Genomic DNA, 56,298 nt, shown 5'->3' on the forward strand with positions numbered 1-56,298 from the left:
CCGTTGCGCTGGATCACGACCCACACCGAGCCATCGGCGCGATGCCACGCCAGAGCGCGATACCCCACGTCACCCGTGCGACGAGAGCCCGCACCGACGTAGACCGTGCCCGACTCCGGACCGCCTGAGAGCGAGTAGGACATCGTCGTGGCGGAATCGCGCACAGACGCATCGTCCAACAGCATCTCTCGCGTCTGTCCCGCGACGAGGTCGATCACTCCGGCGCCGTCCTTGACCGACAGCGCCGTCGACTTGCCCTGCATCGGCGTCCACAGACCGCCGATGTCCGCAGTGCCCCATCCGGACTCGACCACACGATCGAATCCGTCGGCGGCCGCCACCACATCGGCGGCGACAGGCGCCGTGACGACGACCTGCTTCTCACTCGACGCGGACAGTCCGCTGCTGTCGGTCACGGTCATACGCACCGTGTAGGTTCCCGCCGCCGCGTACTCGTGCGACGCCGTGGCGCCGGTGGCCGTCGAGCCGTCGCCGAAGTCCCATGCGTAGGCGCTGATGGTGGCCGCACCGTCCGCGACGGAACCTGCGCCGTCGACCGCCACGCTCAGATCGGTCGTCTGCGCGGTGAAGACCGCCGTCGGAGCCTTGAGACCCTTTCCGACCTGGAAGTGCGAGCGCACCTGCTCGGAGTTCAACGCGAACGAATACACCGCGGCCTCATCCAGCGACCCCTTGAAGTAGTTCGACGAGGGAGCCGACGGCCAGCCCGTGAGCAGGTCGCCCCCGATGCGCACATACGCGGGATCGGTCTTGGCGTTCGTCACCGCCGGATCCGACGCGACGAGCTCCCCGTCGACGTACAGCTTCATCCCGTCCGCGCTCTGCGAGACGACGGCGTGATGCCAGGCGCCGTCATTCAGCGCCTTGTCTCCGGAGATGGTGGCACGGGTCTGCGCTGCGGAGACTCCGAAGGTCAGCGTGCCGCTGTTCGTCATGTAGAGGTGACGGTCGACCGTCGCCGAGCTCCCCGTCTTGGCGGAGCCGGAGCCGATGAGCATGCCGCCGGTCGTCGTCGTGGTCTTGAACCAGATCTCCGAGGAGAAGTCCTTCGACACAGTTGCCTTGACATCGGATGACACCCGGCCGTAGATGGTGCCGTTGACGGTGGTCGATCCGGTGCCGCCGTTCTCGATTCCGGACGACGAGACCGTGGCGCCCGACCCGTTCACCGGGTTGTTCGATCCCACCCAGTCCTTCGAGACGTTCCCCATCGGGTAGTACAGCGAGGGGCCGTCGGCGAGAACCTTCGTCGTGTACGCCGAGACGGTGCCCGCTGTGGCCTTCGCGCTCACGCTCGCACTGGTCGCGGTGTTGCCGTCGGCGTCCTTCGCGACCACGGTGTAGCTCTGGGTCGCGCCCGGAGTAGCCGACGGGTCGTCGAGCGTGACCGTCGCGCGCTTCCACCAGGTTCCGTCCGCGGTCGTGCTCGCCACGGGCTCAGCGGTTCCGGCGCGGTACAGCTCGTAGGTGAGCGTCAGATCATCCCGATCCCAGTTGGTCTGGATCGACACACGAGCACGACCGGGAACGGGCGAGGTGCCCGCGGTGGGCTTCCAGTTCGCATCGGCGACGCGGGGGCCGTCCTTCGCGCCGGCCGGAGGGTTGGTGGAGAAGCGGACCAGTCCCTCGAACTGACCGCCGTTGACGGATCGGAACTCGCCGCCGATCGAGATCATGTCGCCGGAGCCGGTGATCGACAGGCCCGCCTGGCCGAGTCCGGTCGTGGTGCCCACCGACCAGTCCGGTGCCCACTGATACGGCGACGGTGCGGGAGTTCCCGCCCAGCTGGCGTACCCGGAGTAGGTGTTCGCGGAAAGGGTGCCGCGCGCGTCCGTCGTGTATGCCTCGGCGTACTGGTACACCGCGGGACTCTTCTGCGGCTGCAGCCCCATCGTGTTGCAGGAGTGCATGTGGCTCGTCGTGTAGACCACCTTGCCGGTGGAGTAGACGCCGTAGTGGTCGCCGTGGCAGTCCGCGATCCAGCGCACGGCGCCGCTTCCCGCCTCTGCGGCGAACGTGCCCTCGAGGTTGCCCCCGCCGGACCAGCTCCACCCGGTGCCGTAGACCGTGTTCGCGTCGGTGGCGAGAGCGAAGATGCCGGAGTTGCTGCTGCTCCCGCTGTTCTTGACGACCTTGGAGATGCCCCAGTCGGTGTCAGCCGCCCCCGTGGACTTGTCCACCGCGGCAGATCCGCGCAGGCTGCTGCCGTTGAGCGTCGAGAACCGGCCTCCGACGATGACCTTCGCCCCTGCCGGGTCCATCACGAGGGCATCGACCTGACGGTCGGCCAGCGGAGCCCAGCTCAGCAGTGCGCCGTTCCCGGCGTCGAATGCGGCGAGGTTCTTGCGGGCGACGCCGTTCGCCTGGGTGAACAGACCGCCGAGGTAGATGTTCGATCCGTCGGTCGTGATCGCGTACACACCGCTGCCGCCGATCGACGGCGCGAACTGCGGGACGAGCTCGCCGGTCTTCGCATCCAGTGCGGCGAAGTTCCAGCGGTCCTTGCCGTTCACGCTGTTGAACGAACCGCCGATGTAGATGCGGGATCCGTCAGGAGACGCAGCGACCGCCTTGATCACTCCGTTGACCTTCGGGGCGAACGACGACAGCGCGCCGGTCACGATGTCGTACGCCAGCACGTTCGATCGTGCGGTCAACGACGTACCGGGGGCCGCCTTAGGCTCGCGCGCGTTGTCGAACTTGCCCACCGCGTAGACGGTCGTGCCGATCGTGGTCTGCGCCCAGACGTAGCCGTTGTCGATCTGCACGGTCGGGATCGGATCCGACGTCACCACGTTCTCGTCGCGCTGCAACTGCGGCGGCATCGACGGCGGCACCTCTGCCGCACCCGCCGCTGTCGCGCCCACACCGGACAGACCGGCGATCAGCAGACCTGCCGTCAGCGCTGACGCGACGACACCCCGCGCTCGGCGCCCGAAACTCGTATTCCCCACAGTGACTCCCCAGTCGATGCTGTTCCGAACGCGAGGTCGTCACTCCACCGCGCGCTCGATGACATCGAGGCGGCGACGAACGCCGCGACGCGGTGGTGTGAACTCCCCAGTTCAGAACTCCCCAGTCCGACCCGAAATGCGGGTCGGTCGCGAACGCCAGACAGCGTGCGCGCTCCCACGCTAGCACATCGCCCCTCTCGGCTTCCGGGAGGCCCGGCGCCGATCGGCTCAGCGCCGGGGCACCGCCGCCATCGCCGCCGCTCCTCGTCCGACCAGGCGTTCGAGCGGCCCCCGTCCGAAGAACATCGACCAGAGCGTCGCGATCACGAGCAACCCGATCGCGGTCGCGGCCCAGAAGGCGTTGCTGGAGAAGAACCCGCCCGGCCCGCCGACCACCATGACCGAGAGGACGTGCGCGCTGTATGCCGTCAACGGCATGGAACCGAGCGCACCGAGTGGGAGCAGCGCCCAGCGCAGGGGCCTGCTCAGCAGCAGACACAGCGCGATGATCGTGAGTGCGAAGCCGCCGGATCCGAGGATCTCGGCCGTGCCGCCGCTGTGCGGGTCGACCGCGAAGACCGCCGTGAGCACGGCGCGAAGCGGGTCGGACGCGGCGAGCGCCTGCGGATAGTCCTCCCACCCGGCCGGCGGAGCCCAACTGCCGGAACCGCCGTCGATGATCGAGCCGCTGCCCGACGAGAGCTCCGCAGCGGACGAGCTGCCGCCGACGGCACCGGTGATACCCGCTGCCTGGCCGATGCCTCCGAGGCCGTATCCGACCACCATCAGTGCGACGCCGATGCCGAGAGCCGCCACCGCGGTGCGCAGCCGCCCGATGTTCAGGCGCCCGAGCGCCATGCCCGCCAGCACCAGGGCCATCCAGACGGTGATCGGATAAGTGCCGTACAGCACGAACCCGACGCCGGAACCGTAGGGGTTGAGCATCACCGCATTCAGGAACGCGAGCAGCGCAGGGCCCAGGAGCGCGAGCACCCCGGCTCCCGCCAGCAGCTGCCAGGGTCGCCAGCGCAGGAACGGGATGACCGCGACGTAGAGCAGGCCGTAGAGCGTGAGGATCACCGCGATCGGGGTGTTCAGCATCTCCAAGGCCAGACCGATCACGAAGATCACCGCGCCCCGGCCGATCAGGTTCAGCCGGATGCTCGGGATGCGCTCCCGCTCGGGGAGGGCGCTGCGCCCGGTCATCAGGGCGATCGAGATGCCGGCGAGCACCGCGAAGAGGATCGAGGAGCGTCCGTGCACCAGATCGGTCCAGGTAGCCGGGTCGAGCCACTGGAACGGCTCGGTCTCGCCGATGTGCGCTCCGGCCATGCCGAGGATCGCCAGCCCCCTGGCGATGTCAAGGCCCAGGATGCGCGGGGGCCGTCCGAACTCGTGGAACCACCGGACGGGAGCGAGAGCAGTGATCACCCCCCGATCGTAGGGGCTGACATCGGCATGCACATGCCCGATCCCGGCATACGATGGAGGGCTATGTCCTCCCCTGTGATCTCCTATCCCCCGGAGCTGCCGGTCAGTGCGGCCAGGGCCGAGATCTCCGATGCCATCCGCGACCATCAGGTCGTGATCGTCGCCGGTGCGACGGGCTCTGGCAAGACCACGCAGCTGCCGAAGATCGCGCTCGAGCTGGGGCGCGAGCGCATCGCGCACACGCAGCCCCGGCGTCTCGCCGCCCGCACGATCGCGGAACGAGTCGCGGAAGAGCTCCAGGTCGAGATGGGCACGCTCGTCGGATACAAGGTGCGCTTCACCGACAAGGTGTCCGACGCCACCCGCATCGCCCTGATGACCGACGGCATCCTGCTCAACGAGATCCACCGCGACCGGCTGCTCACGCGCTACGACACGATCATCATCGACGAGGCGCACGAGCGCTCCCTCAACGTCGACTTCCTGCTCGGCTACCTGGCCCGCATCCTCCCGGAGCGCCCCGACCTCAAGGTGATCATCACCTCGGCGACGATCGATCCGGAGAGCTTCGCGAAGCACTTCGCCGCCTCCGACGGCACGCCGGCACCGATCATCGAGGTCTCGGGACGCACCTACCCGGTGGAGATCCGCTATCGCGGTCCGGTCGAGGATGCGGACGACGAGGCTGAGCCGGCCGAGCCGGAGGACGAGGTCTCGGCCATCGTCGCCGCGCTGCGCGAACTCGACCGCGAGGCGCCGGGCGACGTGCTCGTCTTCCTCCCCGGCGAGGCCGAGATCCGTGATGCCGCCGACGCCGTTCGCGGCGCCTATGCGAACGACCGCGCCCCCACCGAGGTGCTGCCCCTGTTCGGACGCCTCTCCGCCGCCGATCAGCACCGGGTGTTCGAGCGCAGCCGGGTGGCCGGGGTGCGCCGCCGGGTGATCCTCGCCACCAACGTCGCCGAGACGAGCCTCACGGTCCCCGGCATCAAGTACGTGATCGACACCGGCACCGCACGCATCTCCCGGTACAGCAATCGCTCCAAGGTGCAGCGGCTGCCGATCGAGGCCGTCTCGCAGGCCTCGGCGAATCAGCGTTCGGGCCGCGCGGGCCGAACCAGCGACGGCATCGCCATCCGCCTCTACTCGGAAGAGGACTACGCCAAGCGGCCGGAATACGCCGAGCCCGAGATCCTGCGCACCTCTCTGGCCTCGGTCATCCTGCAGATGCTCTCGCTCGGCTTCGGCGACATCACGGCGTTCCCCTTCCTCACCCCGCCCGACTCCCGCGGCGTGAAGGCCGCGTTCGACCTGCTCACCGAGCTCGGAGCGGTCGAGCCGTCCCGCCGCGACGGCGCCCCGCACCTCACCCGCACGGGTCGCGACATCTCGCGCATGCCGATCGATCCGCGGTTCGCACGCATGCTGATCGAAGCCGGGCGGGCCGGTTCCGGCGGCACCGTGACGCGCGACGTGCTCGCGATCGTCTCGGGCATGACGATCCAGGACGTGCGCGAGCGGCCGGAGGAACGCCGGGAGGAGGCCGACCGTCTGCACGCGCGATTCGTCGACCCGACCAGTGACTTCCTCACCCTGCTGAATCTGTGGAACCACCTGCGCGAGCAGCAGCGCGAACTCGGCTCGAGCGCCTTCCGCCGGCTGTGCCGCTCCGAGCACCTCAACTACGTGCGGGTGCGCGAGTGGTTCGACGTGCATCGCCAGCTGCGCACGCTCGTGAAGACACCGGACCGGCGGCGCGACGACGCCCGCACGGATGAGGGCGACGCGACCAGCGACCCCGACGCCATCCACCGCGCCCTGCTGTCGGGTCTGCTCTCGCAGATCGGCATCCTCGACGAGCGCACCGCCCCTGCGGGTAGATCGCACTCCCCCGCCAAGGAGCCGAAGGGCCGCCGTGTCGCGGAGTACCGCGGCGCCCGCGGCATCCGCTTCTCGATCTTCCCCGGGTCGGGGCTGCGCAAGAAGAGCCCGCGCGCGGTGATCGCCGCCGAGATCGTCGAGACCTCGCGCACGTTCGCGCGCACGGTCGCCGCGATCGATCCCGCCTGGGCCGAGCCGCTCGCCGGCGACCTCGCCAAGCGACAGGTGACCGAGCCGCACTGGTCGAAGGATGCCGGCGCCGCGGTCGCCTTCGAGAAGGTGACGCTGTTCGGGCTCGAGATCATCCCGCGTCGGCGCGTGCAGTTCGCCCGCATCGACCGGGCCGCCTCGCGAGAGCTGTTCGTGCGGCATGCGCTCGTCGAGGGCGAGTGGGATCCGACACGGATCGACAAGCGGGTGAGCGCCTTCTGGCGCAGCAACGCCGAATTGCGCAAACGCCTCGAGAAGCTCGAGGAGCGCGAGCGCCGCCGCGACATCCTCGCCGGCGACGAAGCCGTCTTCCGGTTCTACGACGAACGCATCCCCACCGATGTGTTCGACGTGCGCTCGTTCGAGAGCTGGTGGCGCGAGGCGATGGCCACGACGCCGAAGCTGCTCGTGATGCGCGAGAGTGACCTGATCGATGACGAGGAACGAGCGGATCAGCGCGAGTTCCCGACGCGGTGGACGCAGGGCGACCAGGTGCTCGGCCTCGCCTACCGGTTCGAGCCCGGCGCCGACGACGACGGTGTGAGCGTGGTCGTGCCGCTGCCGCTGCTCGCGCAGATCGAGGACCGCGGCTTCGACTGGCAGGTTCCTGGCCTGCGCGCCGAACTCGTGACCGGGCTTCTGCGCGCCCTCCCCAAGGCGATCCGCCGCCACGTCGTCCCCGCGGCCGATTGGGCCGAGAAGTTCGGTGCAGAGCTGGTCGAGGAGGGACCGGAGTCGCACGGCGGCCTGCCGCCGCGCACGCTCAAGGAGGCCCTCGCCCGCCGCATCCAACCGCTCGCGAATCAGCTGGTCTCCGCCGCCGACTTCGACGACGAGCGGGTGCCGCCGCACCTGCGCATGAACTTCCGCGCCGTGGACGAGCGCGGCAGGATCGTCGGCTCGGGGCGCGATCTGCGTGCCCTGCAGGCCCAGCTCTCCGACCGCGCACGCAGCAGCGTCGCCCGATCGATCGCCGCCCCTGCCCGCGCCGGTACGCCTCGAGCGGGCCGCGGAGCCGAACGCGGCGGCGTCGAGCGCGTGGCCGCCGCACCGCTCGAGCAGACGGGCCTCACCGCCTGGACCTTCGGCGACCTACCCGAGGTGCTCGACACCCGCGTCGCCGGCGGCGTCGTGCGGGGGTATCCGGCCATCGTCGACCAGGGCAAGACCGTTTCGGTACGCGTCGAATCCACCCCGGATGCCGCCGCTGCCGCCACGCGCGACGGCGTGCTGCGGCTCGTGCTGCTCGGCGTGCCCTCGCCCTCGTCCTATGTGCAGGAGCACCTCACCAGCCAGGAGAAGCTGGCGCTCGCCGCCTCGCCCTACCCCTCCGCCGCCGCCCTCATCGAGGACTGCCGCGCGGCGGTCGCGCGCAAGGTCATCGAGGGTCTCGTGCCCGACGGGATCGTGCGCAACGAGGCGGACTTCGCGCGGGTGCGCGACGCGGTCTCCTCCGTCCTCGTCGACGAGCTCTTCGCGTGCGTCTCCCTGGTCGCCCGCATCCTCACCAAGTCCCGCGACGTCGAGCGCGGCATCAAGTCGCAGAACTCGCTCGCCCTGCTCGGACCCCTCAACGACATCCGCACCCAGCTGAGCGGCCTGCTGCACCCCGGGTTCGTCTCCGCCGCCGGCGCCGACCGTCTCACGCAGTTCCCCCGATACCTGGAGGGGATGCTCGACCGGCTGAAGACCCTCTCCAGCGAACCCGGCAAGGACCGCGCGCGCATGACCGAGTACGAGCGGATGGCGAAGGCCTTCGAAGACGCGGGCGGCACGATCCCGCTCCCCGCCGACGCGACACCCGCGCTCGTCGAGGTGCGCTGGCTGCTGGAGGAGTATCGGGTGAGCGTCTTCGCGCAGCGACTGGGCACCGCGCAGCCGGTGTCGCCGCAGCGCATCATGAAGGCGCTGTCGGGGCGCTGATCCGCGACCGCTCGGCCCGCCGCGGGTAGCCTTGAGCGCATGGCTCGCGCGATCGTGTACACCGAAATCGGCTCCCCCGCTGTCCTGCATCTGATCGAGGTCCCCGATCCCGTCGCGGCACGGGGCGAGGTCGTCGTGCGCATCGAAGCGGCAGGGGCGAACCCGATCGACGCGAAGCTGCGCGGCGGCAAGCGCCCGTCGCCGCCGATCACCGAGCCGCGTCCGGTCGGCTTCGACGGCGCCGGCGTCATCGAAGCGCTCGGTGAGGGCGTCGACGACTTCGCCGTCGGCGACCGGGTCGCCATCCGCGACGGGCACGGCACCTATTCTTCGGCGCTCGCCATCCCGACCGAGAACCTCGCCAAGCTCCCCGACTCCGTCACCACCGCCGAAGGCGCCGGAATCGGCATCCCCGCCGGCACCGCCTACCAGGCACTGCGCTCGCTCGGGGTGGCCGAGGGCGACGTGCTGCTCGTGCACGGAGGCTCCGGAGCGGTCGGTCAAGCGGCCGTGCAGTTCGCCGTCGCCTGGGGCGCGACCGTGATCGCGACAGGAAGCCCCGCCCGCCACGACCAGCTGCGCGAGCTCGGCGCCCTCCCCGTGGCCTACGGCGACGGCCTGCTCGACCGGGTCCGCGCGGCCGCGTCGTCCCCCGTCACGGTGGCACTCGACTGCGCCGGCACCGACGAGGCGATCGAGACCTCCCTCGCCCTGGTGGCCGACCGCGACCGCATCGCGACGATCGTGCGGGGGCCGGATGCCGCGTCCTTCGGCATCCGCGCCTTCTCCGGCGGCTCCCCCTTGCCGTTGACCGCGCAGGAACTCGCCTGGCGTGCCGAGGCCCTGCCCGAGACGATCGCGCTCCTGGATGCCGGGAACTTCACGCTCGAGCTCGGACCGCAGCTGCCGCTCGCCGAAGCGGCGCGGGCCCATGAGCTCATGGAATCCGGCGCCGCCTCGGGCAAGATCATCCTGCTGCCGTAGCGGCAGCCGTTGCGGATCAGGCCGGAGCCACCGGCCGTCCGATCGACAGCATCAGTCGGTTCGCCCAGTTGAAGAACGCGGCGCCGTGGATGAGGTCGGCGACCTCCAGATCGTCCAGTCCTGCTGCGCGCAGTCGCGCGATCTCCTCCTCGCCGAACGCACTGGGCGTGTCGGTGAGGGCGACGGATGCCGTGACGATCGCGTTCCAGCGCGCACCGAGGTCGGCATCGACGCCCTCGTCCAGCAGGAGGTCGACGTCATCTGTGCGCTTGCTGTGGTGCGCAGCGAAACGAGAGTGCACCGAGGCGCAGAAGACGCAGCCGTTGCGACGCGATGCCGCCGTGGCCGCCAGCTCGCGGTCCGCACGCGGGAGGCCCTCCGCAGCGTTGTAGAAGATGTCCTTGTCCACCAACGTGCGTGCCTTGAGTACCTCGGGGTCGCGAGCCAGCAGTCGGAAGTAGTCGTTCTTCGCCCGCGCGGCGTCGACGAGACCGTCGTAGTGCCGCGCGGTCAGCTCCTCCTCCGCGAGAGGTTCCAGGTGCGGGACCCAGCCGACCTCGCCGCGGGTGAAGGCGTGCGGGTGCGGGGCGTCGTCGTGACGGAGCACGGTCTGTTCGATGGTCATGCTGCTTCCTCCTCGGAGAGTGCGGTCCGGGCGAGCCCTGCGGCAGCGAGCACCCGAAGCCCGGTGACCACGCGCTGCTGGAAGGCGAGGAACGACACCAGCTGCGACAACGTCACGATCCCGTCCGCCGACCATCCGGCGTCCAGCAGGCGTCCGAGGTCGGCACCCGAGGCCTCACGAGGGCGGAACACGAGCAGATGCGTGTGCGCGAGCGCGGCGGCGAGGCGCTCGCCGATGACCGCGGTGACGGCGCCGGCGGGCTCGTACCGCTCACCCTCGGTGTTCTCGTTCTGCAGGCCGAGCTCGGTGTAGGCGCCGAACGGACCGCGCACGGCTGAATCGGCCGCCTCCGCCAACACGACGCGCGCCCGCTGCGAGTCCGTCTCCCGTGCACGCACGGCGTAGAACACCGCGGTCGCGTCATCGGCTCCGGCCAGCCCGGTCGCGAAGGCCGCGACGAGCTCGCGCTCCGCCTGCGAGACGTGCGCGACCGTCACCGGCCGGAAGAGGGCGTCGAAGCTCGCCTGCAGCTGCTCCCTGGTGACGGGACGGCGACGGCGCAGGGCATCCAGCTCCGGCGTCACCTCCACGATCCGGTCCACGATGTCGTCGGTCATGCGTTCTCCTTCAGGGTGAGGTTCTCATCGGCACTGGTTCTGTGCGGGGTGGGACTGAGGGCATAGCCGAGGGCGGGAGCGACCTCGTCGGCGAAGAGGGCGATCGAGCGCAGCACGTGCTCATGCGGTGCGTCGACCGAGTGCACCTGGAATGCCACCTCGGTCGCCCGGGCGAGGGTGCGGTCGGCGGCGAGAGACTCCGCCACGTCTTCGGGCGTGCCCAGGTGCGTATCGAGGGCGGCGATCAGTTCGTCGATGCTGTCGCCGGGGATCGTCTGCCCCTGCCGGCGGAAGCCCTCCGCCGCCCGGCGCAGCCCGACCTCGGCGAACCGCAGCGCCTCGGCACGGTCGTCCGCGACGAACACGGTGCGTGAGGCGGTGATCCTCGGAGTCGCTCCCTCCGGCAGGGCGTCGAGGTACGCGTCGATGATCGGTTCCTGCAGTTCCGACAACGGCGCGTGCAGGCGGTCAGCGCGGCGCGGCTGCGTGCGGGAGAGCAGCAGACCGTGTCCGTGCACCCCGGCACGGTGCCCGCCGGGAGCCGAGAAGGTGGCCTGCCAGATGCGGTCGGCGAGGTCGCCGGCGTCCGGGTAGAGCGTGTTGCCCGCGCCGATGTCGCGCCCGGCGAGGCCGTCGAGCAGCGTTCGCAGCTTGCGGTCGTAGGTCGGCGCCTTGTCGCGCACGTCCTCCCCGAAGGGCACGAACGACGAGGGGGTGCCGCCGCTGCCGAGTCCCAGATCCACACGCCCCCCGGAGAGCAGATCGGCGACAGCGGCGTCTTCGGCCACGCGCACCGGATCCTCCAAGGGCAGGGTGATCACCCCGGTGCCGAGGCGGATGTCCGTGGTCGCGGCGGCCACGTGCGCGAGGAAGACGAGCGGCGACGGCAAGCCTCCCTCCGCCGCGTGGAAGTGATGCTGGGCGACCCAGGCCCTCCCGATCCCGTGCCGCTCCGCCTGCTGGATCTGTGCGGTCGCCAGCGCGTACCGCGAAGCCGCGGACGCGTCGTCGAGCAGGCGGGTGAAGAAGGCGACGGTGGGGGCGGTGGTCATACGAGGTTCTCCGTTCGTCCGGGGACCGCGGCCAGCAGCTCCCTGGTGTACTCGTGCTGCGGATCGCGGAAGAGGTCCTCCGTCTGTCCCTCCTCCACGATCCGGCCACGGCGCATGACCGAGACCGTGTGGCTGATCCTGCGCACGACGGCGAGGTCGTGCGAGATGAACAGGTATGTGAGCGCGAGCTCCGCCTGCAACGAGGTGAGCAGTTCGAGGATGCGTGCCTGCACCGTGACATCCAGCGCCGACACGGCCTCGTCGAGCACCACGACCTCCGGATCGATCGCGAGGGCCCTGGCGATCGCGACGCGCTGCCGCTGTCCGCCCGAGAGTTCGCGCGGGGTGCGGCGTGCGAGGTCGGCGGGCAGCGAGACCCGGTCGAGGAGGGCGAGCGCCCGCTCCCTGCGCTCGGCACGCGAGCCGACGCGGAAGTTCTGCAGCGGCTCCGCGACGATGTCGACGATCTGCTGACGGGGATCCAATGAGGCGAAGGGGTTCTGGTAGACCAGCTGCACGCGTCGGCGCAGAGCGCGCAGCTGCTCGCGCTTCGCGTGCGTGACGTCTTCTCCCGCGACCTCGATGGCCCCGGCATCGGGCTGGTGGAATCGCGTGATCAGCCGCGCCGTGGTGGTCTTGCCCGAGCCCGACTCCCCCACGAGCGCGTGAGTGGTGCCCCGGCGCACACGGAACGAGACGTCGTCCACCGCGCGGAACCGCTCGCGCCCCGCCACCCGGAACTCCTTCACGAGCCCCTCGGCCACGATCGCATAGGGGTTCTCCGCCGCCACGGCCGCCGCATCGCGCAGGAACGGCGGGGCCTCGGGCCGACGGAATCCGGTCGCGAACGCCGGAGCATCGGCGAGCAGCTGTCGCGTGTAGGGATCGGAGGGCGCGGCCAGCACCGCCTCGCTCGGCCCCTGTTCCACGATCCGTCCGTCCTTGAGCACGACGAGACGCTCGGCACGGTCCGCAGCCACACCGAGATCATGGGTCACGAGCAGGATGCTGGTGCCCTCCTCGCGCTGGAGTTCGTCGAGCAGATCGAGCACGGTGCGCTGCACGGTGGCATCGAGCGCACTGGTCGGCTCGTCCGCGATCAGCAGACGGGGCCGCAGCGCGATCGCCGTGGCGATCAGCACCCGCTGACGCATGCCGCCGGAGAGCTCGTGCGGATACTGCCGAGCCCGCAGATCCGGGTCGTCGATGCCGACGCGGTCGAGCAGCTCGATCACCCGTGCGCGACGCGAGCGCCGGTCCCGATGTCCGTGCAGGCGCAGGATCTCCTCGACCTGCGCCCCGATCGGACGCACGGGGTCGAGGGAGGTGGTGGGGTCCTGCGGCACCAGACCGATCTCCGCACCGCGGATGCCCCGCAGCGCGCGATCGGTCCATCCCGAGATATCGAGATCTCCGAGCACCACGCTGCCTCCGTCGACCGTGCCGCCGGAGGGCAGGAGACCGAGGATCGCATGGGCGGTCGTGGACTTGCCCGATCCCGACTCGCCGACCAGGGCGAGCGTCTCGCCTTCCTCGATCTCGAACGAGATGCCGTGCACGACTTCCCTGCCGTTGTAGGAGATCCGCAGATCCGACGCTGCCAGAACGCTCATCGCGTCCTCCTTCCGATGCGGTGGCTGATGCGGTTGGCGCTGAGCACGACCGCGACGACGACGAGACCGGGGAGCGCGGTGAGCCACCAGGCGGTGCCCACGTAGTTGCGGCCCTCGGCGATCAGCAGGCCCCATTCCGGGGTGGGCGGCGGAGCACCGTAGCCGAGGAAGCCGAGGGTCGAGATCGCGAGGATCGCGGTGCCGAACTGCAGCGCGGCGAGCGCGACGATCGGGGTGAGGGAGTTGGGCAGCACGTGTCGGCGGAGGGCTGCGAAGAACGTGGCACCGCTGCCGAAGGCCGCCTCGACGTACTCGGTGCGCCGTACGCGGGCGACCTCGGCCCGCATCAGACGTGCGAAGGCCGCCACGCTGCCGAGGCCCACCGCGAGGGCGGCGTTGACCGTGCCGAACCCGAGCAGGATGATCACCGAGAGCGACAGCAGCAGCCCGGGGATCGCGAGCAGCACGTCGACGATCCGCATCAGGACGTCGTCGACCACGCCACCAACGGCTCCGGCGATCGCGCCGAGCACGGTGCCGAGGGCGAGACCGACGGTGACGGCGATCAGCGCGCCCGAGAGCGAGTGCACGGCGCCGTGGACCACGCGGCCGAACAGGTCACGGCCGAGGGTGTCGGTGCCGAACCAGTGCGCGGCGCTCGGGGGCAGCAGCTTGTCCGCCGGCACGCCGGTGAGCGGGTCACCGGGCGCGAACACCCCGGGGACGACGGCCCAGAGCACGGCGACGGCGACCACGGCGAAGGCCAGATACAGCCCCCACCCGCGGCGGCGCAGACGACCACCCGAGCGAGGCGGCTGCGTGCCCTCCGGAACGACCGGCGCCGCGACGACGTCGGGGTCGACGCTCGTCTGGGCGATCACGGGAGCGGTCATGCGGACACCTCCTGGGGTGCGGGCCGCGAGGCGGCGGATGCGGTGGAGCGCAAGAGCGTGCGCTGGCGGGGGTCGATGAGAGGGGTGACGAGATCGACCGCGAAGCTGATCACCACGAAGCCGAGGGCCGAGAGCAGCACGACGCCCTGCAGCACCGGGATGTCCTGGTTCGCGACGGCCTGCTCGGTGAGGCGGCCGATGCCCGTGCGTCCGAAGACGGTCTCGGTCACGACCGCTCCCCCGACGAGTTCACCGAACAGCACTCCGGCGATCGTGAGGGTCGGCACGGCGGCGTTGCGGGCCACCGAGCGCGTGAGCACCCACAGCGGCGGGGCGCCCTTCGCCCGCACCACGGTGATGAACGGCTGCGCCTGCACCTGGTCGATCGCGCGGACCAGCACCTGGGCGAGCGGGGCCGAGATCGGCACGGCGAGGGTCAGCACGGGAAGGACGAGCCCGCTCACCGGGTCGGCTCCGACGATGGGTACCCAGCCGAGTCCGAACGAGAACACCTGGATGAGCAGGATGCCGAGCCAGAACACCGGCACCGCCACGAACAGCCCCGGCACCTGACGGAGGCCGTCGCGCAGCCAGGCGAAGGGGGCGAGCCAGGAGAGCCCGGCGATCAGGACGGCCAGCAGCAGGGCGACGACGAGTCCGAGCGATGCGAGCAGCAGAGTCGCGGGAAGCGCCTCGGTGAGCATCGTCAGCACGGGCGTGCCGAACTGCGTCGAGAAGCCGAAGTCCCCGGCGAGGAAGCCGAGACCCGCGTGCACGTACTGCTCCCACCAGGGCAGATCGGCGCCGTAGGAGGTGCGGATGCTGTCGAGCTGGTCCGGCGACAGCCCGAGGCTGGGGTCGGAGAACTTGATCAGGATCGCATCGCCCGGCAGCAGCTGCAGCAGGAAGAAGGTGGCCGTGAAGGCCGCGATCAGAACGATCGCGGCCTGCCCGGCTCGTCGGAGGACGAACGTCATCGAAGCACCATGCCGATCAGTGCTCGGCGAGCCAGACGCCGGAGAACGTGGGGCGTCCCACCGACTCGAAGGCGACGCCGTGCACGGAGGTCGCGGTGCCGTACACCTGCGGCTCCTCGAACAGCGGGATCACATAGGCCTGCTCGGCGATGTAGTCCTGCACGGCCTGGGACGCGGCGACGCGCGCGTCGGCGTCGGGCTCCGAAGCCACGGCGAGCAGCAGCTCGTCGAGCTTCGCGTCCTTCGAGATCAGCACGTCACGGTTCTTCGTGAAGTACTGGCTCTTGATCACGTCGAGATCCGCCCGGCCGACCATGGAGTGGTAGAAGCCGGTCTTCAGCGGGTCGCGGGTGTCCTCCGCGTAGCTGCCGGCGTCACCGGGCTTGATCGAGAGCTCGACGCCCACCTTCGCGAGCTGCTGCGCGACGAGTTCGAGGGTCTGCTTCGACAGCGGCTGGGGCTTCGCCTCGTACACCGTGATCGAGAGGCGCTCCCCGTCCTTCTCGCGGATGCCGTCGGCGCCGGGCGTCCATCCTGCCTCGTCGAGCAGCTTCTCCGCCTTCTCCGGGTCGTAGGCGTAATGCTCCGACTCGTCCTTGTAGCCGAGCGCCTGGGACGACAGCACCGAGGTCGCCACCGGATAGTTCTCCGTGAAGAGGGTGTCGACGACCTCCTGGGCGTTCACCGCGGCGATGAGGGCCTGTCGCACGCGGATGTCGGTGAGCAGCGGATTCTCTGGCCGCAGCGCGATGGAGTTGTTCACGCCGCGGGTCTGCGGGGCGTAGAGCGTGAAGCCGGCGCTCTCGACGCGGTCCTCGTCGAACGCCTGCACGTAGCGGACGTAGTCGGCCTGGCCTGCCAGCAGCGAGCCGATGCGCACCGAGTCCTCAGGGGTGATCAGCACGTGCACGGCGTCGAGGTAGGGGCGGCCGTCGTTGTCGACGCTGTCGGGACCCCAGTCGTAGTCGTCGCGGGCGGTGAGCGTGTACTCGGTGCCGAGCTTCTCGCCCGTGACCGTGAAGGGTCCGGAGCCGATGATCTCGGCGGCGTTGCCCGCGCCGAAGTCCTCGATCGTGCCGTCGAGGGTCTCCGGCGACAGCAGACCCGAGTTGATGGTGGAGGTCGCCTGCAGGAACCCGGGCGACGGCGCCGAGAAGCGGAACCTTACGGTGTCCTCGTCGACGACCTCGCTGCTGGCGTAGTTGTTGATCGCCTCCGAGACCGTGAGGCCCCGCTCCGCGTCGCCCAGGCCGTAGGTGTCGAAGTTCTTCTTCACGGCCGCGGCGTCGAGCACCGTGCCGTCGGAGAATGTGACGTCGGGGTTGAGATCGAACGTGTACTCGGTGGCGTCATCGTTCACCGTCCAGTCGGAGGCGATCCACGGCTCGATCTCGAGCGTGTCCGGGTTCTGCCAGGTGAGACGGGCCGCGATGTTGTTCACGATGCCGCCGTTCGGGTAGAAGCCGGCCTGCGGCGGGTACAGGTTCGTGTACGCCTGGTGCTCGAGGTAGGTGAGGGTTCCTCCCTCGACGGGGTCACCGCCCTCGGCGGGCGCGTTCGCCGGGGCGGGTGTCGACGCGCAGGCGGCGAGGCCGCCGGTGAGGACGAGCGGCAGCGCGATGGCGGCGACGCGGACGAGACGACGGTTCATGGGTGGGCCCTCCAGGCTTCGGGTGCGGTGCTGCGGGTGGGGCGCGGTGGTGCGGCGCGGTGGTGAGGTGAGGTGAGGTGGGTCTCACCGTAGGAATCGCGGCTCTTGCGGCGCGAGCCGGCGGACTCCGGATGTCGCGTGGGGAAACGCGTGGTCACGCGTCGACATACGAGGAAATGCGCAGGCGATCGCGGAGCGTCGCTCCCGCGCTCTCCTTTGCACTCCGCAGCAGTCCACGACGGCGCAGTTCGGGGGCGGCCTGGCGTGCGAACGCCTCGAACTGCGCGGGTTGGAAGGCCGACAGCACGTTGAATCCGTCCGCGGCGCCCTCGTCGCGCCAGGTCTCGAAGTGATCCGCGATCGTCCCGGCATCTCCCACGACGAAGGCCGCGGGCGCCGCGTGCGCGGCGACGAGGTGCCGCCACGTGAGCGGGTCGTCGCCGGCGGCTCCCGATCCGGAGACGCCCGCTCCGGCCACGCGCAGTCCCGCGATGAGGCCGAGCCGCTCGATCAGCCGGGCGCCGCGTTCCCCCAGTCGCACGGCCTCAGCGGCGGTCACCGGTGCCTCGAAGGCGGCGGAGCGCAGCGGGTCGTCCGCCGGGACATCGAACGCGTCGGCGAGCGCGGCGACGGTGCGGTCGGGCGGGAAAGCCCTCCGTGCACGCTGGTGATCCTCGGCGAGGGGCACCAGGGCGAGCAGACGCTCCACGATGCGTCGCGCGTCGGCATCCGTGTCCGCGACCACGGGGAGCACCGGGGCGATCACGTTCAGCGCATCGGGAGATCTCCCGGCTTCGGCAGCGATGTCCCGCAGCAGCCGGCGGGTGGCGATCGCATCGCCCAGGGTGGGCGCGGCGATCAGCGCGAGATCGGCCTCGGTGGCCGCGAGCGCCCTCGACCGCGGCGACGTGCCGGCATGCACGATCGGGATCTGCCCCTGCGGTGGGCGGGCGACGTTGAGCGGACCGGCGACCTGCACGTGCGCACCTTGCAGATCGGCGGCATGGAGCGCTTCCGGGTCGATCAGCACGCCGCGTTCGGCATCCGCGATCCACGCATCCTCTCCCCACGAACCCCACAGCCGCCGCAGCGCCTCCACGAACTCCTCCGCCCGGTCGTAGCGGGTCTCGTTGTCGGCGTGCGCGTCGCGACCGTGGTTGCCCGCGGCTCGCGGTTCGGCCCCCGTGACGAGGTTTATGCCGGCCCGACCTCGGGTGAGCACGTCGAGCGAGGCCAGTGAGCGCGCGGTCGTGTACGGGTCGGCGTAGGTCGTGTTCACCGTGGCGATCAGACCGATCCGCGACGTCACACCGGCGAGGAAGAGCACGGCACTCACGGGGTCGATGCGGGCGAGCAGGTACGGGTCGCGGAATTCCAGATCCGGCCCCGTCGCGAGCCAGTCGCCGAAGAAGAGGTAGTCGAGACCAGCGTCCTCCCCCTCGCGGGCGATGCGGCGCAGCATGTCGGCGTCGGTCGCGGGGTCGCGGTGCGCACCGGGCTGACGCCAGCCCGAGGGGTACGCGCCCAGGGTGCGCACCATGGCGCCGATGATGAGGGGTTCGGTCATGCCGTCACGGTAGGAGCCCTCGGCTGCCGCTGCCACGGGGCCGATGCCGGGCGTCACGGGATGTAACAGTCCGTCACGGCCGGAGCACCCCCTACGCTGAGACCATGACAGGTCTTCGGTGGGGAATCCTCGCGACCGGCGGTATCGCCGGCGCATTCGCGTCCGATCTGCGAACTGCGGGGCTCGGCCTCGTGGCCGTCGGATCCCGCTCACAGGAGTCGGCAGACGCGTTCGCCGCCCGCTTCGACATCCCCCACGCGCACGCCTCGTACGAGGCCCTGGTGGCCGACCCCGACGTCGACATCGTCTACGTGTCGACGCCGCACCCGATGCACCATGTGAACGCCCGGCTCGCGCTCGAGAACGGCAAGCACGTGCTCGCCGAGAAGGCGTTCACGCTGAATCGGGCAGAGGCCGAAGACCTGCAGGCGCTCGCGGCCGAACGCGGCCTGCTGGTCATGGAGGCGATGTGGACGCGGTACCTGCCGCACATGGTCCGCATCCGCGAGCTCATCGCCGACGGCGCCCTCGGCGAGATCCGCGCGGTGAGCGCCGACCACACGCAGCTGCTCCCCTCCGACCCCGCGCACCGGCTCAACGCCCTCGAACTCGGCGGCGGCGCCCTGCTCGACCTCGGCATCTACCCGATCTCCTTCATCTGGGACATCCTCGGCGCACCGACCACCATCCACGCCGTCGGCCGACTCGTGGAAACCGGAGCGGACTCCGAGGTCGCGACCGTGATGACGCACGAGGGCGGAGCGGTCTCGACCAGCCTCTCGTCGTCGCGCGCCGCAGGACCCAACGTGGCGAGCATCATCGGCACGGCCGCCCGCATCGACATCGACGCCGTCTGGTACAGCCCCACCACCTTCCGCCTGGTCCTGCCGGACGGCACGGTGCAGGAGAGCTACACCTCCGAGGTCGACGGTCGGGGCATGCAGTTCCAGGCGCTCGCCGCCGAACGGCTGGTGCGCGACGGCATCCTCGAGGGCGACATCCTGCCGATCGCCGAGAGCGTCGCGATCATGGGCACCCTCGATGAGATCAGAGCGCAGATCGGCGTCCGCTATCCCCGTGAGGAGGTCTGATCATGGCTGAGGCCACCGATGCCCGCGTCGCCGTCTATCTCGACTTCGACAACATCGTCATCTCCTGGTACGACCGCGTCCACGGACGCAACGCCTACGGCAAGGACCGCCAGCGGATCAGCGAGAACCCGAACGATCCGGAGGTCACCGACCGACTGAGCCGCGCGATGATCGAGGTCGGCGCCATCATCGACTACGCCGCCTCCTTCGGCACACTGGTGCTCACCCGGGCCTACGCCGACTGGTCCTCCCCGGTGAACGCCGAGTACCGCTCACAGCTCGTGGCCCGTGCGGTCGACCTCGTGCAGCTGTTCCCGGCGGCCGCCTACGCGAAGAACGGTGCCGACATCCGCCTCGCCGTCGACGCGGTCGAGGACATGTTCCGACTCCCCGATCTCACGCATGTCGTGATCGTGGCCGGCGACAGCGACTACGTGCCGCTGGCCCAGCGCTGCAAGCGGCTCGGTCGCTACGTGATCGGCGTCGGGGTGTCAGGGTCCACCGCGAAGTCGCTGGCCGCAGCGTGCGACGAGTTCGAGTCGTACGACTCGCTGCCCGGCGTCGTCCGCCCGGTGAAGGCCGCACCGGTCGCCGCCGCGAAGACCCAGGCCGTGGTGGAGCCGCCTGCCCCGGTCGCCGACGCCGTCGCCGAAACCGCTGCGGGGAGCGCGTCGAAGCCGAAGACCGCTTCCAAGCGCACGCGCTCCAAGCCCGCGCCCAAGGTGGAAGAGCCCCGGGTCGAGGACAAGGTCGATGACCAGGAGGTGGCGACGCAGTTGCTGGAGCGCGCGCTGCGTCTCGGTCACGACAAGGCCGACGCCGACGAGTGGCTGCACAGCTCCGCCGTCAAGACGCACATGCGCCGCATGGACCCCTCGTTCAGCGAGAAGGCCCTGGGCTACCGCTCGTTCTCCGACTTCCTGAAGTCGCGCGACGACATCGCCGAGCTCGAGGAGACAGGGCACGAGCGGCTGGTCCGCTTGCGCGAGCCCGCCGCCTGATCAACGCCGTGGCGGCGAAGGCGCGTCGATCCGCGTCTCCGCCGCCACGAGGCCCTGTCAGAGGGTGGCCTCGAACGGGTCGAAGTCACCGGCGATCGAGCCGACCTGATCGAGCGTGCTCTCGACCTCGACGAAGCGGCGCGATTCCGCGGCCTCCTCGATCGACAGCAGCGTGTCGAGCACGTGGTAGCCGAACTCTCCCGTGGCCACGTGCGGACGGCCGGCGGCGATCGCGCGCGCCATGTCGAGCAGTCCCACTCCGCGACCGGAGAGCACGCCCTCCTGCTCGACGTCGATGACCTCCTGCTCGATCGGCTCCGGCGGGATGAACAGGCGCGTGAGCGGTCGGGTGATCGAGATCGCGCCGCCGAATGTGTTCGGGTCCGGGATCACGATGGTGCCCTCGGTACCGGTGATCTCGACGATCCCCTGCCGGATGACGGGCGAATCGGTGCTGTAGACGCTCTGCGCCTGGCCGCCCTGCTCGAAGTCCATCAGCACGCTCAGCGTCGAGGGGATCTCGACCGGGAACTCCTGACCGGCCAGCTCGCCGACCTGCACGCGACGGGTGGGCGTGCCCTGCAGCCCGAGTGCGGCCACCGAGGCGACCGGACCGAAGACGTGCACGAGGGCCGACACGTAGTAGGGACCCATGTCGAGCAGGGGGCCCGCTCCCTTGGCGTACAGGAACGCGGGATTCGGGTGGAAGATCTCCGGCCCCGACCACTGGAACGTGGTCTGCGCGAACAGCGGACGGCCGATGTCGCCGCGCGCGATGGCACGCTTCGCCGTCTGCACGCCGGGTCCGAGCACGGTGTCGGGGGCGACGCCGACACGGAGACCGGCCGCATCCGCGTTCTCGAGCAGTCGACGGGACTCCTCGCGGTCGACGCCGATCGGCTTCTCGGTCCACACGTGCTTGCCCGCCGCGATGATCGCCTCGGAGACCTCGACGTGCACGGCCGGGATGGTGAGGTTCACGACGATGTCGATCTCCGGGTCGCCGAGAACCGTGTCGACGCCGCCGGAGCGCGGGACGCCGTACTTCTCGGCCTGCGCCTTGGCACGCTCCTCGAGGAGGTCCCCGATCGCGAGGACGCGCACGTCGGGGAACGTGGTGAGGTTCGACAGGTACTGGTCGCTGATGTTCCCGGCGCCGATGATGCCGACACCGACGGATCCTGCACCGATCGCCATCAGCCGGCGACCTTCTCGTCGAGGTAGACCCGGCTGCGCTCGATGGCGTCGAACAGGTCGCCCTCGTAGTGGTCGAACTCCACGATCGCGAGCTCGAGCGCGGGGGCCGCGGCGATGGCGTCGACGAGCGGCACCGAGCCGTCTCCTGCCGGCACCTGGTCTGCGGGCGGGTAGGCACCGGCGAGTGCGGGGTCGAGAGTGCCGTCCTTCGCGTGCACGGCGATCACGCGGCTGCCCAGACGTCCGAGCAGCGCGACGGGGTCGACGCCGCCACGAGCCACCCAGTACAGGTCGACCTCGAGCACGACGCGCTCGTCGAGGAGACCGGCGAGGATCTCGAGTCCGGTGACGCCGTCGAACACGGCCTCCAGCTCGTGCGCGTGGTTGTGATATCCGACGCGCACGCCGACGCCGGCCCCGACCTCGGCGGCCTCGTTCAGCAGCCGCGCGGTCTCCTCGATCTGCTCGACCGACTCCCAGCGCGCGGGCTCCGTGTACGGGTCGATGACGGTGTCCATGCCGAGCACCTTCGCCGCGGCGAAGACCTCGGCCGGGGTCGGCACGGGCACCGTGGTGCCGCTGCCGTCGGGGTTCACGAACGACGAAGACGCCAGGAAGGCGTGGCCGGAAGGGGCGACCAGACCGGCGGCGGTCAGCGCCGCGGCGAGGGGCTCGGCGCGGCGGACGAAGTCGTAGGGCTCCACCGCAGTGAAGCCACGGGCGGCCACCGCCGCGAGGGAGGATTCGAGGTCGGCCTCCAGCTCGTCCTTGATCGTGAACAGCTGCAGGGAAGTCCGAATCGTCATCGGTCGTGCTCCTTCGGTCATCGGTGACGTGGCGGGACCGCTGTCCCGTGCAGGCACGCTATCACCAAATACCTCCATGCGGAAGTTTTGGTTCGCTAGACTCCCCTCATGCCCGCCGACACGTCCGAGCCCGCCGAGCCGTCGCGACAGCGCGGCACCTACGCCAAGGGGATCGCTCGACGACAGGAGATCCTCGATCGCGCCATCGAGGTGTTCGCCGAGCGCGGCGCCGATCGCACGAGCCTGCGGGCGATCGCCCGCGAGGTGGGCGTCACCCACGCGGCTCTCACCCACTACTTCGGCTCCTTGGAAGAGCTTCTCGTGGCCGTCTACGAGGAGAGCACGGTGCCGGCCCGACAGCCCAGCGCGCCCGCGGAGGATGCGACGCCGGTGGAGATGATGATCGAGTCCGCGCGCATCAACCGCGCGATCCCCGGACTCGTGCAGCTGTACTCGACCCTCGTCGCCACGGCGCTCGAGGAAGGGCACCCGGCGGCGCGCACGTTCGCGACCGGTCGGTTCACCCGCCTCCGCGCCCGACTCGCCGACATCGTCCGGCATCAGCAGGACGAGGGCAGGATCCGCGACGACATCGATCCCGATGCGGTCGCCGCCCTCGTCGTGGCGGCCTCCGACGGCCTCCAGACGCAATGGCTGCTCGACGAGACCGCCCCTCAACACGAGGCGCTCGCCCTCCTCGACCGGCTGCTGCGACCCGCCTCCTGAGGGCTCCGCCGGTGCGGAGGGGAGGCGCCGAGGACAGGGCTAGGCTCGAAGAGTGACGCCCCCGCCGCAGTCCCCGTACGCCAGGGCGCTGGGCGAGCGCATCGATGACCTGCACCCGCGGCTGCGCGCGTACTTCGAGGCGATCCCCGATGGCGCAGTGGGCATCGGCGAGGGCGTGTTCCAGCGCGTCGGCACCCCGCGACGATGGTTGTGGCCGTTCCTCCGTCTCCTCGAGCGCCGGGGCGTGGTCGCCGCGGTCTGGGAGAGTGACGTGCCGTTCCGCGTGGAGAACCGCACGATCGCCTCCAGGGCCATCGGCGAACGCACCTTCCACTTCGACCGCGGACCGTGGACCATGCGCGATGCGGCGGCGCTCACACGACACGGCCGCGTCGTCGACGAGCTGGGCGAGCCGGGCCTGGTCGCCGCGTGCTTCGACGTCGAGGTGCACCAGGGCGCGCTGCACCTCGTCAGCCGCGCGGTCGGCCTGCGCCTCGGACGCCTCCGGATGCGCATCCCCGCGCCCATCGCTCCCCTCATCCGCCTCACCGAGCGCTTCGACGATGCCCTCGATCGGCAGCGCATGGCCCTGACCGTCGACGCGCCGCTCCTCGGCCGCGTGTACGAGTACCGGGGCGACTTCACCTATCGCATCCACCATTCCGAGAAGGAGCAGACCACATGAGCGCAGGACGGGTCGTCATCGGCGGATCCACCGGATTCATGGGCCGCTTCCTCCTGCCGAGATTCCGCGCCGAGGGTCGCGAGGTCGTCACGATCTCCCGTTCGGGTGCCGACATCCGCTGGGGCGATCAGGTCGAGATCGACCGCGCCGTCGACGGTGCGGCCCTCGTGATCGGCCTCGCCGGCAAGAGCGTCAACTGCCGTTACACGCCGGAGAACCGCGCCGAGATCTTCCGCTCCCGCCTCGACACCACGGCGTCGCTGAGCACCGCGATCCGGCGCGCGTCGGCCCCTCCGGCGCTCTGGGTGAACTCCTCGACGGCGACCATCTACCGTCACGCCGAAGACCGCCCGATGACCGAGTCGACCGGAGAGATCGGCACCGGGTTCTCGGTCGAGGTCGCGAAGGCATGGGAGAAGGCGCTGTTCGCCGACGAGCTGCCCTCCACCCGCCGCGTCGCCCTGCGCAGCACGATCGTCCTCGGCCACGGGGGCGTGCTCGGTCCCGTGGAGAAGCTCGCCCGGTTCGGGCTCGGCGGATCGCAGTACGACGGGCGCTGGCCGATCAGCGCGGCACGACGGGCGGCAGGAACCGGTCATCTCCCCGGTGCGCGTCGGGGCCGCCAGCGCTTCAGCTGGGTGCACATCGAAGACGTCGCCCGCATCATCGAGTTCCTCGAGCAGACTCCGTCGCTGGACGGTCCGGTCAACGCCGCGTCGCCGCACCCCGTCGACAACGCCGAGTTCATGGCGACGGTGCGCCGCGTCCTGGGCGTGCGTGTCGGTGTGCCGATGCCGCGATGGATGCTGGAGCTCGGAGCGATCGGCATGCGCACCGAGACCGAGCTGATCCTGAAGAGCCGGTGGGTGCTGCCGGAGAAGCTCGCGGCGGCCGGGTTCGAGTTCCGGTACCCGACGCTCGAAGACGCGATCCGCGAGTCGTTCGACCGCTCGCAGGTCGCTGAGGCCGAGTCCGTCGCCTAGGCGGTGCCCGCAGGTCCGGTCGACCCCTCGCCGTCGGTCCCGCGGTTCTTCTCGATCTCCTGGCGCAGCCGCCACTCCTCGATCTCTCGGTCGAGGTCGGCGATCTGCTGCTCGGTCGTCCTGGTGTCCCTCGGCGGTGCCGGACGCACGTCGGTCGGCGCCGCAGGGCGTTCCGCTCTGCGCATCCGCGGCATCTGGATGCCGGACTCGCCGTACTCGCGACCGAGCCCGAACCACAGCAGGCCACCGATCAACGGCAGCAGGATGACGATGATGATCCATGCCAGCTTGGGCAGGAACTTCACCAGCGAGCTGTCCCGCGTGATGATGTCGATCAGCGCGCCGATCATCAGGGCGATGACGAGGAGCGAGAACAGGAACGCCATGGATTCAGGGTAGACGACGCCGCGGCATACCGCTCGGGCTACGGAAGCAGGTGACCGCTGGCGCGGAACAGCTCGTACCACTCGGGGCGGGTGAGCTCGATGTCGGCGCCGGCCGCCGCGTCCTGCACCCGCTGCGGCGTCGTGGTGCCGAGGACGACCTGCATGCCCGCGGGGTGGCGGGTGATCCAGGCGGTCGCGATGGCGATGGGTGTCACGTCATGCGCCGCCGCGAGGCGATCGATCACGGCGTTCAGCTCTGCGTACTCGGGATTGCCGAGAAACACGCCGTGGGAGAAGCCGTCCTGGAACGGCGACCAGGCCTGGATCGTGATGCCGTTGATCCGGCAGTACTCCACGATGCCGCCGCCGTCGCGCACGACGCTCTGCGCGTGCCCGGCCATGTTGGTCGCGACCGGCTGCGCGATGATCGGCGCGTGCGTGATCGACAGCTGCAGCTGATTCGCGACCAGCGGCTGCCGGACCGCCGTGCGGAGGAGGTCGATCTGGCGCGGCGTGTGGTTGGAGACGCCGAACGCCTTCACCTTTCCCGCGCTCTCCAGATCGTCGAAGGCGCGAGCGACCTCCTCGGGCTCGACGAGGGCGTCGGGGCGGTGGAGCAGGAGCACGTCGAGGCGGTCGGTCCGCAGGGCTGCGAGCGATCCCTCGACCTGCGCCACGATGTGCGCGTACGAGAAGTCGAACATCCCCTGCGACGGCACGATGCCGCACTTCGTCTGGAGAACGATCTCGTCGCGCTCGGAAGAGGTGAGCTGCAGCGCATCGGCGAACCGCGCCTCGCAGTGATGCATGCTCCCGCCGTAGATGTCGGCGTGGTCGAAGAAGTCGATACCGGCGGTGCGGGCGGTTTCGTACAGCGTGCGGATGTGAGCGTCGTCCTTGTCGTCGATGCGCATCATTCCGGCGATGACGGCGGGGGCGGTGGCTGATCCGAACGACACTGTCTTCATGCGCACAACGCTACCCTCCGGCGCCGACGGCGTCAGGAGTCGTCGGGCGCCGCACCGGGGAGCAGAGCGGTGACAGGAACGCCGAGGACCTCGGCGATGCGCGCGAGGTCGACGACCGTGAAGTCGTCGATGCCGTCGAGCAGATTTCCCAAGGCGTCGGGCCCGATACCCGAGCGCTCGGACAGCTCGGAGAAGGACACTCCCGCGTGGAACCGCGCCCCGTCGACCTCAGATGCCAGCAAATGACGTAATTCTGTCCCCATCTGCCTACACTAGCGCCACGAACAGACGCGCATGGGGCTCGAATGAGCCAGAATGGCGGCATTTTGGAGTCGCCACGCTGCTATGGTGAGCCAGGTGAAGACACCTGCCGAGGAGTTCAACGACGCTGTCGGTCGCCAGATGCGCGCGGAGATCGCCGCGTCACGGAGCAGCATCGCAGCGATGGCGCGCAGCATCGGGATCGCCCGGAGCGCTCTCGACAACTACGTGACGGGCAAGCGCGCGATCCCGGTCCCCGTCGTCTACGCGGTCTGCGCCGACCTCGGCGTCGAGCCCCACGTGCTCTTCGCCCGCGCAGAAGAGCGGCTGCGCGCAGACGGCGATGCCACCGCGCGCATCACGCCGATCCGCCGCGCACCCGATGTCGCCGGCCCGCGCGAAGATACCCGAGAGGTCGCCTTCGAATCCGGCGTCAGGCACGATGCCGACACCGACGACCTCTACGAATAGGCCGGGCTTCCGACCCGGAGCGAGAGACCGGCACGAGGAGGGGGACCATGCAGCACCTTCTCCGCCTCGCCGACGAGCAGGGAGTGCGCGTCGTCGAACGGGTCGGCCGCACGCGCGGGGGTTATGACCCCGTGACGCGCACGATCCGCCTCAGCCCCGGGATGAGCGCGCGCACGACTCGCAGCGTGCTCGCCCACGAACTCGGTCACGCCTGCCTCGGCCATCTCCCCGCGCCCACCCCCGCCATCCGTGCGCTTCAGGAGCGCCAGGCAGACGAATGGGCGGCGTCCCGGTTGATCACCCCGCGCGCCTACGCCGAGGCGGAGGAGGTTCGGGGACCGCATCTGGCGAGCCTCGCCTTCGAGATGGATGTCACGATCGAGCTGGTCGTGGCCTATCAGCGCCTGTTGCGTCAGACGCTGCTCGTCGCTGGTTGAATATCGACATGGCCTTCCTCCTCACGCCCTCCCCCGTCACCCTCACCGGCCGACTCGTCGAACTGCGCCCTCTCGATCGCTCGCACATCGAGGGACTGATCGAGGCCGTACAGGAGGACGACCTGTGGAAGACGGCGTGGTACACCTCTGTGCCCGCACCGGACGGGGTGGCGGCAGAGGTCGAGCGACGGATCGGACTCATCGAGAGGGGCGAGATGGTCCCGTTCACGGCCTTCGACGCGTCCGGCCGCATCCTGGGACTCACGTCGTACTACGACATCGTCGCCGACGTGCCTCGTCTGCACATCGGCTTCACCTGGAACCGTCCCTCCGCGCACGGCACCGGTACCAACGCCGAATCCAAGCTGCTGCTGCTGCGGCATGCGTTCGAGACGCTCGGGGTGTTCCGAGTCGGCCTGACGACGCAGTGGGTGAACTTCCAGTCGCGCGCCGCGATCGAGCGCCTCGGGGCCAAGCAGGACGGCGTGATGCGGGCGATGAGCCGGTACCGCAACGGCGCGCTGCGCGACAGCGTGGAGTACTCGATCATCGAGCCGGAGTGGCCCGCAGTCAGGGCGAACCTCGAAGCGCGGCTCGCCAGACGACGGTGAGCGGTCAGACGCGCCGCGGCGCGACGCGCAGACCGCGATGACTCACTCGGCGGCCTTGCCCGACCAGTTGTTCGACCGACGGGTGGCGGTGCCGCCCTGGCGGAGGAGGAAGGCCATGGCCAGCGTGACCAGAAGGAGCCCCCCGCAGAACGCGATCGCCTGGAACGCGGGCAGCCCGAACGAGATGCCCATCAGCAGGATCCCTCCGATGAAGAGGATCATGAAGAAGAGGAAGCTGAGGATCACGGGATCTCCTGTCGTCGGTGCCATCTACCAGGATAGCCCGGACTCGGAAACCCCCTGTGCACGTTCGTCGTCGTCTGGTCTGCTCTGAGCATGAAGACACCACTCACCGCTGTCGCCGTGTCGTGCACGTTGAAGCCGTCACCCGCAGCCTCCAGCTCCGATCTCCTCGCGACGCAGCTGCTCGAAGCCCTCTCCGCGCACGGCGTCACCGGAGACCTGGTCCGCGCCGTGGATCTCTCCCTCAACCCCGGAGTCGAGAAGGACATGGGCGGCGACGACGAGTGGCCGCGCATCCGTGAGCAGGTGCTGGACGCCGACATCCTCATCTTCGTCACCCCCACCTGGATGGGGCAGCATTCGAGCGTCGCGCAACGTGTGCTCGAACGCCTCGATGCAGAACTCGGCGAGACGGATGCTGACGGACGACCCACGCTGTTCGACAAGGTGGCCATCGCGGGCATCGTCGGCAACGAAGACGGGGCCCATCACATCGCCGCGATCCTCTTCCAGTCGCTGAACGACGTCGGCTTCACGGTTCCCGCCCAGAGCTCGGTCTACTGGAACGGCGAGGCGATGCACACCACCGACTACAAGGATCTCGACGAGACACCCGAGAAGGTCGCCTCCGCGATCGAGACGGCCGCGAGGAACGCCGCGCACCTGGCGCGGCTGCTCGCGGCGCACGAATACCCGGCGGAGTGAGCTGGGGCAACGCGTCGAGGTCGAGTGCCGGCCGCCGACACCCGGTCAGTGCGCAGGGGCGCGCGAGGCAGGCTCTGAGGGCCCGCAGAAGGTGATGACCTCGCCCCTGCGCGCTCTCTCGAGCGTGAATCCTGCGAGCTCCAGACGTCGATAGACCCGGCGGGGCAGGGCGGGAAGCTCAGCGGAGAAGCCGCGGGGCGGTTTGGCGAGCCCGGCGAAGAGCGACAGATCGGCACCGACGCCACGCACCTCGATGCGCGCGTAGTCGCTGCGGCACCGCCAGCGCAGGAACTCGAGCTCCCGGAACGGGATCCTGTGCAGCTCGTCCCCCACTCCCACACGCAGCTCGTCGTTCCCGAAGGCGACCGTGCAGGGCACTGTTCGCCGACGCAGGATCGCCGTGAACACGAGATACACCGGAAGCGCGACCGTGATGCCCAGGAAGAGAATCATCATCCGAGGCCCCATCCGCATCACGATGTCGTCGAGCGCGATCACGAGTGCGACACCGAGCAGCCCGCCGACCACAGTGATCCCGACGATCGCCTGCGTGAGGGTGCGCAGCCGCAGCTCGACGGCGGGGAAGCGCACGATCGACCCGTCGCCGCTCTCCTCCCGTTCCCACTCCGGTGCCACCGGCGACGGCCTCTTCTTCGCGTCTCTGCGCCCGAAGAGATCCGTGACCCGAGAGATGAGCGCGAGCCAGATCCAGCCGGTCGCCGGGATGGCCGCGAGTTGCAGCACCACGGCGATGCCGCGCACCTCGTCGGGGAACGGCTCGATCAGATCTCCCCCGAACTCGACCACGAAGGCCAGGACGGCTCCGAGCACGATGGCGACGCCGAGATGCAGAATCGCGCCTTTGCGAGTCGGCACCATGCCCAGGGTCGCGTTCACGAACGCGAAGCCGAAGCACCAGCCCCCGACCAGCATGAGCAGGAACGGGAAGATGCTCAGGTCGTCGCCCAGGAGCGTGAAGCCGATGGCCGCGAGCAGCAGCACCGTCCCCACGACCAGTGGGGTGCGCACGAGCGTCCGCGTCACCTTCACGCGAACGCGCGCTTCGGCGGCGGTCTCCTCGGTCATCGGGATGATTCTAGGTCCAGGCGGGGTGGCCACCCGCTCCCCGGGGCGGCTCCGCCCGAGCGACATGATCGTCGTTTCCACACGTGCGAGTAGAGACGTGATCCGTCGGGATCGGGTGAAGGTGCGGGTGGTGCCCGGGTGAGCCTCGCGGGTGATTTCGCGTCGTCGCCATGCTCACACGGACGAGTGCGACCAATAATCGCCAGAGAGCTCGTGCCTCCTCCGGCCGCGAGTGACCCACATCGACGAGAGGACGTGCGCTCATGTGCACACGAGTTGTCTGGCCCGATGCCAACGGTGCAGTCATCGTTGGCCGAAACATGGACTTCCACATGGACCTGCTCTCCAATCTCTGGAAGCTCCCTCGCGGGATCGAGCGCTCCGACGGCGTCCATGGCACTCTCACCTGGAAGTCGAAGTACGGGAGCATCATCGCCACAGCCTTCGATCTCATCGCGACCGACGGCATGAATGAGGAGGGCTTCGCCGGCCACATCCTCTGGTTGGCCGAGTCCGACTACGGCAAGCCGGAGGCAGATGCGACGCAGCTGAGCCAGGCGGTGTGGTTGCAGTACTACCTCGACAACTTCGCGACGGTGGCGGAAGCAGTCGCCTGGACGAACGAGTCGCAGGTACAGATCGCTCAGCTCTTCGACCCGACCGGACATCTCGTCCCCACCCTGCACCTGGCCATCAACGACGCGACCGGCGACTCGGCGATCATCGAGTACACCGATGGCACGCCGAAGGTCTACCACGGGCGCGAATACCAGGTCATGACGAACTCGCCGACGTTCGACAAGCAGCTCGAGCTCGTCAAGGAGGTCGAGGGCCTCGGCGGCGACAAGCCCCTCCCCGGTTCCACGCTCGCCAGTGACCGCTTCGCTCGCGCGTCGTTCTATGTGGCACACCAGCAGCAGCCGAAGACCCAGATCGAAGCGATGTCGGCGATGTTCAGCATCATCCGCAACGCCGCGCAGCCGTTCCGCACACCGGAGGAAGGCAAGCCCGACGCCTCCCAGACGATCTGGCAGGTCGTGCTCGACCTCACCAACAAGCGCTACGCCTTCGAGTCGACCACACGCCCGAACATCGTCTGGGTCGATTTCGCGGACATGAGCTTCAACGAAGGCACCAAGGTCCTCAAGCTCGACCTGGTGGGCCGATTGGCATTGGAGGGCGGCCTCGTCGGAAACGCCAGCCATCACTTCGCCGACATCGGAGAGTTCGACCAGCAGATTCTGTCCACCGGCACCGCGGCCCTCGAATTCGTCGCGCGAAAGCAAGACGAGTTCGCAGCGATCACGAAGGCTGTTCAAGCTCTGGTCGGCAAGAAGAAGCAGCAGGCCGCGTGAGGTACCGCGCCGGGGTCGATCGGTTCGAGGAGAGCGCATGAACGGGGCGACCACGACCGCGAAGTCTCCTTTCGACGGCATCCGCGTCGCCCTCGGCATCGGCGGACTGCTGGCGCTCGCCGTCGGTGTGGTGATCCTCGTCTGGCCGGGCAAGACCGCGATGGTGGTCACCGCGCTCGTGGCCGCCTACGTGATGATCGCGGGCGTCATCTACGCGGCAATCGGTGGTCTGAGCAGTTCCTCGGGAGCCTGGGCGCGCGTCGGCCATGTGCTCCTCGGACTGGTCTTCGTCGTCGCCGGTGTGATCGCGTTCACGAGCCTGAGCCAGACGGCGGCCTGGCTGGGGACCTTCCTCGGCGTACTCCTGGGCATCCTGTGGATCGTCGAGGGCGTCGTGGCGCTCAGCACGCTTCCCCGCGCCGGCTCGAAGGTCTGGTCGGTCGTCTTCTCGATCTTCTCTATCGCCGCGGGTGCCCTGCTCCTCGTCGCGCCGTTGTGGGGTGCCACCGTGCTGTGGATGCTGATGGGCATATCGCTCATGCTCCTCGGCGTGGTGAACATCGTTCGCGCGATCTCTCTCGGACGCCGACCGCGCTGATCGTCGACGGTCGCGCTGACCACACGGGGTCAGCGCGACCGCGGCCCTGTCGGACCGGTGGCAATCAGTCGTTCACCGTGGCAGCGAGCAGTCGCATGCGGGTCGCGATGCGAATCGCCTCTTCCCTCGTCGAGCATCCCAGCTTGCGATAGATCGAACGCAGTTGAGACTTCACGGTGTTCGGCGACACATGGAACGCCGAGGCCATGTTCGCCGTCGAGCGTTGAGCGGGCAGCGCGTTCAGGATGCGCAGTTCGCCCGATGTCAGCGATGGACGCACCTGAAGATCCCGGAAGCTGATGTCTGACGTCGCCTCAGCCCACTCCTCCCTCCCCTCGTTGTCGAGCGTGTCCCGTACGCGCTCGACCAGCTGCCGCGGCATACGCTCCAGCAGCCGGCGCCGGTCCCTGCGTTGGGCGATCCGCACGATCTGCCGGGCACTCTCCAGATCGAGCTCGCCGGTGCGCGCGAGTTCCAGCCACCCGGACAGCAGCACGGCCTCGGCACGTTGCGCCGGCCCGATCTTCTGATCCGACGCCAGAGCACGGAGCTCGAGCGACGCTGTGTCCAGTCGTCCGTCGTGCAGAGCGAGGTGCGCGGTCGCGAGCTGCGTGAGTGCGCCCACCTTGGGGTTGTCCTTGACGATCCCCCACGCGTACCCGGAGTCGCCCGTGGCGATCAGGGCTTCGATCGTCGATGAGGCGATCACGTCCGCCGCGAAAGAACCGCCCCGCGTCGGGTGCCCGTCGGACGCGATTCGGATCGCCTCGAGCGCATCCTCCGGCCGGTGACGGGAGAGGTAGGCGCGGCAGCGGGCCAGCAGGGCGAACGGCCAGTTGAGTTCGACGCTGTCGACGGGACACGTGCCCGACAGCATCTCGTCGACGTCTCCCGATCGGCGGTCCACGGCGATGAGCGCGGCGGCGATCCGCTCCGATGAGGTCGTGGCGCTCGCGTGCAGCGAAGTGACCTCCGGCATATCCTCCGCCTCGGCGAGCGCCCGCTCCGCCTCGTCCAGGGTTCCGCGGACGGCATGCGCGAGGGCGCTGCGGGAGAGCGCCATGCGCTCGGCATAGGGCTGTCCGGAGAACTTCCCGAGTTGACGTGCCGTGGCGAACTCGAGCAGCGCTCGTCCGGAATCGCCGGCGGCGAGCATCGTGCTCCCGATCTGATGATGAAGGAACCACAGGGGTCCGTCGATGCGCTCACGCCCCTCGGCGGCCGTCTCGCGTAGGCGCTCCTCGAGACGGTGCGCGTACACCATGGCTGTGGTGACGTCACCGTTCACACGGAAGGCGAGCATCTGGGCGAGGATCAGGAAATCCAGCTCGTCCGCGCTCATCAGGCGCGCGTCCTGACCATGCGGGACCGGTTGGTACGACCGCGCCCTGCGGGCCAGCACAGCCGTCATCGGGTGCAGGACCCGCAGGATGGGATGCCGGTCGAGCAGGGCGCTCGGAAGTTCGACGACCGCTGCCGTCAGGGCCTCAGGGTGGCAGGTGTACAGCGGCCAGACGTTGGAGACGACGGTGCGTGCGATGGTGTCGGGGTGTCCGGCGCGCACGGCCTTCGCGAGGTCATCACGGGCACGATCCGGGTCGGTGAGGTTCATGCCGGCCCCGCCCACGCTCTCTCCGGGGACTCGAGAGGCGTTCGAACGACGACCGGTCGGAGGGCTTCTCGACGAAGGACGATCATGTCGTCAGGAGCGGTCGTTCGAATCTTCACAGTATCCCCCTCATCTGCCGACGCCTGGGGAAGCGTTCGGCGTGAACACGAGAGACCGTCCTCCGGGTCCTCGCTGACTCCTTCCTAATATATTGGCGAGCCACGGTCTCCGATCACTGTCGGACATCACCGGGGTGTTCACCCGGGTGATCACCCCGGTGGCACCCGGGTGACGCCGATCACTGCGTGCGGCTCTCCGCCCTCGACAGGGCGAACACCCCGCTCATCGCCACGGCGCCTGCTGCCGCCAACGCCAGGAACGCCCACGCCGGAGCACCGCTGGCTTCGCCCAGGATCGCGATGCCCAGCACGACGGCGATCGCGGGGTCCACGACCGTGAGGCCTGCGACGACGACCTCGGGGCGGTTGAAGGCATGAGCCTTCTGCACGAAGTAGACCGAGAGGCCACCGGCGATGCCGATACCGAGGATGCAGGCGATGGTCAGCAGGTTGGCCATGTCCCACTTCGGGCCGCCCGAGTGGAACATCGACTGCACCCGAAGGATGACGGTCTTCCCCAGTGTCGCGACGAAGGCCGAGTAGATGCCCCCGAGGAGCACCCAGATCACGGGCGGTGTGCGCCGTCGTCGCCCGAGGAACCACACCAACGCCGTGGTGGCGAGCAGCACGGCCAGAACGACCAGCACCGCGACGAGCTGCACGTCAGTGATGGCATGTTGGGTGCTGACCATGGCCGCGACGGTCACGAACCCCGCGACGCCGAGCACGCAGATCGCGATGGAGCGCACGACCTGGCGAGAGGGCGCCTTCTTCGTGAACATCGCCGTCAGGAGAGCCGTGAACACCAAGGCGACGACGCCGACCGGCTGCACCACCATCAACGGCGCGAATGTGAGGCTGCCCATCTGCAGGAGCACGGTGACCCCGAGCAGGAGCGTGCCGATCAGCCAGAAGTGGTTGCGCAGGAGGCTCCTGGTCTTCGAGCCGTCACTGCCGAGGGCAGCCCCCGCCTCGATGGCGCGCACCCCGCGCGCCTGCAGCAGATTGCCGACAGCCAGCGCGGCCGCAGAAGCGATCGCGAGCGCGATGCCGATCAGAGGTGCCGATTGGAGTTCCATGCTCATCTCTCACTTTCGGGGTGGACACCGTGCATCGCCATGGCGATCAACGGCAGCAGCAGTACCGAGAGCATCCCGCCCGCCACCAGCACCGAGGCCAGGGCCGGCGACAGCACTCCGCTCGTGACGCCGATCGCGGTCGCTGCGACGATGATCGGCAGGCCCGTGGCCCCCAACATCCCCAGCGAGACACGATCCCGCCACGATGATCCCGGCGGTGCCGCGAGCATCGACGGGACGCCGCGCACGATCAGGAGTGCGATCACCGTCACCGGCACGAAGACGAACAGGATCGGCTCCGCCAGGAGAGCAGCGAGATCGAACGTGACTCCGGTGTAGACGAAGAAGACCGGCACGAGAAAACCGAAGGCGACCGCCTCGACCTTGCTCTCCACCGCCTCCCGCTCCTGCTGACCTGCGTCGCGCATGAGCAGCCGCCACACGACGCCCGCGGTGAACGCGCCGAGCAGCATGTCGAGGTCGAGGGCGATGCTCAGTGCGAGAAGCGCGGTCAGGATGAAGAAGACGACCCGGACGGCGAATTGACCGGAGGTGTGCAGCGTCGACTGCACGAACCGATACATCGCACCGTGGGGCACGGTCATCGACAACCGGATCGCGATCGCGGCGATCACCCCAAAACCGATGAGCACGAGGGTGGCCGGCCCCGGTGAGCGGGTGCCGAGGAAGACCGAGATCGCGATCAGCGGACCGAACTCCCCCACCGCCCCGATCGCACCCGCTGCGCGGCCGAACGGAGTGCGCAGCTGGTCGGCGTCACGAAGGATCGGAAGCAGCGTTCCCAACGCGGTCGAACAGAGCGCGATCCCGATGATCACGGCACCATCGCCGGGCGCGATCAGTACACCGACGCACAGCCCCATGACCAGGCTGAGAACCCAGCCGAAACCGGCACGACGGCCCGTGCGCTCACGGAAGACGCCGAAGTCGATCTCGCTGCCCGCGATGAAGAAGAGCATCGCGAGACCGAGAGCCGCCAGGGTACCCATGAAGGCTGAGGGCTCCGCCCATCCGAGCAGGCTGGGACCCACGAGGATGCCGAGGAGCAGCTCGAAGACGACGATCGGGATGCGGATCCACCGGGAGAGGGCACGCGCGAGGAGCGGAGCGAGCATCGCGAGTGCGGGGATGACGAACAGCACCGAGTCCATGAGTCACCCCGAGAGGTCGGCGACACCCGCGCCGATGAGCTTGAACCCCAGGATCACGAACAGCACCGTCATGATCACACCATGATTCGCGACGAGCCAGTTGCGTGCCCCGGAGAGCCGCACCTCGACCTTGCTCGGCGAGACGACGCTGATGATCCACGGAATCGCGACGGCGGAGATGCCGAACACACCGAAGATCAGCACCACCGCGACGATCTGCTCCGTCGGAAGCACCGACTGGGAGATGCGACCGCCCGCCGCGGCGAGGAGCGGGAGATCCTTGGGCGACAGCGGTCCCGAGATCAGCACGCCGGCGAGGAAGGCCTTCGCCGGCGTCATCTCGTCCAGGCTGGCCATCCACCGGGGAGTCTCATGCGAGGAGCGGCCGCGCCATTGCAGCACCGCGAGCACCAGCAGCCCGGCACCGAGAACGATCTCGATGATGTCGATCGTGATGTGAGGGCCCGAATCCGGGTCGTCCGCCCCGGCGGCGCGCCCGATCAGCACGAGAACGCCGACGAAGAGGATGCCCCACGCGTAGCAGCCCAGGATGAAGGCCGTGCCGTTCGTGCGGCCCTTGCCCGACGTGGCCATCAGGATCACGGCGACGATCGACAGCGGACTGATCGCGACGGCGATGCCGAGCGTCAGCAGGTCCGCCAGAACGGCGATCATGCGTGCACCACGGGATGGGCGTTGCGCAGGAACAGGATGATCCAGCTGAAGATGAGCAGCGCCGACACGAGCTCGACCGCCGTGAGGTTGTAGATACCGGCGGAGAACAGCAGGGCCAGGACGATGATGACTCCGACGTAGACGAAGCCCAGAGCGATGAAGACCTTCGGCATGGTCGGGATGAGCCACGGAAGACCGATCACCAGGGCGGCGAAGGCGACGCACATGCCCGTGGCGACCGTGTTGTGCAGGAGGAAGAACCGGTCGACGGGGAAGACCCCGACGCAGGCGAGCAGAGCGCCCAGCAGCACGAACAGCGCGCGCACCGTGCGTCGATGTCGGCGATCGGCGGCCGTCGTGGTGGGTAGGGATGCCGTACCGAAGCGCGCGATCGTCGTGACGATGATGCCCGACACGATCAGGGTGAGATTGAAGGTCAGCGCTGAGATGTCGTGCGTGATGCCGAGTGCGGAGAGATTCATCTGCCACCACTGCGGGTCCGTCGCGCTCAGCATCGCCGTCACGACGCCCACGACGAGGAAGACCGCCAGCACCAGCGACAGATGGCGCGGGGTGAGGTTCGTCCCGCTCACGAAAGCGAGATAGGCGCTGAGCGCAGTCGACGAGGCGGCCAGCACCACCGCCGGAGACGCGAACACCATGGCACCGACGAAGCTGTGATCGAGGATGGTCGCTACGCCGATCCACCCGAGAAGAGCGATCGTCGCGTATGCGGCCGACAGGGCGACGAGGTCGAGCCACCAGTAGCTGACCCCGTCCGCCGCGCGCACATCGGCTCGACGGTCGCGATGAGGACGCAGGCGCGAGGTCGCGAACCCGACGGCAGCGGCGACGGCACCCGCGATCGCTGCGAACTCGCCGAGGGAGCGCCGCCCGTCGATGGGAAGCTCGCGCCCCCAGAAGACGAAGACCGCGACGAGGGCGCTGCCCGCGAACGCGAACGCCCCGAAGGTGAGCGCGAAGGACTCATCGTCGAGTGCGCGTCGGGCTCGGGCCGCGCGCGGGACGTCCGCAGGAACCGGCGGCCAGGATGAATCCACCGCGGCCCCGCCCCCGTTCTCGCGGTGATCGCGCGATACCGCATCCCGCATCGGCGTCCCGTCCCTCAGCGCCTCCTGCGTTCGTTCGTCGTTCATTGCAGAACGGGTTCGTAGTCCTCGCCGGCGACCGCCCGGTGCGGGTGGCGGCGGGCGCGATCCCAGAACGGGAGGACGATGAAGGAGGCCAGCAGGAAGCAGAGCGCACCGATGAATGTGCCCGTGTTCGCGAGGCCGCCGTTGAGAGCATCTCCGCTCGGGAGGATGAACGCACCCACCGCCGAGGCGCCGAACGCGATGCACCCGACCAGATTGATGAAGACCGACCACCAGGCACGACGACCCAGCTCCCAGAGTTTGCGGGCATGCGCGTACGCCACGACCGCGAGGACGCCGCTGATGAGGAAGGCGACGGATCCGCCCGCGTCCGGATTCCAGACGAGCTTCTCCTGAGCGGTGATGCTCCGTGCATGCAGCGCGCCGGCCGTGCTCGCGTTGAACAAGATGGTCCCGAGCGACTGCGTGGCCGCGGCGAGCCACTCGGCCCGGACCATACGCCCCGGAGGGTAGCCCACCTTGACGGCGACCGCTCCGCTGAGGAACAGCTGGATCAGTCCGGCGCCGGTGAAGAACCAGGCACCGATGAAGAAGAGCACATTCGACACGCTCGACCCCATCGCCTCGCTCAGCCCCGGTGCGGAGCCGACGGCGAAGAAGGCGGATCCGATCATGAACCCCCAGCACTGCTTCGTGACGGTGGGCACGAAGAGTCTGCGTGGCGGATCGATACTGGTCGCGGCAGCGGTCATGCTCGGTCTCCTGTCATCTCGATGTGTGGCGCGAAGGCGAGATCGGGGAGGGCGCACCATGGCGCCCTCCCCGATCTGACGGCTCAGTGGTGGAAGTGCGAACCGCTGCTCGCCGTGTCGGGGAGCGGAGTGCTCAGCGCCTCGAGGAACTCCACCTCTCCCCTGATGTCGGCCAGCAGTGCGGAGGCGAGGTCGCGGCTGAGCCCGACCTTCACGACGATGCGCTGCAGGATGACATCCGACATGTCGTCGGCCATCGGATATGCGGGAACGAGCCAGCCCTTCATCCGCAGCCGGTCGGCCAGGTCGTACAGGGTCCACGTGTCGGTGTGCCCCTCCTTCAGCACCCACGCGAACACCGGGATCGTGTCGCCCTTGCTGATGAGGTCGAACGGACCGATCTTCGCGATCTCGCTCGAGAGATAGGTGGCGACGTCGATCGAGTTCTGCTGCACCTCGCGGTAGCCCTCGAAGCCGAGGCGCAGGAACTGGTAGTACTGCAGCAGCACCTGCGCACCCGGACGTGAGAAGTTCAGCGCGAGGGTGGGCATGTCACCGCCCAGGTAGCTGACGTGGAAGATCATGCTCTCCGGCAGCACGGCGGTGTTGCGCCAGACGACCCAGCCCACTCCCGGATACACCAGACCGTACTTGTGGCCGGACGTGGAGATCGAGTTGACGCGATCGAGCTGGAAGTCCCAGACGAGGTCGGGCTGGCAGAACGGCGCCACCATGGCGCCGGATGCGCCGTCGACATGGATCTTCACGTCGAGACCCGTCTTCGCCTGGATCTCGTCGAGCTTCTTCGAGATCGCGATCGTGTCGTCGTAGAGACCCGTGAACGTCTGGCCGAGGATCGACACGACGCCGATGGTGTTCTCGTCGACGTAGTCCTCGAGCTTGTAGCCGTCGAGGGTGATGTGGTCTGGTGAGACCGGCACGTAGCGCGCCTCGACGTCCCAGTAGTTGCAGAACTTCTCCCACACGACCTGCACGGCGGCCGACATGATGAGGTTCGGCTTCTCCGTCGACTTCCCTTCTGCTCGGCGCTTCTCCTGCCACAGACGCTTGAGGGCGAGGCCCCCGAGCATGCACGCCTCGGACGATCCGATCGTCGAGGTGCCGATGGTGTCGTTCTTGTCCGGCACGTTCCACAGGTCGGCGAGGATGCGCCAGCAGCGGTCCTCGATCGCCGCCGTCGCGGGGTACTCGTCCTTGTCGATCATGTTCTTGTCGGCGGCCTCGAGGTACAGCTTCTTGGCCTCGTCATCCATCCAGGTGCCGACGAAGGTGGCCAGGTTGAGACGTGAGTTGCCGTCGAGGATCGACTCGTCGTGCACGATCTGATAGGCCGTCTCCGGCAGGCTCGGTCCGGCCGGGAGCGTGAACTTGTCGAACTCGGTGGCTTCGCCCGGACGGACGAAGACGGGATTGATGCTGATGGTCGAGTCGACGTTCGTCGACTGACGGGCCTTGTACGTGTTGGTGGTCACTTTTTCGCTCCTACGAAGAGATCGGACGGATGAAGTGGGATGAGATGGCAGGACGTGTCGCGCGGGTGACTCCTCCTATACCTCGACCGGCGGGTAGAGGCGGTCCATGTTGTATTGGCGGTTCCTCCGTGCGGCCCACGTGGAGATCGCGAGGAAGACCACGGTGAGAAGTGCGATCGTGCCGATCGCCACCCACAGCCGGTAGTCGGCGCCCCCGAGGATCATGAACCGGAGTCCGGTGACGGTGGCCGTCATGGGATCGATCCAGTGGATGTACTGGAAGGGCAGCGTCGTCACCGCGACCGGGTACACGCCTCCGGCTGAGGTGAGCTGGACCATGAGGAAGGCGAGCGTGAGCACGCGTCCGACGGCTGGTCCGAGCACGGCGTTGAACATCTGGATCATGGCCATGAACATCGCGACCATCAGCAGCATGAAGCCGAACGTGCCCCAGGGGTTGGCGTACTCCATCCCCAGACCGAACCGCACGACCAGGTACAGGATCGTCGCCTGCAGGAAGCCGATCGCCAGCGTCGGCGCATACGACGCGAGAACGGTGCGGAAGGACCCGAGCCCTTGAGCCAGCGGACGCGCCTGCAACGGAGTGAACAGCATCCACGCGATGATGCCGCCGACGAAAAGCGCGAGCCCGAAGAAGAAGGGAGCGAAACCGTAGGCGAATGTCTTGGCCTCGTTGTTCGTGACCTGCTTCATCACGACGGGATCGGCCAGCGTCTTGATGAAGCTCGACTGCTGATCGCTGTTCCACGAGGGGATCAGCTTCATGCCCGACTCGACACCGCTGGCGAGTTCCGCGGTGCCGGCGACGAGCGCGGGCATGTTCGCGGAGATCTCGTTCGCACCGTCGCTGAGCTGCACCAGGCCGCCCGCGAGCTGGTCGGCGCCGGATCGGAGTTCGTCGGCCTTCGCCGTGACCTGGTTCAGCGTGTTGTTGATGCCGCCGGACTCGACCGCGCGCAGGATCACGTTGACACGGCTGCTCGGGTTGTCGAACTCGCCGGCCAGGACGTCGACGTCGTTGCGCAGCCGATCGAAGGCGATGGACACCTCTTGCCCGACGTTGCTCTGCTCGATCGAGCGCTGCACATTCTCCAGGCGCTCGGCGAGCGCATCGTCTCCGCCGGCGCGCACGTCGTCGATCACCGCCTGCAGATCCGCCCGTGCCCGCGCGTTCGCATCGGCGATGCCGGCCAGAGCACCGTCGAGCGTGTCGGTGCTGGTGCGGATCGCTGCGGCGAACTGCTGCAGCTCTCCCGTGGTCAGACCGTTCGCGCTGACCGCTCTCTCCACCTGACCGACGGCACCGTCCACATCGGTGACGAGTTCATCGAGCGCGGCGGAGAGCGTCCCTGCGCCGGACTTCGCGGTGACCAGACCTGCCGCGAGCTGATCGGCGCCGGTGCTGAGCTGGTCGACCCCGGAGTTGAGGGTCTCGATTCCTGCGGCGGCCTGCCGGATCGTGGGCAGCTCCCCCTTGATCCCGGTCACGACGGCGAGGAACACCTGCTCACCCACCTGCGCCGTGACGTCGTTGATGACCTCGGCCGCCGCATCCTGACCGATCACCGTCGACAGGTAGTTGTTGGCGTCGTTGTACGTGAAGATCAGGTCGGCTTGGCGAGGATCACCAGACGCCGCCGAGGCGATCGCCTCGCTGAAGTCGGCGGGAATCGTGATCGTGAACGCGTACCTCCCGTGCTCGAGGCCCGCGGTGCCTTCGGCCTCATCGACGACGTGCGTCTGGAGTTGCCCCGAAGCGACGATCCCCTGCACGACCTGGGTACCGGCATCGAGCGGCTCGCCCATGGCATCGGCGCCCTCGTCGAGGTTGACGATCGCGACGGGGAGGTTGTTCACGTTGCCGAACGGGTTCCAGAACGCCCAGAGGTACAGGGCGCCGTACAACAGCGGCATCAGGATGATGACGACGACGGCGAGGCGCGGCATGCGGCCGCGGTAGTAGCGCTTGAAGTCGCTGCCGGGTGAGAATGCGGCGATCATCGGCCGGTGACCTCTCGTTCCAGGACCGCGAATTCGTGGTCGGTGAGGTTGTGGACCTCGATCACGTCGGTGATCCCGTCCTGCATCTCGACTCCGTTGACATCGGCCATGATGACCGTCTGCTCGGCACCGAGAGCGATGAGGCGTTCACGGAGTCGCTGAGATCCTTCGATGCTGGCGAGCGTGTCGACGCCGCCGACGACCAGCAGCGGGGGCTTTCGGATGTTCGCGACCGCGATGCGGAACAGTGCTGCCGTGAACTCCGGGAGCTCCTCGACCATCGCATCCATCGTCGGCAGCGAATACTCCCCGAACACGGGTCGGCAGATGCGCTCGAGGTCGGCGTCGGTCGACTGGGGCACCCATTGGTACCACTTGGCCGCCCAACGCACCTGTTCCGTCACGATGTCGTGCACGCGAATGGTCTGCGGGATCCCGTCCACTTCGTCGATGTTGGCGATCGCCGCTCGGTCGAAGAGATGATGCGGGGCGTCGACGCGTCCGAAGGCCTCCAGCTGACCGGTGGTGGGCTTCATCCGTCCGGCCAACGTCAGCAGGAGCGCCTGTCGACCACGTCCTCCCGCACCCACCAGCACCGTGACGCCTCCGGCTCGCACCGTGAGATCGACGGGACCGTAGATGTGCCCCCACGAGGCGTCGACACCGATGCCGGTCGCCGTGATCAACACCTCGCCGAAAGAATCGCTGTGTCCGCTGCGGGTGCCGGGCTCACCGGCGGTGCCGCCCTCTTCCGTCGGAGCTGTCATCGCTTCTCCCCTTCGATTCGCTCTGAGATTCCCGATCGGCGTCGACATGGTCTCAGGCCTCGTTCTTGACGATCTGGCCGGATTTGACGATCAGGGCGAAGTTCGTGTCGGGGTCGGCGATGAGCGAGAGGTCCGCGATCGGGTCTCCGTCGACGAGGATCAGGTCCGCCCATGCCCCCTCGGCGATCACGCCGAGCTTCGCCCCGCGATAGGTGTTGCGCTCACCCGCGAGTTCGAAAAGCGCCGCGTTGCCGGAGGTGAGCATCGTGAGGGCCTCGGCATTGCTGTAGAAATCACCCAGGCGGGCGGCCATGACGCTCTGGCGCGGCGCCGACTGCGGCTCGAGAAGCAGATCGGTCCCCCATGCCGTCTTCACGCCGTGCTGCCTCGCCCATCCGTACACTTCATCGGTGCAGTGACAGATCTCGGTGTTCTTGGCAGCGCGCACAGGGTCGGGATAGTGATGGTCGTCCTCGGCGAACGGCTGCATCGAGAGCCATGCTCCCTTCTCGGCGATGAGTGCGATCGTCGCCTCGTCGGCGAGGTGACCATGCTCGATCGAGGTGACGCCGGCGTCGAGAGCACGCACGATCCCCGCGGGCGTGTAGACATGGGCGGCGACGTAGGTGCCGTAGTCCGTCGCCGCCTGGACTGCGGCTCGGATCTCATCCGGGGTGTACTGCAGGGTGTTGAGCGGGTCGTACATCGACGCCGCTCCCCCACCGAGAGTGAGCTTGATCTGGCTCGCCCCCATCTTGAGCTGCTCCCTGACGGCGGCCAGAACACGCGGCACACCGTCCGCGACGCGGGTGAAGTGGATGTCCTCGGTGCGACTCGGCGCGCCTCCGAACTCCTCGGGCACGTCGTAGACGAACGAGAAGTCGGCGTGGCCCGAGGTCTGCGAGATCATCGCCTGGCTGGGGAAGATCCGGGGGCCTTCGAAGACTCCGCGGTCGATGAGCGACTTGACCGGGGCGGTATCGCCGCCCATGTCCCGCACCGTCGTGAACCCGCGCAGCAGCATCCGCTTCGCCTCGGCGATGGTGTTTCCGTAAAGCGCGCCGGTGGGTCCCTGAAGGAACTCCATCATGCTGTTGGCGTTCCCCATCAGGTGCACGTGCGCATCGCTCAGCCCCGGCATCAGGAAGCGTCCCCTGGCATCGATCTCGATGACCCCGTCGGAGGCGTCGCCGGCGACGGGAGCCGAGGACACCCCGACGACGTGCGATCCTTCGATCAGGACGTCGACGTTGTCCTGCGTCTTCGCGTTCACGCCGTCGAAGACGCGAGCATTGCGGATGATCATCCTCTGCGGTGCATTCGTCCCTGGGGTCATGGCCGTGACACTATGACGCGGCCCGGCCACGGCCGTGCTTCCCGCAGAGATTTCCCCCGCCTCGTCATTCGGGTGATGACCCCGTTCACCCTCTGCCCTTCACCCGGCTCTCATCCCTCTCGTGGTGTGCCGCGAAAGGTGAGTAGTCTCCTCCCTGGAGCGGTCCGCGAGCGCGCGACAGCAGGAGGAGGAGACGTATGCCTGAGAAGGAACATTCGAAGAGCGACGTGGATCAGCCGAACAGGACGAACGGCGCGAAGGCGATCATCGCGATCATCATCGCCATCGCCGCACTCTCCTTCGTGTTCTCGAACGTCGCTCCCGCGACTCTCCGGTTCCTCTTCCTCGAGTTCACGATGCCTGCCTGGGGCTGGTTCCTCGCAGTGCTGGCGGCCGGCGTCGTGATCGGCTCCCTCTTCCCGTGGCTGCGTCCGCGGAAGAAGTGACGTGGCCTCCCACCGCGGTCCGTGCGCCGGCCCCGAATCCACGACTCGACCGAACCTCCGCCGTCTCGCCGCCGGACGCGCCGCAGCCGTGACCGCGCGTCCGAACTGAGTCCGCCGATGCCACAGAACACACGCGGCACCTCGGCGCGCGGCGAATCCATGAACCTGACGGACAGTGCGCGAGCGATCGACGCGTTGCGAAGCGCCGTGCAGTCGAAGAACGACGAGAGGGTCGCGCACGCGGCCATGATGAACATCTGGCCGTTGTACAGCGTGCACGCGGCCGAGCTGGTGGAGGCCGTCGAGGGGCTTCCCTCGCCCGTGCTGGAGCGGTATCCCGTGCTGCGCATCCTGCACCGCATGACACCGGTCCTGGCGCGCACCAGCCGTCCGTTCAAACCCCTCATCTATCCCGATGATGCTCGGAATATGAGCCCGGACGAACTCGATATCTTCACGCTCGTGCAGATGGTCGCGTTCCGGCTCAGCGGAGACGTCGCAGCGGCCATGATCTATGCCCGTCGTCTGCAGGATCGCATCGTGCAGATCCGCGTCGAGTCCCGCGAGCGCCCCGACGGACCGCTCTGGTTCTACCACCAGCAGATCGGATCGACGCTCCTCGCCGCCGGGGAGACCGCCGCGGCCCTCCTCGAGTTCACGACGGCCCGCGACCTGGGAAGACTGTCCCCCCAGGCCGACGCCGAGCGCATGGCGCTGGGCCGCACCGCGCTCGCCCACGCTGTTCGCGGGTCTCTCGACGACGCGGAGAGCACCCTCGACGAGATCGCCCTGCTGCCGCAGGTCACGCATGCCCATGCGGCCTCGACGATGATGACGGAGCGGTGCGCGAGGGCCCTGCTCGCCGTCGATCAGATGGCACCGGAGGCGGGTGCGCTTCTGAGCCGGCTCGAGACCTACGACAGCATCGAGCTCACCTGGCCTTTCGCGCTGCTTGCGCGCACGCGTCACCTGTTGGCCCTGCAGCACCCCGACGATGCCGTCGAGGCCGTCAGTTTGGCGCGCGACGCGCACCCCGACCAGCACGGGTCGTTCGCGACCGATGTCATCAACGCGGTGTCGATCGAAGCTCTCTGGTCGATCGGCGACACGACCTCGGCGCGTCGGCTCGCCGACTCATCCGCCCGCTCCGGAGTGCTCAGCCGCATGGCGATCATCCGGCACGCACTCCTGGAATCCCGACTCGACACCGCTGCCGCGGGGTTGCGCCAGATGTCCGCCGCACGGTCGCTGGGACCGGGGCAGCGTGCGGAGGCCACGCTCCTGTCGGCGTGGTTGGAGTGCGCCCTCACCGATGGCGTCGCCGCGGAGACCGCCGCCCAGGTCGCGCGGATCGCGTCGCGCCCCGGGAAGCGCCGACTCATCTCCACGATGCCGCTCCAGCTGATCGAGCGCGTGCGGGAGCGCCTCTCGCCCGAGGATGCGGTCGCCTTCTCCGCACTCACCGGCGGTCTCGACTCCGCCGACCACCCTCGTCGCCCCGCGCTCACCGCGAGCGAGATCCGGGTACTCCATGCCCTCCCTCTGCACGCCACGACCGCGGAGATCGCCGCAGCGCTGTATGTCTCGCCGAACACGATCAAGTCCCAGCTGAGATCCCTCTACCGCAAGCTCGGATGTTCGACGCGCGACGACGCGATCAGCATCGCCTCCCGGCTGCGCCTGCTGAACACCGAGACCTCGAACCGGCCATGATGGCACCACCCGTGCGTGCGACGAACTCGGACCCCGGGATCATGAGTCGCGCTCGGGGCGCGCTGCAGGCGCTGCGCCCGCGGGCCGCGACCGCGGACACGGACGCGCCCGATGTCGGCGTGACCGCGATGCTGGGAGAACTCGGCGCAGCGCTCCTGGCCGCGTCGCAGGCGACGAGCGATGTGGAGGAGACGCTCGACCGGCTCGCCCGGCAGTACGATCGCGCCGATCTCCGTGTCTTCGTCCTCCCGACGATCGTCATGGTCGAGGATCCGCGCAGGGCATCGTCGCAGACCTCTCTGTTCGCCGCAGACGGCACCGCGCTGCGCCTCGATCAGGTGGATGCCGTCGAGAGGCTCGTTCGTCAGGCGTCGCAGAGCACGCCGTCTCCGCAGGATGTCGTGGCGCGGCTCAGCGCGATCCGATCGGCACCCCCGCGCTTCGGACCGGTGCTCACCGTGTTCGGGTACACCCTGCTCACGGTCGGGTTCGGACTCGTGCTCAATCCGACCCTCACCGCTCTCCCGGTGTATGTGCTGCTCGGGGTGGTCGTGGGCTCGATCGTCCTCATCGGCGCCCGCGTCGCCACGCTGTCGCTGATCCTGCCCGTGCTGACCGCCTTCTCGGTGACGCTCCTGATCTCCGTGCTCGTGCGCCCTCTGGTGCACGACGACGTGCTCCGTCTCGTCGCGCCGTCCTTGGTGTCGTTCCTTCCAGGACTCACTCTCACCATCGCCGCCGTGGAACTCACCTCAGGGCAGATGATGGCGGGGGCGAGCCGCCTGGTATCCGGTATCGCCCGGCTCGGCCTCCTCGCTTTCGGGGTGTACGCGGGCATCTCGCTGGCAGGCGAGCCGCCTCCTCCCACCACCGCACCTGTGCAGCTCGGGGCGTGGGCACCGTGGGCGGGCATCGTTCTGGTCGCCCTCGGCTACTACCTCTACTCCGCTGCTCCGCGACGCTCCCTCATGTGGATCCTCTATGCGCTGGTCGTCGCCTACTCCGCGCAGCTTCTGGGCGATGCGCTGGTGGGAGCCGAGATGTCGGGACTCGTCGGCGCCCTGATCGTCATCCCCGCCGTCATGCTCGCCGGGCGCCTCGCGGCGTCACCCTCGACCGCGGTCATGCTCACGTGCGCGTACTGGCTCCTGGTGCCGGGCGCAATGGGATTCATCGGGCTCAGCGAGGCCGCCTCGGGCACGTCGGGCGCCACGGACACCATCCTGCGGACCTTCGGCTCGCTCACGGCGATCGCGATCGGGATGCTGCTGGGCGCGGGTCTGAGTCGCGACGTCATGGCGATGTCGCGCGGATGGCGACAGGCGCGGCGTCGCGGCGGCCGCGATGCGCACGACCGATCGTGACCTGCCTGATGCCGCTGCTGGCCGTGCAGGCAGCCCGACCCCGTCAAGAACCACTTCGGGTTGAGAAGGTAGCCGAGAGCAATCGCATCTGGAGTCCCGCCCTCGCTCGAAAATACAAAAGGCCCCGGCCGGCCGCTCGTGGTGAGCAGCCGGCCGGAGCCTTTGGTACGTCAGCGAATCCGGTGCCGACGCGACGGACTCAGAAGTCCCAGTCGTCGTCTTCCGTGGCCTCGGCCTTGCCGATCACGTACGACGAGCCCGACCCCGAGAAGAAGTCGTGGTTCTCGTCGGCGTTCGGCGAGAGCGCCGACAGGATCGCCGGGTTCACGTTCGTGACGCTGGAGGGGAACATCGCCTCGTAGCCCAGGTTCATGAGGGCCTTGTTGGCGTTGTAGTGCAGGAACTTCTTGACGTCTTCGGTCAGACCGACGCCGTCGTAGAGGTCCTGCGTGTACTGCACCTCGTTGTCGTAGAGCTCGTACATGAGCGAGAACGTGTAGTCCTTGAGCTCATCGCGGCGCTCCTGGGTCTCGTTCTCGAGCCCCTTCTGGAACTTGTAGCCGATGTAGTACCCGTGCACGGCCTCGTCACGGATGATGAGGCGGATCAGGTCGGCCGTGTTCGTCAGCTTCGCCTTCGAGGACCAGTAGATCGGCAGGTAGAAGCCCGAATAGAACAGGAAGGACTCCAGCAGGGTGGAGGCCACCTTGCGCTTGAGCGGGTCGTCGCCCTGGTAGTAGTCCATGATGATCTGAGCCTTCTTCTGAAGGTTCGGGTTCTCGGTGGACCAGCGGAACGCCTCGTCGATCTCCTTCGTCGACGCGAGCGTCGAGAAGATCGAGGAGTAGCTCTTCGCGTGCACCGACTCCATGAACGCGATGTTCGTGTAGACGGCCTCTTCGTGAGGCGTGATCGCGTCGGGGATCAGCGACACCGCGCCCACGGTGCCCTGGATCGTGTCGAGCAGCGTGAGACCGGTGAACACCCGCATGGTGAGCAGCTGCTCGTCGGGGGTGAGCGTGTTCCACGACTGCACGTCGTTCGACAGCGGCACCTTCTCGGGCAGCCAGAAGTTGTTCACCAGACGGTTCCAGACCTCGAGGTCTTTGTCGTCCTGGATGCGGTTCCAGTTGATCGCCTGCACACTGGAGACCAGCTTGAGTCTTTCGGGAGTCATTTTCTTCGTCGTTTCTCGGGATTCAGAGTTCTCAGGTCAACAACAGGTCAGAGCATGCACGAGACGCACTCGGCCATGTCGGTGCCCTCGAGCGCCAGCTGACGCAGGCGGATGTAGTAGATCGTCTTGATGCCCTTGCGCCATGCGTAGATCTGCGCCTTGTTGATGTCACGCGTGGTGGCGGTGTCCTTGAAGAACAGCGTCAGCGACAGGCCCTGGTCGACGTGCTGCGTGGCCGCGGCGTACGTGTCGATGACCTTCTCGTAGCCGATCTCGTACGCGTCCTGGTAGTACTCCAGGTTGTCGTTCGTCATGAACGCCGCCGGGTAGTAGACGCGACCGAGCTTGCCTTCCTTGCGGATCTCGATCTTCGACGCGATCGGGTGGATCGACGACGTCGAGTTGTTGATGTACGAGATCGAACCGGTCGGCGGCACGGCCTGCAGGTTCTGGTTGTAGATGCCGTGCTTCTGGATCGACGCCTTCAGCTCAGCCCAGTCGTCCTGCGTCGGGATGTGCTTGCCGGCGAAGAGCTCCTTGACCTTCTCGGTCGCGGGGACCCAGGCCTGGTCGATGTACTTGTCGAAGAACTCGCCCGATGCGTAGGTCGAGTCCTCGAACCCGTCGAACGTGGTGCCGCGCTCGATGGCGAGGTTGTTCGACGCACGCAGCGCGTGGAACAGCACCGTGTAGAAGTAGATGTTCGTGAAGTCGATGCCCTCTTCGGAGCCGTAGTACACGTGCTCGCGAGCGAGGTACCCGTGCAGGTTCATCTGGCCGAGGCCGATCGCGTGAGAGCGGTCGTTGCCGTCTTCGATCGAGCGCACCGAGCCGATGTGGCTCTGGTCGCTCACTGCGGTGAGAGCGCGGATCGCCGTCTCGACGGTCTGTCCGAGGTCGTCGGCGTCCATCGACAGCGCGATGTTCATCGAGCCGAGGTTGCAGGAGATGTCCTTGCCGATGTTGTCGTACGACAGGTCGGCGTTGTACGTGGTCGGCGTGTTCACCTGCAGGATCTCGCTGCAGAGGTTGGACATGTTGATCCGACCCTTGATCGGGTTGGCCTTGTTCACCGTGTCTTCGAACATGACGTACGGGTAGCCGGACTCGAACTGGATCTCGGCGACGGTCTGGAAGAACTCGCGCGCGTTGATCTTGGTCTTCTTGATGCGCGGGTCGTCGACCATCTCGCGGTACTTCTCGGTGACCGAGATGTCGCCGAACGGAACGCCGTAGACCTTCTCGACGTCGTACGGCGAGAACAGGTACATGTCCTCGTCGTTCTTTGCGAGCTCGAACGTGATGTCCGGCACAACGACGCCCAGGGACAGCGTCTTGATGCGGATCTTCTCGTCGGCGTTCTCGCGCTTGGTGTCGAGGAAGCGCATGATGTCGGGGTGGTGGGCGTTGAGGTACACCGCGCCGGCGCCCTGACGCGCACCGAGCTGGTTGGCGTAGCTGAAGCTGTCTTCGAGGAGCTTCATCACCGGGATGATGCCCGAGGACTGGTTCTCGATCTGCTTGATCGGCGCACCCGACTCGCGGATGTTCGACAGCAGCAGGGCGACGCCGCCGCCGCGCTTGGAGAGCTGCAGGGCGGAGTTGATTCCGCGGGCGATCGACTCCATGTTGTCTTCGATGCGCAGCAGGAAGCAGCTGACGAGTTCGCCGCGCTGCGCCTTGCCGGCGTTGAGGAAGGTCGGGGTGGCCGGCTGGAAGCGGCCGGAGATGATCTCCTCGACGAGGGCGACGGCGAGCTTCTCATCGCCGTCTGCGAGTCCGAGGGCGGTCATGACGACACGGTCTTCGAAGCGCTCGAGGTAGCGCTTGCCGTCGAACGTCTTGAGCGTGTAGCTCGTGTAGTACTTGAACGCGCCGAGGAAGGTCTCGAAGCGGAACTTCTTGCCGTAGGCGAGGTCGTTGAGCTTCTGGATGAACTCCATCGAGTACTTCTCGATGACGGCACCCTCGTAGTACTCCTTCTCCACGAGGTAGTCCAGGCGCTCCTTGAGCGAGTGGAAGAACACCGTGTTCTGGTTCACGTGCTGCAGGAAGTACTCCCGTGCGGCGCGCTTGTCGGCGTCGAACTGGATCTTGCCGTCCGCGTCGTACAGGTTGAGCATCGCGTTGAGGGCGTGATAGTCGAGACCCTCATAGGAGGGGTTCGCCTTGAATGCCGCTGTCTCGGTCACTGAAGCTGCCACCGTCGTTCCAATCCGTCGCTCACGCGATCCACATCGTCTTGTGTGCCGAAGATCTCGAGCCGATACAAGTGAGGCACGTTGCACTTGCGGCTGATGATGTCGCCGGCGAGGCAGAACGCCTCGCCGAAGTTGGTGTTGCCCGCGGAGATCACGCCGCGGATGTGACGCCGGTTGCGCTCGTCGTTGAGAAACCGGATCACCTGTTTCGGAACGGCGCCCTTCTCGACGCCGCGCCCTGCTCCCCCGCCGTAGGTGGGGGTGACCAGCACGAAGGGCTCGTCGATGACGAGGTCTTCTTCGTGCCGGTGGAGGGGGATGCGTCGGGACGGGAGCCCGAGCTTCTCGATGAACCGCGCGGTGTTACCCGAGACGCTCGAGAAGTAGATCAGGAGCGGCGCTGCGGTCGCGACGGCGCTCATGGGGCGTCACGCCAGACGGGAGGCGAGTTCGTCGATCTTGTCGGGACGGAAGCCCGACCAGTGACCCTCGTCGGTGACGACGACGGGTGCCTGCATGTAGCCGAGCGCCTTGACCTGCTCGAGCGCCGTCGGGTCTTCCGACAGGTCGAGGATCTCGTACTCGATGCCCTTGGCATCCAGGGCACGGTAGGTGGCGTTGCACTGAACGCAGGAAGGCTTTGTGTAGACCGTGATCGACATCTTTTTCGTAACCCCTCAAATCTCTGGCCTGCTTCTCATCAGGCTGTTTCCCGGTAGACCCCTGCCGGGACTTCAATACTACATATGGGGACCGACATTGGGGGCGACCACAAGGGGTAGTAGTTACATCCTTGTAGTTATCCACCGTTCTCTACAGATACAACACAGGTTCTCCACCGTTTCTTCCACAGGCAGAGGCCCCGTACGGGGACACTCGAACCGCAGGAAATCGCGGCTGGGAAGCACCCGTGAGCGATCTGTCCACAGGGGCGACCATACGAGGGGCTTCGGACATTCCGAGACCTGTGGAAACTCCCTCTCGGCGTGTCGGCGGCGTGTCGCATCCGTACCCGCTTCGACGCTCCCCGCCGGGTGCCGGTACCGTTGTCTGGTGGCGGGATATCGGGATCTTCTTCGCACGCCGGGAGTGGCGCGCATGATCGCTGCTCAGCTGACGGCGCGCTTCCCCAACGGGATGATGTCGCTGGCGATCCTGCTGCATGTCGAGCAGCAGACGGGGTCTTACGGATCTGCCGGTCTGGTGCTCGCCGCGACCAGTGTGGGGCAGGCGATCGCCGGCCCCATCACCAGCCGGTGGATGGGCGTCTGGGGCATGCGTCGCGTGATCACCCTCACCCTGTCGGTATGCGTCGTGGCGGTGCTGTGCCTCGCCCTGCTCCCGCTCGAAGTACCGGGGTACATGGCGCTCGGGATGGTCGCGGGCCTCTCCACTCCGCCGGTCCAGGCCGCGGTCCGCACGATCTACCCCAAGCTCGTGAACTCGTCGAACCTCACCCCGTTGTTCTCCCTCGACGCCTCGCTGCAGGAGATCATCTGGGTGCTGGCCCCCGTCGTGATCACGCTCGTCTCCACTCAGATCGGCACCGCGGAGGGACTGCTGTTGGTGGCGATCATCCTCGTCGGCGGCGGAGCGTGGTTCATCCTCTCCCCCGAGGTCGGGCGCGTGCGCATCCCGCGCAGTCGCAACGCTCTCGGCAAGGTCGTGCTCAAGCCGCCCGTGCTGCTGGCGACCGTGATCGGCTTCCTCCTGATCGGGGCCTGCGCCGCCGTGGAGGTCGGCGTGGTCGCGACGTTCGAGCACGGAAGCCTCGCCGCCGGTCTCGTGCTCGCCGTGTTCTCGGCCGGAAGCCTCGCCGGCGGTCTGGCGTTCGGACACATCCCCATCGGGCCGTGGGCCATGGCGCGCCGCCTGCTGATCGTGACGATCGGGCTCGGCCTGACGATGGTCATGCTCAACGTCTTCTGGCTGGGCGGCACCCTGATCCTCGCCGGCATCGGCATCGCCCCCGCCCTCGCCGTGCTCTTCGCCATCACCTCGGCCAGCGTGAAGTTCAGCGAGACCGCTGAGGCGTTCGGATGGGCAGGCACCGGTCAGCTCATCGGCGCCGCGGCAGGATCCGCCGTCGCCGGCTTCCTCGTCGATGTCGGCGACTGGCGCGGTGCGTACCTCGCCGCCACGATCTTCGCCGCGGTCGGGCTCCTCGTCGCCGTCGTCTTCGTCCGCTCCTTCCCCGACCTGCGTCACCGCGACGCGAGCCCGCATCCCGACACCGAACCCCTGGCGGTCACCCCCTCATGAGCTCCTCCTCCTCGACCTCTGCCCCCGAGATCGTCTGCATCGGCGAGACCATGGCGCTGATCACCCCGACGGACGCCCGGCTGGCCGATGCCGCCGCGGCGACGATCGGTCTCGCCGGCGCGGAGTCCAACGTGGCTGCCGGCGCGGCCTCCACCGGGCACCGCGTCGCCTGGGCATCGCGTCTGGGCGCTGACCCCCTCGGCGACCGCGTCGCCACCGAGCTCGAGCACCGAGGCGTGGAGCTGTGGATCGACCGCGATGCCACCGCGCCGACCGGAGTCATGTTCAAGGATCCGGGAGCGGAGTCGTCCTCCGTCTACTACTACCGTCAGGGATCAGCCGCTTCCCGCATGGAGCCGGGATTCCTCACGACCGCGCAGCTCCAGGGCGTGCGGATCGTGCACACCACCGGGATCACCCCCGCGCTCTCCGCGTCGTGTCGCGAGATGGTCGATCGGCTCTTCAACGACGCACGCGCGGCAGGCGCTCTCGTGTCGTTCGACGTGAACGACCGTCGTCCGCTGTGGAGCACTCAGGAGGCGGCCGAGACTCTCGCCCGCCTCGCGGACGCCGCGGACATCACCTTCGTCGGCCGCGACGAGGCCGAACGCATCTGGGGCACGGCGACGCCGGCCGAGATCCGCGCATTCCTCCCGAACTGCGCGCTGCTGGTCGTCAAGGACGGCGACGTCGGCGCCACCGCCTTCGACGGCGACGCCGAACCGGTGTTCGTCCCCGCCCCCGTGGTCGACGTCGTCGAACCGGTCGGCGCAGGCGACGCGTTCGCCTCCGGATTCCTGGCGGCCACCCTCGAGGGAGCCGACCTCGCCGCATGCCTGTCCGCCGGCCACGCGGCCGCCGAGCGCGTGCTGACGATCGCTGCCGACCTTCCGCCGCTGGTGACGCTCAGCTGAACGCCGCGGGCTCCCCCGCCAGGACGACCCCGCTCCCCCGGTCGTAGGCTGGTGACATGCCCGCACCGCTCACTCTGCCCCGTATCTCGTGGGGTTCCCCGTCGGCATCCCGGCGAGCGCTTCTGGTTCACGGCCTCGGGTCGTCCGGCGCTCTGATGTGGCGTCTCGGCGACGCTCTCGCCGATGCGGGATGGCACGCGACAGCCGTGGATCTGCGAGGTCACGGCGACGCGCCGCGCTCCCTGGACTACTCGGTCGCCGCATACGGTGTCGACCTCGCCGTCACGCTCCCCGAAGGCGGCGGCGCCTGGGACGCAGTCATCGGCCACTCGCTCGGCGGCGCCGCCAGCACGGTCGCCGCAGCATCCGCTGCGGAATGGACGCGGCGTCTCGTGCTCATCGATCCCGCGATCCACGTGGACGGACGCGATGCGGCGATCGTCCGCCGCAGCCAGGAGCGCGCATTCGCCGACACCCGGCTCGAGGTCGTGCAGCAGGAGCATCCGCACTGGCATCCGCAGGATCAGGAGCTCAAGGTCGACGCCGTCCTGCGCGCGAGCGCCTGGGCCGTGGAGCAGACCAGCGCCCAGAACCAGCCCTGGGACGTGCGCGCCGAGGCCGCGCGGCTGCGCGTGCCCACGCACGTGATCGGCGCCGACCCCGCTGTCTACAGCATCTTCACGGGTGCTCTCGCCGACGAGGTCCTCGCCGCGAACCCCTTGATCTCCCTGTCGATCGTCGAGGGTGCGGGGCACTCCCTGCACCGCGATCGCCCGGAGGAATCCGTCCGTCAGCTTCTGGAGGCACTGGCATGAGCACGTTCGATCCCGCGGAGTTCCTCGCCGACGACCTTCTCGAGCGCATCCGCGAGCGCGCACCGATCCATGACCGCGAGAACACCTTCCCCGCGCAGGACCTCGACGAGCTGCGGGCCGCGGGATACCTGTCGATCCTGGTGCCGACCGCGCGCGGGGGCGCCGGACTCGGACTCGCCGAAGCCGCGATCCTGCAGCAGCGTCTCGCGGGTGCCGCACCGGCGACCGCCCTGGCCGTCAACATGCACCTCGTGTGGACGGGCGTCGCCAAGGTCTTCTCCGACCGCGGCGTACCAGGACTGGAGTTCGTGCAGGATGGCGCGGTCGCGGGCGAGGTCTTCGCGTTCGGCATCAGCGAGGGCGGCAACGACCTGGTGCTGTTCGGCAGCGACACCGCAGCCGTGCCCGATGGCGACGGCGGATACTCCTTCACCGGCACCAAGATCTTCACCTCCCTCGCCCCGGTGTGGACGCGACTGGGCCTGCACGGGCTCGACACCACGAGCCCCGACGCGCCCCAGCTCGTGTTCGCCTTCATCGAGCGGACGGATTCGGTCACCACCTCCGACGACTGGGACACCCTCGGCATGCGCGGCACGCAGAGTCGCACCACGCGGCTGAACGGCGCCGTCGCCGATGCCGCGCACGTGGTGCGCCGTATCGACCCGGGTCCCAGCCCCGACCCCATCGTGTTCGGCATCTTCTCGGTCTTCGAGATCCTGCTCGCGTCCGTCTACACAGGCATCGCCCGCCGAGCACTGGAACTCGCCGTCACGACGGCGCAGAAGCGGCACTCGAAGAAGACGGGTCTCGCCTACAGCCAGGATCCCGACATCCGCTGGCGCATCGCCGACATGGCGATCGCCTACGACGCGCTGCCGCCGCAGATCGCCGCGCTCGCACGCGATGTGGACGACCGTGTCGATCACGGCGCGCGGTGGTTCCCGCTGCTCTCCGGCGTCAAGCACCGCGCGATCACGATGGCCAAGCATGTCGTCGACGAGGCGATGCTCGTCGCCGGCGGCGGGTCGTACTTCTCCGCCAACGAGCTCTCCCGCCTCTACCGCGACGTGCTGGCCGGGGCGTTCCACCCCTCCGACCCCGAATCCGCGCACTCCACCGCGGCGAGCGCGTGGTTGGGCCCTCTCGAAAGCTGAGTTTTTCTGCCGATTCCGCTGGACGAATGGCCATATTCTGCGAAATCGGTTGCCGAGAGCATCGTGGAGTGCGAGGATCGCACCATGAGTCCGGCGAAGAA

At 68.4% G+C, this 56,298-nt stretch carries 52 protein-coding genes (2 of these 52 only partly in view); 21 read left to right on the forward strand and 31 right to left on the reverse strand.

The features are described from left to right. A protein-coding gene (locus tag ASD13_RS01275) for a LamG-like jellyroll fold domain-containing protein (RefSeq protein WP_235562444.1) crosses the window boundary here: on the reverse strand, positions 1-2,975 show its 5' portion. 283 nt of this gene lie to the left of the window's left edge; 2,975 of the gene's 3,258 nt are visible here — the first part of the coding sequence; the start codon lies at positions 2,973-2,975; the stop codon falls past the left edge of the window. Between the two features lie 228 nt (positions 2,976-3,203). After that, the gene (locus ASD13_RS01280; RefSeq protein ID WP_235562445.1) at positions 3,204-4,406 is read right to left on the reverse strand and encodes a heparan-alpha-glucosaminide N-acetyltransferase domain-containing protein; all 1,203 of its coding nucleotides are present in this window, start codon (positions 4,404-4,406) and stop codon (positions 3,204-3,206) included. 63 nt (positions 4,407-4,469) lie between these two features. Here ASD13_RS01280 and hrpA point away from each other — a divergent pair, with 63 nt between their 5' ends. Together hrpA and ASD13_RS01290 are read left to right on the forward strand one after the other, a co-directional pair. Further along, positions 4,470-8,420: an ATP-dependent RNA helicase HrpA gene (hrpA, locus tag ASD13_RS01285; protein ID WP_055864919.1), complete on the forward strand. Its 3,951-nt coding sequence runs from the start codon at positions 4,470-4,472 to the stop codon at positions 8,418-8,420. 39 nt (positions 8,421-8,459) lie between these two features. Beyond that, positions 8,460-9,404 (forward strand): quinone oxidoreductase family protein, encoded by a 945-nt coding sequence (locus ASD13_RS01290; protein ID WP_055864922.1) that lies wholly within the window; start codon positions 8,460-8,462, stop codon positions 9,402-9,404. Between the two features lie 16 nt (positions 9,405-9,420). On the opposite strand, the gene ASD13_RS01295 is transcribed toward ASD13_RS01290, so the two are convergent. The 8 genes from ASD13_RS01295 to ASD13_RS01330 form a co-directional block, all read right to left on the reverse strand. Beyond that, a complete protein-coding gene (locus tag ASD13_RS01295; RefSeq protein ID WP_055864926.1) occupies positions 9,421-10,029 on the reverse strand; it encodes an alkylhydroperoxidase domain protein in 609 nt (202 codons plus the stop codon). Further along, a complete protein-coding gene (locus ASD13_RS01300) occupies positions 10,026-10,646 on the reverse strand; it encodes a CMD domain protein (protein WP_055864928.1) in 621 nt (206 codons plus the stop codon). The genes ASD13_RS01295 and ASD13_RS01300 overlap by 4 nt, the downstream gene beginning before the upstream one ends. Next, positions 10,643-11,698 (reverse strand): putative FMN-dependent luciferase-like monooxygenase, encoded by a 1,056-nt coding sequence (locus tag ASD13_RS01305; protein ID WP_055864931.1) that lies wholly within the window; start codon positions 11,696-11,698, stop codon positions 10,643-10,645. Before ASD13_RS01305 ends, ASD13_RS01300 begins: the two co-directional genes overlap by 4 nt. Further along, positions 11,695-13,311, reverse strand: coding sequence for a dipeptide ABC transporter ATP-binding protein (locus ASD13_RS01310; RefSeq protein ID WP_055864935.1), 1,617 nt, complete (start codon positions 13,309-13,311; stop codon positions 11,695-11,697). The genes ASD13_RS01305 and ASD13_RS01310 overlap by 4 nt, the downstream gene beginning before the upstream one ends. Next, positions 13,308-14,204 (reverse strand): ABC transporter permease, encoded by an 897-nt coding sequence (locus ASD13_RS01315; RefSeq protein ID WP_055864938.1) that lies wholly within the window; start codon positions 14,202-14,204, stop codon positions 13,308-13,310. Before ASD13_RS01315 ends, ASD13_RS01310 begins: the two co-directional genes overlap by 4 nt. Then, entirely contained in the window at positions 14,201-15,181 is a 981-nt protein-coding gene (locus ASD13_RS01320; protein ID WP_055864941.1) for an ABC transporter permease, read from the reverse strand. The genes ASD13_RS01315 and ASD13_RS01320 overlap by 4 nt, the downstream gene beginning before the upstream one ends. Before the next feature lie 16 nt (positions 15,182-15,197). Beyond that, the gene (locus ASD13_RS01325) at positions 15,198-16,832 is read right to left on the reverse strand and encodes a TIGR04028 family ABC transporter substrate-binding protein (protein WP_055864943.1); all 1,635 of its coding nucleotides are present in this window, start codon (positions 16,830-16,832) and stop codon (positions 15,198-15,200) included. Positions 16,833-16,986: 154 nt separating this feature from the next. Then, positions 16,987-18,399, reverse strand: a complete 1,413-nt coding sequence (locus tag ASD13_RS01330) for an NtaA/DmoA family FMN-dependent monooxygenase (RefSeq protein WP_055866779.1) — start codon at positions 18,397-18,399, stop codon at positions 16,987-16,989. A gap of 104 nt (positions 18,400-18,503) precedes the next feature. On the opposite strand from ASD13_RS01330, the gene ASD13_RS01335 reads away from it, so the two are divergent. Continuing rightward, positions 18,504-19,490 carry a Gfo/Idh/MocA family protein gene (locus ASD13_RS01335; protein WP_055864946.1) on the forward strand — a complete coding sequence of 329 codons (987 nt, stop codon included), beginning with the start codon at positions 18,504-18,506 and terminating at the stop codon, positions 19,488-19,490. Positions 19,491-19,492: 2 nt separating this feature from the next. Beyond that, on the forward strand, positions 19,493-20,491 hold the full coding sequence (locus ASD13_RS01340) for an NYN domain-containing protein (RefSeq protein ID WP_055864948.1): 999 nt from the start codon (positions 19,493-19,495) through the stop codon (positions 20,489-20,491). Between the two features lie 57 nt (positions 20,492-20,548). Here ASD13_RS01340 and ASD13_RS01345 read toward each other — a convergent pair whose 3' ends face one another. Next, entirely contained in the window at positions 20,549-21,688 is a 1,140-nt protein-coding gene (locus ASD13_RS01345; protein WP_055864951.1) for a Gfo/Idh/MocA family protein, read from the reverse strand. Then, positions 21,688-22,494 carry a sugar phosphate isomerase/epimerase family protein gene (locus ASD13_RS01350; RefSeq protein WP_055864953.1) on the reverse strand — a complete coding sequence of 269 codons (807 nt, stop codon included), beginning with the start codon at positions 22,492-22,494 and terminating at the stop codon, positions 21,688-21,690. The genes ASD13_RS01345 and ASD13_RS01350 overlap by 1 nt, the downstream gene beginning before the upstream one ends. Positions 22,495-22,602: 108 nt before the next feature. Between ASD13_RS01350 and ASD13_RS01355 the strand changes: the two genes are divergently transcribed. The 3 genes from ASD13_RS01355 to ASD13_RS01365 are packed head-to-tail and all read left to right on the forward strand — an operon-like array spanning position 22,603 to position 24,888. Beyond that, positions 22,603-23,220, forward strand: a complete 618-nt coding sequence (locus ASD13_RS01355; protein WP_055864956.1) for a TetR/AcrR family transcriptional regulator — start codon at positions 22,603-22,605, stop codon at positions 23,218-23,220. Positions 23,221-23,272: 52 nt separating this feature from the next. Beyond that, positions 23,273-23,905: a DUF4166 domain-containing protein gene (locus ASD13_RS01360; protein ID WP_055864959.1), complete on the forward strand. Its 633-nt coding sequence runs from the start codon at positions 23,273-23,275 to the stop codon at positions 23,903-23,905. Then, entirely contained in the window at positions 23,902-24,888 is a 987-nt protein-coding gene (locus ASD13_RS01365) for an epimerase (protein WP_055864962.1), read from the forward strand. Before ASD13_RS01360 ends, ASD13_RS01365 begins: the two co-directional genes overlap by 4 nt. On the opposite strand, the gene ASD13_RS01370 is transcribed toward ASD13_RS01365, so the two are convergent. The 3 genes from ASD13_RS01370 to ASD13_RS01380 are packed head-to-tail and all read right to left on the reverse strand — an operon-like array spanning position 24,885 to position 26,505. Then, complete coding sequence (locus ASD13_RS01370) at positions 24,885-25,274, reverse strand: PLDc N-terminal domain-containing protein (RefSeq protein ID WP_055864964.1); 390 nt, start codon at positions 25,272-25,274, stop codon at positions 24,885-24,887. The genes ASD13_RS01365 and ASD13_RS01370 overlap by 4 nt on opposite strands. A gap of 38 nt (positions 25,275-25,312) precedes the next feature. Further along, a complete protein-coding gene (locus ASD13_RS01375) occupies positions 25,313-26,242 on the reverse strand; it encodes an aldo/keto reductase (protein ID WP_055864966.1) in 930 nt (309 codons plus the stop codon). Between the two features lie 32 nt (positions 26,243-26,274). Then, the gene (locus ASD13_RS01380) at positions 26,275-26,505 is read right to left on the reverse strand and encodes a helix-turn-helix domain-containing protein (RefSeq protein WP_235563127.1); all 231 of its coding nucleotides are present in this window, start codon (positions 26,503-26,505) and stop codon (positions 26,275-26,277) included. A 94-nt stretch (positions 26,506-26,599) separates the two neighbouring features. Between ASD13_RS01380 and ASD13_RS01385 the strand changes: the two genes are divergently transcribed. From ASD13_RS01385 to ASD13_RS01395, 3 genes are read left to right on the forward strand one after another with little or no spacing between them, the layout of a single operon-like run. Further along, complete coding sequence (locus ASD13_RS01385; protein WP_229778820.1) at positions 26,600-26,974, forward strand: helix-turn-helix domain-containing protein; 375 nt, start codon at positions 26,600-26,602, stop codon at positions 26,972-26,974. A gap of 47 nt (positions 26,975-27,021) precedes the next feature. Beyond that, positions 27,022-27,411, forward strand: a complete 390-nt coding sequence (locus ASD13_RS01390; protein WP_055864974.1) for an ImmA/IrrE family metallo-endopeptidase — start codon at positions 27,022-27,024, stop codon at positions 27,409-27,411. An 8-nt stretch (positions 27,412-27,419) separates the two neighbouring features. Next, on the forward strand, positions 27,420-28,022 hold the full coding sequence (locus ASD13_RS01395; RefSeq protein ID WP_055864977.1) for a GNAT family N-acetyltransferase: 603 nt from the start codon (positions 27,420-27,422) through the stop codon (positions 28,020-28,022). 42 nt (positions 28,023-28,064) lie between these two features. Here the strand turns inward: ASD13_RS01395 and ASD13_RS01400 are convergent, their stop codons facing one another. Next, entirely contained in the window at positions 28,065-28,292 is a 228-nt protein-coding gene (locus tag ASD13_RS01400) for a hypothetical protein (RefSeq protein WP_229778819.1), read from the reverse strand. Between the two features lie 66 nt (positions 28,293-28,358). On the opposite strand from ASD13_RS01400, the gene ASD13_RS01405 reads away from it, so the two are divergent. Further along, positions 28,359-28,970, forward strand: coding sequence for a flavodoxin family protein (locus ASD13_RS01405; RefSeq protein WP_055864979.1), 612 nt, complete (start codon positions 28,359-28,361; stop codon positions 28,968-28,970). A gap of 45 nt (positions 28,971-29,015) precedes the next feature. On the opposite strand, the gene ASD13_RS01410 is transcribed toward ASD13_RS01405, so the two are convergent. Beyond that, on the reverse strand, positions 29,016-30,056 hold the full coding sequence (locus ASD13_RS01410) for a hypothetical protein (protein ID WP_055864982.1): 1,041 nt from the start codon (positions 30,054-30,056) through the stop codon (positions 29,016-29,018). 263 nt (positions 30,057-30,319) lie between these two features. On the opposite strand from ASD13_RS01410, the gene ASD13_RS01415 reads away from it, so the two are divergent. Both ASD13_RS01415 and ASD13_RS01420 read left to right on the forward strand, forming a co-directional pair. After that, positions 30,320-31,411: a linear amide C-N hydrolase gene (locus tag ASD13_RS01415; protein ID WP_082524252.1), complete on the forward strand. Its 1,092-nt coding sequence runs from the start codon at positions 30,320-30,322 to the stop codon at positions 31,409-31,411. Between the two features lie 37 nt (positions 31,412-31,448). Beyond that, the gene (locus ASD13_RS01420) at positions 31,449-32,009 is read left to right on the forward strand and encodes an HdeD family acid-resistance protein (RefSeq protein ID WP_055864985.1); all 561 of its coding nucleotides are present in this window, start codon (positions 31,449-31,451) and stop codon (positions 32,007-32,009) included. A gap of 64 nt (positions 32,010-32,073) precedes the next feature. Here the strand turns inward: ASD13_RS01420 and ASD13_RS01425 are convergent, their stop codons facing one another. From ASD13_RS01425 to ASD13_RS01470, 10 genes are all read right to left on the reverse strand, one after another. Continuing rightward, positions 32,074-33,621, reverse strand: coding sequence for a helix-turn-helix transcriptional regulator (locus ASD13_RS01425; protein WP_157535556.1), 1,548 nt, complete (start codon positions 33,619-33,621; stop codon positions 32,074-32,076). A 295-nt stretch (positions 33,622-33,916) separates the two neighbouring features. Further along, positions 33,917-34,816, reverse strand: coding sequence for a DMT family transporter (locus ASD13_RS01430; RefSeq protein ID WP_055864992.1), 900 nt, complete (start codon positions 34,814-34,816; stop codon positions 33,917-33,919). 2 nt (positions 34,817-34,818) lie between these two features. Beyond that, positions 34,819-35,988, reverse strand: a complete 1,170-nt coding sequence (locus tag ASD13_RS01435) for a cation:proton antiporter (RefSeq protein ID WP_055864995.1) — start codon at positions 35,986-35,988, stop codon at positions 34,819-34,821. A 3-nt stretch (positions 35,989-35,991) separates the two neighbouring features. Then, entirely contained in the window at positions 35,992-36,663 is a 672-nt protein-coding gene (locus ASD13_RS01440; RefSeq protein ID WP_055864998.1) for a GAP family protein, read from the reverse strand. Then, positions 36,660-37,820, reverse strand: coding sequence for a hypothetical protein (locus ASD13_RS01445; RefSeq protein ID WP_055865001.1), 1,161 nt, complete (start codon positions 37,818-37,820; stop codon positions 36,660-36,662). Before ASD13_RS01445 ends, ASD13_RS01440 begins: the two co-directional genes overlap by 4 nt. Beyond that, positions 37,817-38,530, reverse strand: a complete 714-nt coding sequence (locus tag ASD13_RS01450) for a hypothetical protein (RefSeq protein WP_055865005.1) — start codon at positions 38,528-38,530, stop codon at positions 37,817-37,819. Before ASD13_RS01450 ends, ASD13_RS01445 begins: the two co-directional genes overlap by 4 nt. 83 nt (positions 38,531-38,613) lie before the next feature. Further along, a complete protein-coding gene (locus ASD13_RS01455) occupies positions 38,614-40,023 on the reverse strand; it encodes a glutamate decarboxylase (RefSeq protein ID WP_055865008.1) in 1,410 nt (469 codons plus the stop codon). A gap of 75 nt (positions 40,024-40,098) precedes the next feature. Then, a complete protein-coding gene (locus ASD13_RS01460) occupies positions 40,099-42,045 on the reverse strand; it encodes a YhgE/Pip domain-containing protein (RefSeq protein WP_055865010.1) in 1,947 nt (648 codons plus the stop codon). Beyond that, complete coding sequence (locus ASD13_RS01465; RefSeq protein WP_200935149.1) at positions 42,042-42,812, reverse strand: ATP-binding cassette domain-containing protein; 771 nt, start codon at positions 42,810-42,812, stop codon at positions 42,042-42,044. Before ASD13_RS01465 ends, ASD13_RS01460 begins: the two co-directional genes overlap by 4 nt. Before the next feature lie 52 nt (positions 42,813-42,864). After that, a complete protein-coding gene (locus tag ASD13_RS01470) occupies positions 42,865-44,148 on the reverse strand; it encodes a metal-dependent hydrolase family protein (RefSeq protein WP_055865012.1) in 1,284 nt (427 codons plus the stop codon). 197 nt (positions 44,149-44,345) lie between these two features. On the opposite strand from ASD13_RS01470, the gene ASD13_RS01475 reads away from it, so the two are divergent. From ASD13_RS01475 to ASD13_RS01485, 3 genes are all read left to right on the forward strand, one after another. After that, positions 44,346-44,594: a LapA family protein gene (locus ASD13_RS01475; RefSeq protein ID WP_055865014.1), complete on the forward strand. Its 249-nt coding sequence runs from the start codon at positions 44,346-44,348 to the stop codon at positions 44,592-44,594. 117 nt (positions 44,595-44,711) lie between these two features. Continuing rightward, positions 44,712-46,307, forward strand: coding sequence for a helix-turn-helix transcriptional regulator (locus ASD13_RS01480; protein WP_055865017.1), 1,596 nt, complete (start codon positions 44,712-44,714; stop codon positions 46,305-46,307). Positions 46,308-46,348: 41 nt separating this feature from the next. Continuing rightward, the gene (locus ASD13_RS01485) at positions 46,349-47,671 is read left to right on the forward strand and encodes a threonine/serine ThrE exporter family protein (RefSeq protein WP_162246274.1); all 1,323 of its coding nucleotides are present in this window, start codon (positions 46,349-46,351) and stop codon (positions 47,669-47,671) included. Positions 47,672-47,870: 199 nt separating this feature from the next. Here the strand turns inward: ASD13_RS01485 and nrdF are convergent, their stop codons facing one another. The 4 genes from nrdF to nrdH are packed head-to-tail and all read right to left on the reverse strand — an operon-like array spanning position 47,871 to position 51,711. Next, positions 47,871-48,848 (reverse strand): class 1b ribonucleoside-diphosphate reductase subunit beta, encoded by a 978-nt coding sequence (nrdF, locus tag ASD13_RS01490; RefSeq protein ID WP_017828866.1) that lies wholly within the window; start codon positions 48,846-48,848, stop codon positions 47,871-47,873. Positions 48,849-48,895: 47 nt separating this feature from the next. Next, the gene (nrdE, locus tag ASD13_RS01495) at positions 48,896-51,040 is read right to left on the reverse strand and encodes a class 1b ribonucleoside-diphosphate reductase subunit alpha (protein WP_055865022.1); all 2,145 of its coding nucleotides are present in this window, start codon (positions 51,038-51,040) and stop codon (positions 48,896-48,898) included. After that, positions 51,037-51,471 (reverse strand): class Ib ribonucleoside-diphosphate reductase assembly flavoprotein NrdI, encoded by a 435-nt coding sequence (nrdI, locus tag ASD13_RS01500; RefSeq protein ID WP_055865024.1) that lies wholly within the window; start codon positions 51,469-51,471, stop codon positions 51,037-51,039. Before nrdI ends, nrdE begins: the two co-directional genes overlap by 4 nt. A gap of 6 nt (positions 51,472-51,477) precedes the next feature. Then, on the reverse strand, positions 51,478-51,711 hold the full coding sequence (gene nrdH / locus ASD13_RS01505; protein WP_017828869.1) for a glutaredoxin-like protein NrdH: 234 nt from the start codon (positions 51,709-51,711) through the stop codon (positions 51,478-51,480). 436 nt (positions 51,712-52,147) lie between these two features. Between nrdH and ASD13_RS01510 the strand changes: the two genes are divergently transcribed. The 5 genes from ASD13_RS01510 to ASD13_RS01530 form a co-directional block, all read left to right on the forward strand. Continuing rightward, positions 52,148-53,311, forward strand: a complete 1,164-nt coding sequence (locus ASD13_RS01510) for an MFS transporter (RefSeq protein WP_055865028.1) — start codon at positions 52,148-52,150, stop codon at positions 53,309-53,311. Further along, complete coding sequence (locus ASD13_RS01515) at positions 53,308-54,225, forward strand: sugar kinase (RefSeq protein ID WP_055865031.1); 918 nt, start codon at positions 53,308-53,310, stop codon at positions 54,223-54,225. Before ASD13_RS01510 ends, ASD13_RS01515 begins: the two co-directional genes overlap by 4 nt. Positions 54,226-54,281: 56 nt before the next feature. Beyond that, on the forward strand, positions 54,282-55,040 hold the full coding sequence (locus ASD13_RS01520) for an alpha/beta fold hydrolase (RefSeq protein ID WP_055865034.1): 759 nt from the start codon (positions 54,282-54,284) through the stop codon (positions 55,038-55,040). Beyond that, positions 55,037-56,197, forward strand: a complete 1,161-nt coding sequence (locus ASD13_RS01525) for an acyl-CoA dehydrogenase family protein (protein WP_055865037.1) — start codon at positions 55,037-55,039, stop codon at positions 56,195-56,197. Before ASD13_RS01520 ends, ASD13_RS01525 begins: the two co-directional genes overlap by 4 nt. Positions 56,198-56,281: 84 nt before the next feature. After that, positions 56,282-56,298, forward strand: the beginning of a protein-coding gene (locus tag ASD13_RS01530; protein ID WP_017828874.1) for an Lrp/AsnC family transcriptional regulator. It continues 451 nt past the right edge of the window; the window shows 17 of its 468 coding nt (coding positions 1-17); its start codon is at positions 56,282-56,284; the stop codon falls past the right edge of the window.

The organism is Microbacterium sp. Root1433D1, assembly GCF_001426835.1.
Taxonomy (GTDB): domain Bacteria; phylum Actinomycetota; class Actinomycetes; order Actinomycetales; family Microbacteriaceae; genus Microbacterium; species Microbacterium maritypicum.

Excerpts from the sequence above, each read along its gene's own strand:
- hrpA (WP_055864919.1), top strand. The coding sequence starts at position 4,470 with ATGTCCTCCCCTGTGATCTCCTATCCCCCGGAGCTGCCGGTCAGTGCG.
- ASD13_RS01290 (WP_055864922.1), top strand. The coding sequence starts at position 8,460 with ATGGCTCGCGCGATCGTGTACACCGAAATCGGCTCCCCCGCTGTCCTG.
- ASD13_RS01295 (WP_055864926.1), bottom strand. The coding sequence starts at position 10,029 with ATGACCATCGAACAGACCGTGCTCCGTCACGACGACGCCCCGCACCCG.
- ASD13_RS01300 (WP_055864928.1), bottom strand. The coding sequence starts at position 10,646 with ATGACCGACGACATCGTGGACCGGATCGTGGAGGTGACGCCGGAGCTG.
- ASD13_RS01305 (WP_055864931.1), bottom strand. The coding sequence starts at position 11,698 with ATGACCACCGCCCCCACCGTCGCCTTCTTCACCCGCCTGCTCGACGAC.
- ASD13_RS01310 (WP_055864935.1), bottom strand. The coding sequence starts at position 13,311 with ATGAGCGTTCTGGCAGCGTCGGATCTGCGGATCTCCTACAACGGCAGG.
- ASD13_RS01315 (WP_055864938.1), bottom strand. The coding sequence starts at position 14,204 with ATGACCGCTCCCGTGATCGCCCAGACGAGCGTCGACCCCGACGTCGTC.
- ASD13_RS01320 (WP_055864941.1), bottom strand. The coding sequence starts at position 15,181 with ATGACGTTCGTCCTCCGACGAGCCGGGCAGGCCGCGATCGTTCTGATC.
- ASD13_RS01325 (WP_055864943.1), bottom strand. The coding sequence starts at position 16,832 with ATGAACCGTCGTCTCGTCCGCGTCGCCGCCATCGCGCTGCCGCTCGTC.
- ASD13_RS01330 (WP_055866779.1), bottom strand. The coding sequence starts at position 18,399 with ATGACCGAACCCCTCATCATCGGCGCCATGGTGCGCACCCTGGGCGCG.
- ASD13_RS01335 (WP_055864946.1), top strand. The coding sequence starts at position 18,504 with ATGACAGGTCTTCGGTGGGGAATCCTCGCGACCGGCGGTATCGCCGGC.
- ASD13_RS01340 (WP_055864948.1), top strand. The coding sequence starts at position 19,493 with ATGGCTGAGGCCACCGATGCCCGCGTCGCCGTCTATCTCGACTTCGAC.
- ASD13_RS01345 (WP_055864951.1), bottom strand. The coding sequence starts at position 21,688 with ATGGCGATCGGTGCAGGATCCGTCGGTGTCGGCATCATCGGCGCCGGG.
- ASD13_RS01350 (WP_055864953.1), bottom strand. The coding sequence starts at position 22,494 with ATGACGATTCGGACTTCCCTGCAGCTGTTCACGATCAAGGACGAGCTG.
- ASD13_RS01355 (WP_055864956.1), top strand. The coding sequence starts at position 22,603 with ATGCCCGCCGACACGTCCGAGCCCGCCGAGCCGTCGCGACAGCGCGGC.
- ASD13_RS01365 (WP_055864962.1), top strand. The coding sequence starts at position 23,902 with ATGAGCGCAGGACGGGTCGTCATCGGCGGATCCACCGGATTCATGGGC.
- ASD13_RS01370 (WP_055864964.1), bottom strand. The coding sequence starts at position 25,274 with ATGGCGTTCCTGTTCTCGCTCCTCGTCATCGCCCTGATGATCGGCGCG.
- ASD13_RS01375 (WP_055864966.1), bottom strand. The coding sequence starts at position 26,242 with ATGAAGACAGTGTCGTTCGGATCAGCCACCGCCCCCGCCGTCATCGCC.
- ASD13_RS01380 (WP_235563127.1), bottom strand. The coding sequence starts at position 26,505 with ATGGGGACAGAATTACGTCATTTGCTGGCATCTGAGGTCGACGGGGCG.
- ASD13_RS01390 (WP_055864974.1), top strand. The coding sequence starts at position 27,022 with ATGCAGCACCTTCTCCGCCTCGCCGACGAGCAGGGAGTGCGCGTCGTC.
- ASD13_RS01395 (WP_055864977.1), top strand. The coding sequence starts at position 27,420 with ATGGCCTTCCTCCTCACGCCCTCCCCCGTCACCCTCACCGGCCGACTC.
- ASD13_RS01400 (WP_229778819.1), bottom strand. The coding sequence starts at position 28,292 with ATGGCACCGACGACAGGAGATCCCGTGATCCTCAGCTTCCTCTTCTTC.
- ASD13_RS01405 (WP_055864979.1), top strand. The coding sequence starts at position 28,359 with ATGAAGACACCACTCACCGCTGTCGCCGTGTCGTGCACGTTGAAGCCG.
- ASD13_RS01410 (WP_055864982.1), bottom strand. The coding sequence starts at position 30,056 with ATGACCGAGGAGACCGCCGCCGAAGCGCGCGTTCGCGTGAAGGTGACG.
- ASD13_RS01415 (WP_082524252.1), top strand. The coding sequence starts at position 30,320 with ATGTGCACACGAGTTGTCTGGCCCGATGCCAACGGTGCAGTCATCGTT.
- ASD13_RS01420 (WP_055864985.1), top strand. The coding sequence starts at position 31,449 with ATGAACGGGGCGACCACGACCGCGAAGTCTCCTTTCGACGGCATCCGC.
- ASD13_RS01425 (WP_157535556.1), bottom strand. The coding sequence starts at position 33,621 with ATGAACCTCACCGACCCGGATCGTGCCCGTGATGACCTCGCGAAGGCC.
- ASD13_RS01430 (WP_055864992.1), bottom strand. The coding sequence starts at position 34,816 with ATGGAACTCCAATCGGCACCTCTGATCGGCATCGCGCTCGCGATCGCT.
- ASD13_RS01435 (WP_055864995.1), bottom strand. The coding sequence starts at position 35,988 with ATGGACTCGGTGCTGTTCGTCATCCCCGCACTCGCGATGCTCGCTCCG.
- ASD13_RS01440 (WP_055864998.1), bottom strand. The coding sequence starts at position 36,663 with ATGATCGCCGTTCTGGCGGACCTGCTGACGCTCGGCATCGCCGTCGCG.
- ASD13_RS01445 (WP_055865001.1), bottom strand. The coding sequence starts at position 37,820 with ATGAACGACGAACGAACGCAGGAGGCGCTGAGGGACGGGACGCCGATG.
- ASD13_RS01450 (WP_055865005.1), bottom strand. The coding sequence starts at position 38,530 with ATGACCGCTGCCGCGACCAGTATCGATCCGCCACGCAGACTCTTCGTG.
- ASD13_RS01460 (WP_055865010.1), bottom strand. The coding sequence starts at position 42,045 with ATGATCGCCGCATTCTCACCCGGCAGCGACTTCAAGCGCTACTACCGC.
- ASD13_RS01465 (WP_200935149.1), bottom strand. The coding sequence starts at position 42,812 with ATGACAGCTCCGACGGAAGAGGGCGGCACCGCCGGTGAGCCCGGCACC.
- ASD13_RS01470 (WP_055865012.1), bottom strand. The coding sequence starts at position 44,148 with ATGACCCCAGGGACGAATGCACCGCAGAGGATGATCATCCGCAATGCT.
- ASD13_RS01475 (WP_055865014.1), top strand. The coding sequence starts at position 44,346 with ATGCCTGAGAAGGAACATTCGAAGAGCGACGTGGATCAGCCGAACAGG.
- ASD13_RS01480 (WP_055865017.1), top strand. The coding sequence starts at position 44,712 with ATGCCACAGAACACACGCGGCACCTCGGCGCGCGGCGAATCCATGAAC.
- ASD13_RS01485 (WP_162246274.1), top strand. The coding sequence starts at position 46,349 with ATGAGTCGCGCTCGGGGCGCGCTGCAGGCGCTGCGCCCGCGGGCCGCG.
- nrdF (WP_017828866.1), bottom strand. The coding sequence starts at position 48,848 with ATGACTCCCGAAAGACTCAAGCTGGTCTCCAGTGTGCAGGCGATCAAC.
- nrdI (WP_055865024.1), bottom strand. The coding sequence starts at position 51,471 with ATGAGCGCCGTCGCGACCGCAGCGCCGCTCCTGATCTACTTCTCGAGC.
- nrdH (WP_017828869.1), bottom strand. The coding sequence starts at position 51,711 with ATGTCGATCACGGTCTACACAAAGCCTTCCTGCGTTCAGTGCAACGCC.
- ASD13_RS01510 (WP_055865028.1), top strand. The coding sequence starts at position 52,148 with ATGATCGCTGCTCAGCTGACGGCGCGCTTCCCCAACGGGATGATGTCG.
- ASD13_RS01515 (WP_055865031.1), top strand. The coding sequence starts at position 53,308 with ATGAGCTCCTCCTCCTCGACCTCTGCCCCCGAGATCGTCTGCATCGGC.
- ASD13_RS01520 (WP_055865034.1), top strand. The coding sequence starts at position 54,282 with ATGCCCGCACCGCTCACTCTGCCCCGTATCTCGTGGGGTTCCCCGTCG.
- ASD13_RS01525 (WP_055865037.1), top strand. The coding sequence starts at position 55,037 with ATGAGCACGTTCGATCCCGCGGAGTTCCTCGCCGACGACCTTCTCGAG.